Origin of the sequence: Flavobacterium algoriphilum (assembly GCF_048158655.1) — a bacterium.
GTDB classification, from domain to species: domain Bacteria; phylum Bacteroidota; class Bacteroidia; order Flavobacteriales; family Flavobacteriaceae; genus Flavobacterium; species Flavobacterium algoriphilum.
Genome location: NZ_JBLNKY010000004.1, coordinates 230,686 through 288,356, shown reverse-complemented (window position 1 = coordinate 288,356; position 57,671 = coordinate 230,686). Strand labels below are relative to the sequence as shown.

The window sequence follows — 57,671 nt, the reverse complement described above, 5'->3', positions numbered from 1 at the left end:
ATTGTAATTCATTTGTTTTGTTCTGCGATAATTGGTTTCGTCAATGGTTTTTTGCATGCTTGCTGTAATTTTATCAGCGTACATAATTGCTTTTCCATTCAGGTTTCTTGCTGCGCGACCTATTGTTTGCGTAAGCGAACGATGGCTTCGTAAAAAACCTTCTTTGTCTGCATCTAAAATTGCCACCAAAGAAACTTCAGGTAAATCCAAACCTTCACGAAGTAAATTCACGCCAATTAGTACATCAAAAATTCCTTTTCGTAAATCTTGCATAATTTCGATTCGTTCCAAAGTATCTACTTCAGAATGAATATAACGGCAACGAATATTGACTTTGGTTAAATATTTGGCCAATTCTTCCGCCATTCTTTTGGTTAAAGTGGTTACCAAAACGCGTTCATCAATTTCGGCTCGAACCTGAATTTCTTCGATTAAATCATCAATTTGGTTTAAACTTGGTCGGATTTCGATGATTGGATCCAATAATCCTGTCGGACGAATTACCTGTTCCACAACGACACCTTCCGTTTTTTGCAATTCATAATCGGCTGGTGTTGCCGAAACGTAAATCACTTGGTTTTGCATTGCCTCGAATTCTTCAAACTTCAACGGACGATTGTCCATCGCTGCCGGAAGTCGGAAACCATATTCCACTAAATTTTCTTTTCGGCTTCTGTCTCCGCCATACATGGCGCTAACTTGAGAAAGAGTCACGTGACTTTCGTCTACAACCATTAAGAAGTCACTTGGAAAATAATCTAATAAACAAAAGGGTCTTGTTCCCGGTAAACGACCATCCAGATAACGAGAATAATTTTCAATTCCAGAGCAATATCCGAGTTCGCGAATCATTTCCAAATCAAAATTGGTGCGTTCTTCCAATCGTTTTGCTTCCAAATGTTTGCCTATTTCCTTGAAATAATCGACTTGCTTTACCAAATCCTGTTGGATTTCCCAGATGGCACCTTGTAAAACATCTGGCGAAGTCACAAACATATTGGCTGGATAAATTGTCAGTTTATCAAATTTTTCAATGACTTTAGAATTTTTTGTATCAAAACTTTCAATTTCCTCGATTTCATCTCCAAAAAAATGAACTCGATATGCCTCATCTGCATAACTAGGATAAACATCTACCGTGTCACCTTTTATTCTGAAACTTCCGGGATTAAAATCGGCTTCAGTTCTGGAATATAAACTTTGTACCAGTTGATGCAATAATTTAGTTCGGGAGATGATTTGTCCTTTCTCAATTGGAATCAAGTTTTTCTGAAATTCGATAGGATTTCCAATACCATACAAACACGAAACCGATGCCACTACTAAAATATCTCTTCGTCCAGAAAGCAACGAAGCGGTTGTTGACATTCGCATTTTTTCCAGTTCTTCATTGATGGATAAATCTTTTTCTATGAAAACGCCGGTTACGGGCATGAATGCTTCGGGCTGGTAATAGTCGTAATAAGAAACGAAATATTCCACTGCATTATTCGGGAAGAATTGTTTGAATTCCGAGTACAATTGTGCCGCTAAGGTTTTATTATGAGCCAAAACCAAAGTTGGTCTTTGCACTTCCTGAATCACATTGGCTACCGTAAATGTTTTTCCAGATCCGGTAACTCCCAATAATGTTTGGAATTTTTCACCATCAATAATCCCTTGGGTCAATTTTTCAATCGCTTGGGGTTGGTCGCCCTTAGGCTGGTAATCGGATACTACTTGGAAATTCATTTAAGACAAGGACAAAGGTTAAGAGGAACAAAGGTACAAAGTTTGAATTCTTTTTTTAGCAAAGTTTAAGCCAAAAAAAAGCCATCAACTTTTAGTTGATGGCTTTCCATATTCTAAAAATATTTTTCTAGAAACTGAAGCTTAATCTGGCAAAAACAAAACGACCGTTTTGACCAAATTGAGATGTGTTTCTTGAATATACAAATTGATTTGCATTAGACAAATCAATTGTCGATGGAGCAGCTGTATAATCGATAGCTCCTGACACTAATCGTGGTTTGATTGCAGTTTGCGTTCCAAGATTCATATCTGGATAAATGTCAAAAATATTATTAGCTCCAATAACAATTTTTGCAGCATTGGTAATTTTGAAACCAACTGAAAAATCAGTAATAATTTTTGCTCCCCAGATTGGGTGCTCAATTTCTACTGCTTGACCGTTTACTACAATACCTTCAACTCTTCCATCTCCATTTACGTCTGCGGTATTTGGATCTGTTACTTTACCAAAATAAACGTTTCTCAAGAAGAAATCGAATTTTTTGTAAGAAAGTGAATTTGTTAAATTAGCTTTAACTCTTGGCACTGCTTCTTGAAGATAAATTCTTGAGGATTCTGAATAGTATTTGTTTATCTGACCTGCTGCTTCTAGTATCGGTGATGCGTGTATTGAACCGACTCTTCTTGTATTAGAAATAGTACCAGATAAATCAGTTTTTAAAGATAACCCTTCACCGAAACTTGTTTTATGGCTAATTACTACATCAATTCCTTTTGACTCCGTGTCAATTGCATTCGCAAAGAAAGTTGCTGCAGTTGCTCCTGCGGCATCAAAATATGGTTTTGTTACAGCATTCGAAGTAAATTGATCTGTAAGAACGACTCTGTCATTTATTTTAACAACATAGGCATCAGCTGTTAAAGTGATATTTGCAGTAGGTATTTTTGCAGTAAATCCAATACTGGCACTTTTAGATTCTTCTTGTTTTAATGTTGGAATTCCTAAAGCTTTTGCAACTGGAGAGTCATTGCTAAAAGTTCCAACTTCAAATGGAACACCGCCTACGAATTGAGTCGCTGTTGAATTAAAATAGATTTGATGTAGCGATGGCGCTCTAAATCCAGTTGAAACAGCACCACGCAAATTGATGTTATCCGTTAGTTTGTAACGAGATGCCACTTTGAAATTAGTTGTATTTCCAAAATCAGAATAATTCTCAAAACGAACAGCTCCATTAACTAACCATTTGTCAGTAAGATCTAATTCTAAATCAGTATAAACGGCTACACTATTACGTCCCTTGTCAATGGCATTTGCAGGTCTGAAACCCGGGAATACTTGTGCTCCACCTGGTCTATTAGCACCGTAAAAATCAGTAACTTTAATATTAGCAGGGGTTGTCCCCGTAACTGCTGTTCCATTGATGTCATATAGGTTATATGAATCTGGTTCACCAGCATTGATATTAAAGTTTTCATGTCTGTATTCAGCACCAAACGCAACGTTCAGTCCTTTCATAACATCAAATTTTCTATTCATATCAAAATTGGTTGTATTTTGATAGAAACCTAAACCTCCAGCATTAAACTGAGTTGCTGATTTTTCTCTTAAGGAAGCATTAACCGTGTTTTCGATGTTATAATCAAAAGTATTTTTTCCAAAAGTATTACTTAAATCAAAATTCCAGTTTTCGAATAAAAGACCTCTAAGACCAGCGGCTACAGATACATCGCCAATTGTAGAATGAATTTCTGGTAAGAAGCCGTTTGGATATAATCCGGTATATGATCTGGCTTGATTTGGTTTTCTGTAAAAACCTGCAGCTTCGCCGGTTCTATAGCTAGTTCCGCCAAAAGCATACACTTCTAATTTATCATTGATTGGATAAGCGGCGTTCAAAAAGAATTGCGCGCTTCGCAAAGAAGATTGTCCCACTCTCATATTGAAATCTTTTCTTTCAAGACTTCTATACGCTAATTCTCCTGCTGTAGCATCAAAGTTTAATGCGGTTTGCATTTGAGAAGTAGTTAGAGCACCTGTTATAGCAGTTTGTTGCGCCGTTGTAAAATAACCTACTTGTGGAGCATACTGTTTTATTGTGGTAAGTATTTGAGTTGTATTTGGAGTATTATTTATGTTTCCAAAAAGAGCATTAATATTTGTTCCAGCTTCAGCAGCTCTTTGTTCAACCGCATTATAGGCATTGAATAGAGTACCGGTTACATCCTTCGCTCTGCTAGTAGCATCTCTAAGTTGAAAACTGGCAGTTGCATTAATAAAACTTTTCTCTTTACCAAGACCGGTTCCGTAGTTTAAGTCTAATTGGTAATTACCACCATCAATACCACCATCATGGTCATTAGCTCCTTTTGAAAGATTTCCTCCTCCAAAAAGGGCGACATCTAATTTATTGGTGTTTTTCTTTACATTAATATTGATTACACCTGCAATGGCATCAGAACCATATTGTGCGGAAGCTCCGTCTCTCAAGACTTCGATTTTTTCGATCGCAAAAGCAGGAATAGCATTTAAATCTGTTCCTACAGATCCTCTTCCCGGTGATCCATTGATATTTACTAAAGAGGAAGTATGTCTTCTTTTTCCATTTACCAATACCAATACTTGATCTGGACCTAGACCTCTTAATTGAGCCGGGTCAATGTGATCCGTTCCATCAGCTACAGTTGTAGTATTTGATGTAAACGATGGCGCAACCATGTTTAAAATTTGGTTTAAGTTAACTTGTGGACCTTGTGAAGCAATCTCTTTCATGCTGATCACATCAATGGGTACTGCAGACTCAGTAACCGTTCTAGTAGGATTACGAGAACCTATTACAACAACGTCCTGTAATGTTTCACCACTTCCGGTTAAAATAATATTTACTGTATTTCCTGTTACTGTTACGGATTTAGTTTCTAAGCCTACAAAAGAGAATTGCAAAACATCCCCAGTTTTTGCCGTAATTGTAAATTTACCATCAGCATCTGTAGTTGTACCTTTGGCAGTTCCTTTGACAAGTACGGTTGTACCTGGTAAAGTAGCTTTAGAGTCGTCAGTTACAACTCCTGAAACTTTAATTTCCTGAGCAGTAAGTCCTGCCGAAAAAATAAAGATTAGAATAAAAAACAATTTTTTCATGGTTTGGTTTTTTGAAATTAAAAAGCCAAAACTACGAATTTAAAAGCAGTGTGTTATTTTTTTCTTAAAAAAACTATAAATTAATAAAAACGCATTATTTTTTGCTGTATTTTTTTATGAATAATTAGTTTTACGGGTGTTTTTTTTATAATTGTGTAAAATTTATTTTTTTTAAATTTTTAAATTTTCAAAAAAAGTTAAATTATAAAAGTATTTTGAATAATTATACTGATGATTATTCGAGTTTCCAAGCTTTTTGTTGAGTTTCGCTTAAAAAGGTCCAAGCAATAATTCGGCTTGTTTTTTGGCCTTGAGCCATGTCAATTGTTTTGACTGTAACAGCACTAACTTTGTTTAACGTTTTATAAAGACTGGAAAGATTTTCTTTTTTGGAAACCAAAGTTGTGAACCACAAACATTGCATCGGGTATTTTGCACTTTCGTAAATCATTTGCGTTACGAAACCTAATTCACCGCCTTCGCACCATAATTCATTGTTTTGACCTCCAAAATTTAACACTGGATTTTTAGTTCGGGTGTTTTCTAAATTATTAATTTTTCTTATAGAAGATTTTGTAGCCTCTTCTTTTGAATTATGAAAGGGAGGATTACAAATAGTAAAAGTGAATTTGTCTTCTGGGGTTATGATGTTTTTAAAAATAAAGCGACTTTCAGTTTGTAATTGCAAGCTTATAATATCCATAAGATTTGGATTGTCTTGGATGATTTTTTTGCAATTTTGGATTGCTTTTTCATCTATATCGGTTCCTACAAAACTCCATCCGTAAGTCGAATTCCCTATTATTGGATAAATACAGTTGGCCCCTATACCAATGTCTAAACCTTGAACGGTTTCACCTTCCGGGATGATTCCGTTATTGCTTGATGCTAATAAATCGGCAATATAATGAATGTAGTCGGCTCTTCCTGGAATGGGTGGGCAAAGGTAGTTTTTAGGAATGTCCCAATCCTGTATGGCGTAATGAGTTATCAGCAAGGCTTTGTTTAGCGATTTTACCGCTTCTGGATTACTGAAATCAATGGTTTCTATATGGTGCTCATTGATAGCAACAAAATGCTGCAATTCAGGACAATTTTTGATTAATTGTTCAAAATCATATCCAAATCGATCCAAATTTCTTGGATGTAAATTCGTTTTTTCGGTAATCGTTTTTGGTTTTATCTTTTCCATTTCGGCGCAAAGGTAGTCAATCTCTTTGTCAAATTATAAGTTGAGATTATAAATAGGTTTTTCATCATTAATCCATACATTCCATCATCAATAAATCACCTTCGCTGTGTTCAATTGTGACAATGCCGTCTTTGATTACATGATTGCTGCTTCCTGTTCTATAACCAATGGTTAAGCTGTCGTCTTTTAACGGATAAAATAAATTATCAGAATGAATTCCAGTGACATGTCCTATTGGAATTAACGAAATGGGGGTATTGGCTGTGTACCATTTTTCGAATTTGTTTGGCAATAAAAATATTTTCGAATGATCATCTAAAATGACAATTTTCAATAGATTTCTATATTGAACTATATTGGTGAGATTAGTAATAGTATGATCAGCTCTTCTTCCTGTTGCCCAAATGACATTTACGGCAGGGATTTTTCGGTGAATTAAATAATCAAAAGCTTTTTCTAAATCGGTTTTATTTTGGTCTGGGGTATGGATAATTTCGATCGGATATTGTGAAGTTTGGTATTGCTCCGGATCAAATCCTCGGTCGAAATCCCCCAAAAGAATATCTACTTTTATGTCTAATTGCATGACTCTTTCCATGGCCGAATCTAATACAATTACCAATGGGGACCATTCTAATAATTGACCTAATAATTCTAGATTACAGGATGCACCATTGGCAATTATTAAGGCGGGTTCTTGGTCGTCGCGAACAATGTGATGTGAGGACATGAAGATTTAAGGTTTAAGATTGCTGATTTTAGATTTATGATGTAAAAGTAAATAAAAGTTATCATTCTACCCCTTATGGAAATAGTCAGGATTACTCCACTATACTTTTATTTTGATCAGAGTTCAATGAACTTTGTTTGAAATGAATAGCTGGTGGCTTTTAATTATTCAATTGTATAATTTTTAATATCAACTTCACTAAGCGAGAAATATCCCAAAGGATAGTTTGAAGTATCTGTGGTGTTAATTATATTTCCTCTTACTGTTGCGGGAGGTGATTGAAACGGCCCACCGCCATTATTGCCTGCGATACTTACTAAAACACTCATGTAACTGTCATAGGCTTTAGAAATTCCGAAGTGACTCACTTCAATTTTATCTCCTTTCTTTAAATTATCGTTTTGAGATATGCTGAAGAATTCATTTCCATTAAAAAATTCATCTTTGTCTAGATAATAGTTTGATTTCACTTGGTTTGAATATACATATTTGTAGAGGTAAAAATTGGTTTCACTCGCTGGGTCTTGATAAAATGTTTTAATCTCTATGTTTTTTGCTGTAAATCCACCTTCGTTTTTTTGTATAATTTTTGTTATTGGCGCAACAGGTTTTAAAACTTCTGAAGCGATGTAGGTATTACCGTTGCTAATAATATGTAAAGTGTATACTTCATTTATTACCGGAAGAAAGGAGTCGCATACATACTCACCGGTATTGGCAACCTCTAAAAAATTAAAAATCGCATTAGTACTATTTTTAATGTAGACAGTTGCTCTGGAAATTTTTGGAATTTCAGTGCTATAAAAACTAGTAGTAGTGGTGAGTTTTATTTTCTGTTGATCTCCAGTAGTGCCTTTTTTCCAATTGATAGCAGCTTCAATAACTAGTTTTGGTGGCGTAGTATCTAGATCTACTTTAATTACATCTTCGCAAGCACTGCTTAAAACAGCAAGAATAATTAGTAAATAAAGGGTTGTTTTTTTCATGATTTTATTTTATTTCGATACCTCAGTGGATTCTTATTTTTAAAATTTGAAATTATAACTTACCGCTGGAACAACACCAAATATCGAAGTTTTTACAGCTTCATTGTTTCCCGTATCTGAGTTTTGTCTGAAATTGATTGAAGCAGCATTTTTTCGATTATATAGATTATAAATACTAAAAACCCATTCGCTTTTCCATTGTCTGTCTTTGTTGCTTTTTGGAGTCAAAGTTGCTGCAATATCAAGGTGATGATAGGCGGGAAGACGATTTTTATTCCTCAATCCATAACTTGGGACATTGATTCCTAAGTATTCGTATTGTCCGATGGGATATGTTACTGGTTGTCCGGTTTGTAATGCAAAATTAGCTCCGAAAGACCATTTCTCGTTTAAATTATAGGAGCTGGTAATTGCTATATTGTGTAATTTATCATAAACAGAATTGTACCATTGTCCATTGTTGATTCCGGATTCAATTGGTGTTTTTCCTAGAGTTTGTTGTTCGGATTTGGATAATGTATAGGAAATCCAGCCATTCAATTTACCTTCATTCTTGCGGAACATTATTTCTAAACCATAGGATCTTAATTGACCGTTTAAGATTATTTGTTCGATGGCTTTATTGGCAATTAAATTAGCCCCGTCAATGTAATCCAATCTGTTTTTTACTTTTTTATAATAGGTTTCTACTTCCAAAGAATAAATTCCATCTTTTAGGTTTTTAAAATATCCCAAAGCCACTTGGTCTGCAATTTGGGGTTTGATGAAACTATCGCTTGGCGTCCAGACATCAAGCGGAGTAGGCGATGAGGTGTTTGAAATCAATTGTAAATACTGCACCATTCTGTTGTAGCTCGCTTTAACGGATTGGTCATCGTTGATTTGGTAGGCTAATGAAAAACGCGGTTCCAAGTAATTATAGCTTTGCATGACTTTATTTCTTTCATAAAACTTTGTGCCAATTGGAGTTGCTTTTTCATAAAGCTGTAATTCTGAATTGAAAATTACCGGATTATCATTTTCATAAATATTCACGGTAGATTGTCCCAAACGGTAAAACATGCTGTACCGAAGTCCATAAGACAGCGCAATTTTATCGGATAGTTCATGATCTGCGTTAATATATAAAGCGGATTCGAATGCGTATTTTTTATCCAATTGATCAAAATTAATTCCAGAATCAGCATCAGATGGTTTTATGCTTCCGGGATTAAACTCGTAATAAATTCCGTTTACCCCGTAATTCAATTTGAATTTATCAGAAATATAATTTTTGAAGTCGTATTTGATATTGTAATTTTTAATGCCAGAATCCCATTTGAATCCTACAAAATCCAAATCCAAGCCATAATAAAAATCACTGTAAATCAAGGATAAATTCGAAAACAATTTTTCAGAAAATAAGTGATTCCAACGAAGGTTTAAAGTAGCATTGCCATAAATGTTAGTAAAACTTTTGTTGAGGCTGAAAACGTCCCGACCAAAATATCCGGATAAATAGAGGCTATTGTTCGAATCCAATTTATAACTCAACTTGGTATTCAAGTCGTAAAAATAAGCCGAATTATTTTTTTGTTCTGGAGATAGTTTCAGAAATAAATGGGCATAAGAACTTCTTCCGCCAATAAGGAAGGAGCCTTTGTCTTTTACAAATGGGCCTTCGGCCAAAATCCTGCTGGAGATTAATCCGATTCCTCCATTAATATGAAATTTTTTGCTGTTTCCATCTTTTTGATAAATGTCTAAAACCGAAGAAGCCCTTCCTCCAAAACGAGCCGGGATTCCACCTTTGTATAATTTCAAATCTTTGATCGCATCCGGATTAAAAACCGAGAAAAACCCAAAAACATGAGAGGAGTTAAAAATAGTTGCTTCGTCCAATAAAATTAAATTTTGATCCGCGCCGCCACCACGTACATTAAAGCCGGATGCGCCTTCACCAGCATTAGTTACGCCAGGAAGCAATAAAATAGATTTTAAAATATCGACTTCACCCAATACAACAGGCATTTTTTTGATAGCTGAAATGGAGAGTTTGTTTACACTCATTTCTGGTTTTCGAATATCAGTTTTAGTTTTAGTATCAATGATAACAACTTCTTTTAAAGCAGTTTCATTACTTAATAACTTGAAATTATTTTTTATATTTTGGTTTAAAATGATCGATTCTGCTATGGTTTGATATCCTAATGAGGTTACCTGAACCGTATAATTTCCGTTGGGTAACGTAATCGAGTAAAATCCGTATTCGTTGGTTGTTACACCTGTTTTTAATTGGGGTATGACAATGTTGACCCCTATTAAAGATTCATAGCTATTGGCATCAATAATAATTCCGCTTAGCGTAAATTTATTTTGAGAAAAGGAAGAAATAGAGATTAATAATACAATTAAAAACGTACTTATTTTCTTTGGAATCATTGTTTTATTTTTTTCTAAATAAAGAAATACAAATTATACTAAATAGAGTGTCAATTAGTGAATAGCAAATGTTTAACGTATTGCTAAGGTAAAAAAAAAGACGACCGTTTCCAGTCGTCTTTTTTACTATGTAAAATTACTTTATTAAGCGATTTTTGCAGGAACAGCGATTCTGTCTAAAATAGTATTAAACGTTTCGCTTGGTCGCATTGCTTTTTCAGTCAATTCAGGATTTGGTTGGTAATGACCACCAATAGCTTGAGGTTTCCCTTGTGCTCCAATTAACTCTGCATTGATTTTGGCTTCATTTTCTTTGAATTCCACTGCGATAGGAGTAAAGATAGTTTTCAATTCAGCATTTTTATCTTGTACTGCTAATGCTTCTGCCCAATACATTGCCAAGTAAAAATGAGAACCACGGTTGTCAATTCCTCCAAGTTTACGAGCTGGGGACTTATCATTTGCCAAGAATTTTTCGGTAGCTACATCAAGAGTTTCAGCTAAAATAATTGCTTTAGAATTATTTAAAGTCTGACCTAAATGTTCTAATGAAGCACCTAAAGCTAAAAATTCACCCAGAGAATCCCAACGTAAATAACCTTCTTGTGAAAATTGTTCGACATGTTTTGGGGCTGATCCACCTGCACCAGTTTCAAACAAACCACCACCATTCATCAATGGAACGATAGATAGCATTTTAGCTGATGTTCCTACTTCCAAAATAGGAAATAAGTCAGTTAAGTAATCACGCAATACGTTTCCTGTTACAGAAATAGTATCTAGTCCTTTAATGATTCTTTCTAATGTAAAGTCAGTTGCTGCAATAGGATTAAGGATGCGAATGTCTAAAGATGTTGTGTCGTAATCTTTTAAATATTTTGTTACTTTTTCGATTAACTCTCTATCATGCGCTCTGTTTTCGTCTAACCAAAAAACGGCTGGAGTATTTGATAAACGAGCTCTGTTTACTGCTAATTTAACCCAGTCTTGAATCGGGGCATCTTTTGCCTGACACATTCTGAAAATATCTTTTGCTTCAACGGCTTGTTCCATTAAAACGGTTCCATTAGTATCTACAACACGCACAACGCCGTCTGCACTCATCTGGAATGTTTTGTCATGTGATCCGTACTCTTCGGCTTTTTGTGCCATCAAACCTACGTTTGGAACACTTCCCATCGTTGTGGGGTCAAAAGCACCATGTTTTTTACAAAAATCAATAGTCGCAGTATATATTCCTGCATAACATCTGTCTGGAATAATGGCAATGGTATCTTGTTGTTTTCCTTCCTTGTTATACATTTGTCCCGAAGTACGAATCATTGCCGGCATGGATGCATCAACAATCACATCCGAAGGAACATGAAGATTGGTAATTCCTTTTTCAGAATTTACCATGGCCAATGCTGGTCCATTTTCTATTGCTTGGTTTATTGCAGCTTCTACTTCAGCCTGCATAGGGTGTCCAGCAATTTTAGCATACACATCACCTAAACCATTTCGGGTGTCAATATTCAATTCATTAAATAAAGCAGCATATTTTTCGAAAACGGCTGCGAAATAAACTTCTACTATTGCTCCAAAAATAATTGGATCAGAAACTTTCATCATAGTAGCCTTCAGGTGAACTGAAAGTAGAACATTTTGTTCTTTTGCAACTGCAATTGTTTTTGCTACAAAACTTTTTAAAGCGTTTAGGTTCATTACCGAACTGTCGATTATTTCACCTATTTTCAGCGGTGTGCTTGCTTTCAAAACAGTAGTGGAACCATCTTTACCAACGAATTCGATTTTTACATCAGTGGCATCAGCAACAGTAAGTGATTTTTCACTTCCGTAAAAATCACCACTCTCCATAGAAGCTACCTGTGTTTTTGAGTCAGAAGTCCAAGCTCCCATAGAATGGGGGTTTGCCTTAGCGTAATTTTTAACTGCTTTAGGAGCTCTACGATCAGAGTTTCCTTCACGTAAAACTGGATTTACTGCAGAACCTAAAATTTTAGAATATTTAGCTTTGATTGTGGTCTCCGCTTCGTTTTGCGGTTCTTCAGGAAAGTTAGGTAAATTATAACCATGAGCTTGTAATTCAGCAATTGCCGCTTTTAATTGAGGGACAGATGCCGAAACATTTGGTAATTTTATAATGTTTGCTTCTGGAGTTGTTGCTAATTGTCCAAGTTCTAATAAAGCATCTCCTGTTTTTTGATCTTCAGTCAAAAACTCGGGAAAGTTTGCTAAAATTCTTGCCGCTAAAGAAATGTCTCTAGTTTCAATTTCAATATCAGAAGTTGAGGTAAATGCTTGTACAATCGGTAGAAATGAATAGGTGGCCAACAAAGGCGCTTCATCAGTGAGGGTGTAAAAAATTTTTGATTTCTGTGTCATTTTTGTATTTTTATAATCGAATCACGGTTAAATGTAGCTTAAATAAGGTGTTTCACTTGAAATAAGGCGAACAAATATATGAAAATCAGATGTAATAGAAGGCGCATTTTATATAGAAAAACACGAATTTTTAGATTACTAACTAGTTATTCTGAATTTGTTAGTTTTATAAACCCTTAAATCCTAAATTAGGAATTTATGATGGCAAAAATTAGCAAAAAAAAAGTCCCAACAATGTTGGGACTTTTATAGTAAAGAGATCGTTGACTATCTTCTTTTGTCTTTAATTTTAGCTTTTTTACCAGTAAGTTCTCTGAAGTAGAAAATTCTAGCTCTACGAACTGCACCTTTTTTGTTGATTTCAACTTTTTGTAAAGCCGGTAAGTTTACTGGGAAGATACGCTCTACTCCAATAGCACCTGACATTTTACGAATAGTAAAAGTTTCTGTGTTACCAGAACCTCTTCTTTGAATAACAACTCCTTTAAAAAACTGTGTTCTAGTTTTTTCACCCTCTCTAATTTCGTAGTAAACTGTGATAGTATCACCAGCTCCAAAAACAGGAAAATCTTTTCTAGCTACTAATTCGTCTTGAACGAATTTCATTAAATCTGCCATGATAATTTTAATTATGGTTTTTATTAAATCAACATTCACGGATCTCGCCAGAGGTTAATCTAATGTGGGTGTAAAATTACAACTTTTGTTTTAATCTACAAGTTTTTTTAGTTAGTTTTCAGTCGCAGTTTCAGTCTCAGTATATTTCGACAAAAAGAAATGACTAAATTTTACATCCAAATTTGTCAGGGTTATTGATCATATAATTAATTAGTCTTCCAATTTCAATAGTTTTGTTATTCAAATCATTATAGGTTTCAATATTTATATATTCGCATTTTAAAGAAAATTCCAGCCAGACATTTGTTTCTGAATTTTCAGCATCACTATCTGTTAATTTGCTGATGAAATGATTAACATAACGTCTTTTTCTATATGCCTCATCAATGTTTGCGGAAACACTTCTTGAAGAACGTCGAATTTGATCTGTGAGGGAATATTTTTCTTCTTTTGGAAAAGATTTTGATAACATAAAAATGTCCATTGCTAACTGAAACGACTTTTGAAATGCTAATAATTCTTTAAAATCCATAATTTCTTATTTTTAAGTTTTCAGTCTCAGTTTTCAGAGATTTCAAATTGTGTTTTGAAAACTGAGATTCCTCCACTGAAAACTGTGACTGAGACTGAAAACTTTTTTATTCATTCCCACACTGAAAACTGCACGCTGAAAACTATTCCTCCAGCAAATCCGGTCTTCTAGTCTTGGTATGTTCATAGGCCATATCTTCCCGCCATTTATCTATTTTGGCAAAATTTCCGCTGGTCAAAACATCAGGAACTTTCCATCCTTTATAATCAGCAGGGCGTGTGTAAATTGGTCCTGACAATAATCCATCCTGAAAACTATCCGTCAATGCTGAGGTTTCATCACTTAAAACACCCGGAATCAACCGGATTAAAGCATCTGATAAAACCAAAGCGCCCAGTTCGCCACCACTTAAAACATAATCACCAATCGAGATTTCCTTTGTAATGAAATGGTCGCGCACGCGTTGATCTACCCCTTTATAATGTCCGCAAAGGATAATAATATTCTCATGCATCGACATGGTATTTGCCATTTTCTGGTTCAGGGTTTCCCCGTCTGGCGACATATAAATGATTTCGTCATAGGTTCTCTCGCTTTTCAAATGTGTAATACAAGCATCAATAGGCTGTACCGTCATCACCATTCCGGCACCACCACCATACGGGTAATCATCCACACTTTTCTGTCTGTTGGTTGTATAATCCCGTAAATTATGAAAATATACTTCCACCAATCCTTTTTCGATGGCACGTTTCATAATCGAAGCCTCAAACGGGCTTCGCAATAATTCTGGGAGAACGGTAACAATATCAATGCGCATAATTTTGAATCTTAGTTTTAAAGCGCAAAGGTACAAAGTTTTTCTATGTGAACTTGTTTCAGTATCAGGAGTCATTTCCAGCTTTTCGTTGCAATCTTTCACTGCAAACGAAGTTCACTGAACTCCTATGAAGATAGAAATTAAGTGAAGTAATCTGGGCTAGGGTTTAGTGGAATTACGAAGTTTTTTAGCAAGTGTTATTTTTCAAATGGTTTCTAAATTAGAGTACTGTTTAATCTTTAATCTTTAAACTTTCAAATAACCAAATCAACGAATTCCATAATTCCCTTTTTAAAATTAATTTCGTAAATTTGCCTTTCAATAAAAATTATACAAAAATGGAAAATGGAATATATGCTAAATTCAACACCACAAGAGGTGCTATTTTAGTAAAACTAGAGCACGAATTAACACCAGGAACTGTTGGGAACTTCGTAGGATTGGCAGAAGGAAACATAGAAAATAAAGTAAAACCTCAAGGGGTTAAATTTTATGACGGATTAAAATTCCACAGAGTAATTCCTGATTTCATGATTCAAGGTGGTTGTCCACAAGGAACAGGAACTGGAGATCCAGGATATAAATTTGATGATGAATTTCACCCAAGTTTGAAACACAACCGTCCGGGAGTTTTGGCTATGGCGAACTCAGGACCTGGAACAAATGGTTCTCAGTTTTACATTACACACATTTCAACAGAATGGTTGGATAACAAACATACTGTTTTTGGACATGTGGTAGAAGGTCAGGATGTTGTTGATGCAGTACAGCAAGGTGATGTTTTGGAATCTTTAGAAATTATCAGAGAAGGAGAAGAAGCTAAAAATTGGAATGCAATTGAAGCCTTTATCACTTTTAAAGGTTCACGTAACAAACGTGATGCAACTTTAAAAGCAGATGCAGAAGAAGCGATGGAAAAACTAGCAGCTGGTTTTGAAAAAACAGAAAGCGGTTTACGTTACCAATTCATTCAAAGAGGTGAAGGTAAAAAAGCAGAAAATGGAAAAACAGTTTCGGTACATTATACAGGACAACTTCCAGACGGTAAAGTTTTTGACAGTTCATATCCTCGTAAAAAACCAATCGAATTTCCATTAGGAAAAGGAAATGTTATTGAAGGTTGGGATGAAGGAATTGCCTTGTTGCGCGTAGGTGACAAAGCACGTTTCGTGATTCCATCTCATTTAGGGTACGGATCTCGTGGTGCTGGTGGAGCAATTCCGCCAAATGCTACATTGATTTTTGACGTCGAATTAATGGACGTAAAATAGTCTAATTTCAGATACCAGGTTTCAGGTATCAGATAAAATTAAAAAAGTCTCAAAACGAAAGTTTTGGGACTTTTTTATGCAATAGTATGACTTCAAGTAATTTCGGATTTAGATTTCTGAATTTAAAAATTCAAGTAAATCCTTGTTTAATTTATCTTTTTCAATATAAAATAAACCATGTGGGGCTCCCTCATAAACAATAAATTTATTATCGGGTATTAATTTTGTCGCTATTTCAGAAGTGATTTCAATAGGAACGGTTTTGTCCTCATCGCCATGAATAATTAATGTAGGCACATTTACCGTAGCCATTTCTCTACGAAAATCGGTTGTGGAAAATGATTTTGCACATTCTAAAGTCGCGCGTGGTGACGCAAAAGAACACAGCATTCTATAATAATCCAGTAAAGGGGTGCTTATGGGTTTACTGATGAAACTTACTCCGAAAAATGTTTTCCCAAAACTATCCAGAAAACCAATTCGGTCGTCTTTAATTTGTTCCGCCATACTATCGTATTTTTCTTGTGAAACGCCAGCCGGATTAGAATCTGTTTTCAATTGAAACGGAGTTACGGAAGATATGAATACCGCTTTTGAAACTCCTTTTCCACCATGACGGCTAAAATAACGTACGACTTCACCACCTCCCATAGAAAATCCAACAAGCGTCGCTTCTTTCAAATCTAATTGATCAATAATAGCTTTTAAATCATCTGACAAAGTATCGTAATCGTAGCCATTCCATGGTTGTGAGGATTTTCCAAAACCCCGACGGTCATAAGCAATAACTCTAAAATTATTTTGAACCAAAGTATCAATTTGATATTCCCACATCTCATTAGAAAGTGGCCAGCCATGAATAAGAATTACGGGTTTTCCTTGGCCATAATCTTTTACATATAGTTTTATATTTGGTGCTGTTACAATGTATTTATCTGTAGAAATATTCGATGCAGAAAAATTATCTTCATTAAGTGATTCGTTGCTGTTAATTTGATTTGTTTCCATAACATTTACTGTTTATAATATGAATTTAGTATTTCTAATAGTGTAAAATTAGATGTATTTGATAAAATGGTATTATAGAATTTCTATAAATAGTTGTAACTTTTTTGTTTTTTGGAACAAATTAAAAAAAAATATTCAATTGAAAATCAGTATGTTTTCATAAAAATTGAAATCATTTCCATTTTATATTACAGCCTATACTTGGTTTTTGATTTGGATTAATTATTCGATTATAAACCACCCCATCAATCGCTCCACGCAAATCGTTACCATTAAGCGGTATTCCATTTCCCGGTCGGCTGTCGTCTAACTGACCGCGATATACTAATTTATTTTGGTTGTTAAACAAGAAAAAATCGGGCGTGCAAGCTGCGTCATATGCTTTGGCTACTTCTTGCGTTTCATCATACAAATACGGAAATTCCATTTTGTTTTCGAAAGCGAATTCCGTCATAAATTCTGGAGCATCTTCTAAATATTTTGAAACATCATTACTGGAAATGGCAATAACACCAATTCCCTGAACGCGATAATCATTGGCAATCATAACAATTTCTTTAATTATATGACGTACAAACGGGCAATGATTACAAATAAATAGTACCAAAGTTCCTTTTTCACCTTTTAAATCTGAAAAAGAAAGCCATTCACTTGAATTAGTGTCTTTCAAATAAAATTCGGGAGCAACGGTTCCAAGCGAGATCATTTTTGAAGCAGTTTTTGACATGAAGTTTTTCTGGTTTAGAATTTAAGCTTTAAAGTTAAGAAAAAAGGGTTGAGTTTTAATTTAATATGCTAATTTTAGATCGTAAAGCATTTGGTTTACAACTTTAAACTTAAATAAAAATGATACTAACTTGGTCTGAATTTGAAAGGGTAGATATGCGAGTGGGAACTATTCTGGAAGTAAATGATTTTCCTGAAGCCAGAAAACCGGCTTATCAGTTAACAATAGATTTTGGTCCAGAAATCGGAATTAGAAAAACTTCCGCACAAATTACCCAACGGTATCAAAAAGGAGATTTGCTAAACCGACAGCTTGTTGCCGTGGTCAATTTCCCTAAGAAACAAATTGGAAAATTCATGAGTGAATGTCTCGTATTAGGAGCTGTAGGTTCAGCAGGAGATGTGATTTTACTGGCTCCTGATTTCAAAATTGAAAATGGATTGCGAATTGGATAAAAATTAGTGGTCAATTTGATCAATCAATTGTTTCAAAATCAATTGTCCTTCTTCCCAAAATTCGAGATTTGATTCTGAATTCACATGTCCTTTTTGACCAATATTTATAAAATCACTTCCCCACATTTTAGCGAAAAATTTTGCTCTTTGTGACGAAATATAAGGGTCGTTTTCACTGGTAACTACTATCGAGGGGAAGGGTAGTTTTGACAACGGTATTGGTGAAAAGTTCCAAATTTTTTCTGGTGTATGTTCTGGAGAATCTACATCTGCTGGAGCAACCAGTAAAGCGCCTATTATATTAGGGTTGCTATTGGCAGAAGCCCAATGCATCACTAAAGAAACCGCAAGACTGTGTGCTACCAAAATTGTTGGAGAATCTAATTTCAGAATTGCTTCATGGAGTCTTTCAAGCCATTCTTCTCGAACAGGTTCATTCCAATTGTTCTGAACTACTTTACGGGCATTTTTATAGATCTTGAGCCAATCGTTTTGCCAATGGCCTTTTCCGGAATCACCGAGTCCTGGGATAATTAATAATTTTATTTCCATTCTCAATACTTAACTAATATAAATTCGTCTAAAACATTAATACATATTTAGAAGAATTATTTTGGAATAAAATTATATAATTTAATCGAAATATAAATCCTTTTTTTGGAAATAAAAAATAGCAGGACTTATGGGTATTATGACCGAATGTATTTTTTGAAAAACCAAACTTTTAAAAGGTCAGCTGTAATGATATAAGCCAAAACGATTAGTAGCATAATGCCCATATTGAGAAACGGCAGCGGCGACAATCCTATTTTGCTTGCAATAGGAAGATAGGGAAGCGTAATGGTAACGATTAGTCCCAGAATACTCAAAATAAAAAGGTACTCGCCTGGTTGACTTTTGAAGAAGTTTTTGTGTGTTCGTATTATGAATAGTATGAATAATTCCGTAAGAATGGATTCTACAAACCAAGCAGTTTGAAAGGCAGATTCTTTTACTTTTAATACATAATAAAGTATAAGGAAGGTTATGATATCAAATAGTGAACTGTGAATGCCAAAAATAATCATGTAATTTCTAATGAATTTCAAATTCCATTTTCCGGGTTTGTTCAATTGTTCTTGATCCACATTGTCAGATGCAATGGTGAGATAAGGAAAGTCAGTAATGAAATTAGTTAATAAAATTTGTTTGGGTAACATAGGGAGAAATGGTAATAAAAGAGAAGCAATTGCAACGCTGAACATATTACCAAAAGTGGAACCAGTATTTATAAAAATATATTTTAAAGTATTTGCAAAAGTTTTCCGGCCTTCTTTAATGCCATCTATAATTACTGCTAAATCTTTTTCCATCAAAACAAAATCCGCTGCTTCTCGGGCTACATCAACCGCATTTTCTACTGATATTCCAATATCGGCAGCAGTTAAAGCAGAAACATCATTAATGCCATCACCCACATAGGCAACTGTATATGTTTTTCTTAAAGCCTGTACAATATGTTCTTTTTGCTGTGGTTCTACTTCGGCAAAAATATGTGTTTTTCTCACTAGATGTTTTAGTGCTTCAGGACTTGTACTGAACAGTTCTTGTCCGGTCATTACGACAGGATTAATGATCCCAATTTTTAAAGCAATAGATTTAGCAACATTTTTATTATCTCCAGAAATTATTTTGAGATGCACCTGTAGTTTTTTTAATTCCTCAATGGTTTCTACAATGCCCTTTTTAACAGGGTCTTCCAGTAAAATGAAACCAGCAAAAATCATGGTTTTTTCATCTTCTTTAGCAATAGAATCGGTATTGATTGTTTTATAACAGACACCTATAGTTCGTAAGCCATTGATTCCAAATTCTTCATATTTGTTCTCAATTTCGGCTTGATGCAGTTCCATGTTTTCAATGCGACCATTACTTAATCTCATGACAGAACAAATACTCAGGATAGAACTGAACGCGCCCTTACTGATCAATAATTTTTCGGTGTCTGTTTTAATAGCGATGCTTAATCTTTTACGTATGAAATCATAGGGCACCTCATCTAATTTTACCACGTTAGTTTTTGTTTCTAATTGCAACTTTTTTATGGCTTCATCGATTGGGTTAGCATAACCCGTTTCAAAAAAAGCATTCCAATAAGCCAGTTTTTTTACAAATTCATTTTCAGTACCCAACCCATCAACGGTTCTAGCCACTATAATAGCCCCTTCTGTAATTGTACCTGTTTTGTCCGTACACAATAAATTGACTTCTCCTAAATTTTGTATAGAAGCAAGTTTTTTAACAATTACTTTCTTGGCTAACATCCTTTTTGCTCCTGCGCTCATTGCAATAGTTGTAATGGCAGGAAGTAATTCGGGTGCCATTCCTACGGCTAAAGCCAATGCAAATAAGGCTGATTCAATCGCACTTTTGTGATTTAACAAATTGACAAGCAGTATAAATATTGAAAGTACTAATGTTATTTTCATCAAGAAATAACCAAAGTCTTTGATGCCTTTTTCAAATTTAGTTTCTACCGTTGCTGAAGCACTTTTAGCGATGGCGCCAAAAATAGTTTTGCTTCCGGTGTTGATCACTAAGGCTTTGGCGGTGCCACTGACTATATTTGTTCCTTCCCAGAGACAGTTTGTTCTTTTGGTTAATTCTGTTTTGGGCTCTAAAACCCCTGCTGTTTTTGCGGTTGGATAAGATTCACCTGTTAAACTGGCTTCATTGGCATGCAACTCATTACATTCAATAATCAGACAATCGGCGGGTAGCATATCCCCCGCTTTCAATAAAATAATGTCACCAGAAACTATAGTAGAGGAAAAAATTTCTTGTTCTTTTCCATCTCTGAGTACATTACTTTTCAATGCAATCATAGATTGTAAATCCGCTACAAATCGGCCTGCATTTCTTTCCTGAAAAAAGCTAAGTAAGCCTGTTGATAAAACAATAAAGAGTATAATATACGCATCAGTTGTATCGCCAAGAAAGGCGGATAATATTACGGCGCCAATAAGAAGTAACATCAACGGACTTTTAAATTGTCCCATAAAAAGGAAAAAGTCCTTCTTTAAAACAGATTTATTTTGTTGTTGTTGTCCGGATTGTAACAGGATTTTCTCAGCAATTGCTTTGTATAAGCCTTGGTCGCTACTATTTAGTTTTTGGAACCAATAGGCAGTGTCAAATTGCCAAAAATTATCTGTTGATGAGGTTTGCATAAAGACTAATTTTTTAAGTTTTAAAACTATAAATTAGAAAAGCAATTGAATTGTTTGTGCTAAATGGAATAAAAGGACTGAATATTAACTTGTGCAATAATAATTAAAATGATAGCGAGTTAAACATTTGCTATTGACAAAGTTAGTGATTTTAAATATGAATTCAAGGAGTTGAAATAGTTTGATTTCAAACATAAAAAAAGTCCAAAAATCATTAAGATTTTGGACTTTTCGTTTAGTAAGTAGGCAATTAATAATTAAATATCATCAAATTCTATATCAGTAAAAGTTGATGTTTGTGGTAGGATTTCATCAGTATCGGCTTTTTCAGAAGCGTATTCTTTTTTGAAATCTTTTTGGTGTCTTTCAGAGATTACTTCTTCGCCCTTGTGGTTCAAAACGTATGAAGTCATTTCGCCAAGAATTTCTGCAAAAGCAGCAAAGTCTTCTTTGTATAAATAAATCTTGTGTTTCTTAAAATGAAACGATCCGTCTTCTTCGGTGAATTTTTTACTTTCGGTAATCGTTATGTAATAATCATCCGCTTTTGTAGCTCTTACATCAAAGAAATAGGTTCTTCTTCCAGCACGTAAAACTTTAGAAAATATCTCTTCTTTTTCTAACATGTCATTTTCTCTCATAATCCTTTCAGTCAAATTTTTTATTTAATAGCAATCAAAAATCATAAAAATTTATTTATTATACAACAATTATAGTAATTCTTTTTCTGAAAGTTGTTTTAAATACAAGGATGCATAATATCCTTCTTGATTTATCAATTGATTATGAGAACCTTGTTGAATAATTTTTCCGTCTTCAAGAATGATAATATTATCTGCATTTTTAGCTGATGAAACCCTATGACTGACAATTATCGTGGTTTTATCTTTGCAAATTTCATATAGGTTATTCAAAATAGCTTCTTCAGTTTCTGTATCAACAGCAGATAAACAGTCATCAAAAACTAAAATTGCCGGATTTTTAATAATGGCTCGAGCTATAGAAACGCGTTGTTTTTGCCCGCCTGAAAGAGTGATTCCGCGTTCGCCAAGAATGGTTTCATACTGTTTGTTGAAACCAATAATGTTGTCGTGTACTACCGCATTTTTTGCAGCAGTTTCCACTTCTTCATCAGTTGCATTTTCCTTGCCAAACTTAATATTGTTTTTAATGCTATCCGAAAACAAAAAGGCATCTTGAGGCACAATTCCAATACTGTTTCTTAAATCATATAGGTTCAAAGTGCTTATTTCATGTCCGTCAACAATTATTCTCCCGTCAGTAACTTCATATAAGCGGGAAATCAAAGAGGAAATAGTCGATTTTCCGGATCCAGTTTTTCCAAGGATTGCCAACGTTTCTCCTTTTTTTACTTTAAAGGAAATATTTTTCAATGCTTCTATATTGGTGTCTTCATAGGTGTAGCTCACATTTTCGAATGAAATACTCCCTTCAATAATAGATTTATTAGAGTTTTTGTTTTTTATTTCCGGTTCAATTTTCAGGAATTCATTAAGACGTTTTTGCGAAGCTTCGGCCTCTTGAACCATTGAGGAAACCCATCCTAATGAAGCGACTGGCCAGGTTAGCATGTTGACATACAAGATGAATTCGGCGATGGTTCCAATGCTTTTTATAGTTCCATTAATGTACATAAGTCCCCCAAAATAGATCACGACTAAGTTACTTATTCCTATCAGTGCTAACATTAAAGGGCCGAATAAGGATTGCACTTTTGCCAAATCTAAACTCTTGCTTTTACTTTCATTTGCCAAATCGACCATATTGTTTTGATGTTGGTCTTCTAATGAATACGCTTTAATCACTCTGATTCCAGAAAATATTTCTTGAGAAAAACTGGAAACTTTCGATAGATATTGTTGGAAAATAGTACTTCTTTTATTGATTTCCGAACTTAATTTGAAGATACAATAGGATAAAACCGGTAAAGGAAGAATGGTATACAAAGTCAACCGTGGCGATACATTATACATATAGCCAATTACAATTGCAAAACGGATAACTGTATTTATCGTATACATTACGGCGGGTCCCACGTACATTCTTACTTTGGAAACATCCTCACTGATACGGTTCATCAAATCGCCGGTCCGGTTTTGTTTGTAGAAATTTTGCGACAAGTTTTCATATTGTCTAAAAACTTCGTTTTTTAAGTCAAATTCAATATGTCTTGACATCACAATAAGGGTTTGTCTCATCAAAAAAGTAAGGAAACCAGCAATAATAGTTGTTGCAATAATCAGTAAAATATTTGAAACTAATTCCTGTTGGATGACATCGGTTGTAACTGATTTGTCCTTTGAGAATGCTTCAATAGCTTTAAATGATTTACTAATCAATTTTGGTGTAAACAAAGAAAATATTTGTGCGATAATTGTAAATAAAATACCAAGAGAAAAGCTGTATTTATATTTGATGAAATATTTATTTAAATAACGTAATTCTTTCATTTTTTTAAGATATTCTGTGTTGAAAAAGTTTTATTTTTTGATTAATAATCAATTTTTAATATTACTAAAATTAATTAGTTGCTTATTGTTTTTGTGAAATTGATAATTTAAACAATGAATATTAGGATATGTCTATTTTTTATGTAAATTTGATTTGTCTTTTTAACGAATTCGTAATTTATCACTATAAAAATCAATACTTATGAATGCAGCTTTCACAACTGGAAAGGAACTTCAAAAAATGGATCCCGTTTTTGGTCAATTATCATTTGATGATCACGAACAAATTGTATTTTGCAACGACAAAGATACGGGTTTAAAAGCAATTATTGGTATTCATAATTCGGTTATGGGGCCTGCTTTAGGTGGAACACGAATGTACAGTTATGCAAATGAATGGGAAGCACTAAACGATGTATTGCGACTTTCTCGTGGCATGACTTATAAAGCTGCTATTACGGGATTGAATATTGGAGGCGGTAAAGCTGTTATCATTGGCGATTCTAAAACCCATAAAACACCTGAATTGATGCGTAAGTTTGGAGAATTTGTTCATTCTCTAAGCGGAAGATACATTACTGCTGAAGATGTAGGAATGGAAACGCGGGATATGGATATTGTAAGAGATGTAACGCCTTATGTTACAGGAATTTCTGAAGAAAGAGGCGGGTCTGGAAATCCATCTCCGGTGACCGCTTACGGAGTATATTTAGGAATGAAAGCAGCTGCAAAGCATCAATTTGGTTCGGATGTTTTGGATGGGAAAAAAGTATTGGTACAAGGAATTGGTCATGTTGGGGAAACGTTGGTTGATTACTTGACCAAAGAAGGCGCGCAAGTAATGATCACTGACATTAATGAAGAAAGGTTATATGAAATAGGAGCGAAGTACAGTGCGAAAATATTTACTGGCGATGATTTATACAGTGCCGATGTAGATATTTACGCTCCTTGTGCCATGGGTGCAACTATAAATGATGCAACGGTATATAAAATTAAAGCGAAAGTAATTGCTGGTGCGGCTAACAACCAATTAGCAGATGAGGATATTCACGGAGCAATTTTGCAGGAACGCGGAATTCTTTATGCACCGGATTTCTTGATTAATGCCGGTGGAATTATTAATGTTTATGCGGAATTAGCACATTATGACAAAGCTGAAATCATGCGTAAAACTGAAAATATTTATAATACTACATTGGAAATTATTGATTTTGCTATTGCAAACAATATCACAACACACCATGCCGCTTTGACAATTGCCCAGAAAAGAATAAATCAAAGAAAGTTAGAGAATAGTAAAAAATAGTTCTAAATTTTTAATAAGCAGTCGCAGTTTTAGTTACAGTCTGCCGGTTAAACCTGAAACTGCGACTAATTTCTGCGACTGTTTTCTTATAGGACAATCTAAATTAGAACCAAAAGCTTTTTTTGCCGTTTTAATTTTATTTTAAAAAATGAAATTCTTATTTTTGCAGACTAATTAATAAAAGTTCTTACAAGGTGGTAAACAGAAGACACATACGCGTTAAAGTAATGCAATCCATTTATGCGATGCATCAAAGCGGTTCAGATAATCTAGAGAAAGAAGAAAAATTCCTTTTTTACAGTATCGACAATATTCAAGACTTATACCTTATAATGCTTTCTTCGCTGATTGAAATTTGTAAAACTGAAACTGTCTTTTTACATAAATCAAGTCTGAAACATCTTGCCACTCCGGAGGAGCGTAAGCCTAACGAAAAATTCATCAAAAATCAAATTTTTCAAATTCTTTCCGAAAATAATTCACTAAGTATTGCACTGGAAAACCGTAAAATTAATAATTGGATTTTAAATGACGATTATATTTTATTGCTTCTTAATGATATAAAAGCCAGTAAATTGTATGAAAATTACATGAGTAATTCTATCAATACATTTGAAGAAGACAGGCAGTTTATCGTTGATTTGTTCATGGAAGTGATTGTACCTAATGAAAAACTGTACGAATATTTAGAGGATGATAAGTTGACTTGGGTGGATGATATTCCGCTAGTGAATACGCACATCATCAAGCAATTGAAAGTTATCAAATCTGGTGAGGATGATAATTTCAGAGTTCCAAAATTATACAAAGACAATGAGGATAAAGACTTTGTTAAAGATTTGTTTAGAAAAACAGTTTTAAACGAAAAGGAATTAGCTAAGGAATATGTCGATAAAACCCCTAATTGGGACAGCGATAGAATTGCCGAGATTGACACCATTATTCTTAAAATGGCAATTTGTGAATTTTTGAAATTTCCTTCCATTCCTGTGAAAGTTACCTTGAATGAATATTTAGAAGTTGCCAAGGAATATTCTACACCAAAAAGTAGTATTTTTATCAATGGAATTTTAGATAATTTAGTTAAAGAACTGGAGGCTAGTAAAAAAATTATTAAAGCCGGTCGTGGTTTAATGTAGTATTTATAAATAAAAAAAGAGAATTAAAATTATGGGACAATTAACTCAATTTGCGCCGTTTCTATTAATGTTTGTGGTAATCTATTTCTTTATGATCAGACCACAACAAAAAAAGGCTAAAAATGAAAAAGAATTTGAAAGTACTTTGAAAGTAGGAGACAAAATTATTACCAAAAGTGGTCTTCACGGAAAAGTTTCTGAGTTAGCTGATACAACTGTTGTTGTTGAAACCATGGCAGGAAAACTTAAAATGGAGCGTTCAGCTATTTCTATGGAAATGAGTGCAGTATTAAACAAAAAATAGTTCAACCTTCAATAAATTAAAAAAGTCCCAAACGATTATTCGTATTGGGACTTTTTTTTAATAAAAAATAGCAGGATTATTTTTTATTCTTTTTGTTTTTCTTTGCTTTTTTAGATTTTGCCTTCGCTTTTTTAGCTTTTATCTTTGCTTTGACCTTTGCTTTTTTAGCTTTATCCTTTTTAGCTTTTTTTGCCTTTTTAGCTTTTGCTTTCGCTTTTTGTTTTGCTTTTTCTTTAGCGTCGGCTTTTTTAGCCTTTTTCTTGTCTTTGTCTTTCATGTCTTTGTCTTTCGTTTTTAACTTCTTTTTATTATCTTTTTTACCACCCTTTTCATTTGCTACTTCAGCAATATCTTCTAAGTTCTCAACTGAAATTTCTATGATTTCAGTTAATATTGTTTCATTGAGAGGCTCCGAGATTTCTTCAGCTTCTTCTTCAGCTTCTTCTATAGGTTTGATAATTATGTTTCTTGTAGCTTTTACAGGCTTGTTAGTTTCAGGTTTTACCGGAGAGGGTAATGCAGTGTCTTCTTCTTTTTGTATCATGATTTATAGTATTATGATTTATATAATTATGGTCAATTTTTCTGTTTAATTAAAACTAATAGTTTATTTCAATGTTAACAAATAGTTAATTAATCGTTAGTAAATATAGTGATTTAATCCATTTCCCAATGTTAAGCTTTTCTATAAAGCAAATAATGTGTTTTAATTTTGTAAGAAATAGTTGGTAAGAGAAAATGATTAAGGAAAAGCAACGGGTAAGATTCAACTGTAATCCAAAATGATTTTGTAAGAAATAATTTTTTTTTAAAAAAATATCCCATTCTGAAAATTTCAGGAATGGGATTTGATTTTAGCGGTATTTATCGTTTAAACCAATGTTTTCTATAATCATTGGTTTTACTTTTTCGATTCGCAATCGTTTGGTTTCCTCTCTTTTTGCGGTTTCAATATATTCCAAGAATTCCTTCTGTTTGTAAGGAGAGAATTGTAGAAAAGCTTCCGCTAAATTCATATCGGAGTCTAATTCCTTTTGAAAAAGTTCAGAAACTATAATTTTTCCTTTTTCAGGTTTAAAATTTTTTCCTTGTTTGTTATTTTCTATTGCTTCATGAATATAATTTAAAACGGCTACTTCATCGACTTCATCTTTGGATGAAAAACGCCATTGTCGCAAAGATTTGGTAACACCTTCTTGCGCATTAACCAAAACTTGTTTTTCATCTTTCAGGAAAACGCCATTAAAAAACCAAATCGTAAAATAGTTTTTGAATCCTCCAATTCCAAGTACATTCTTCCCATTCAGCACATAAACACAACCACCCCATTTCGTGGTTTCGATGAGTTCTGTTTTAGCAATAATTGATTTTAGCAATTCTAATTCTTCTGACCAACTATTGTTTTTATCCCAAATGGGTGTATTGGTTTTTAGTGGTTCCAATTATTTTTTAGTTATAGCTATTTCTTCTGTTTTAGTGAAATCACCTGCAGCAGTCAATTCAGCAATTTTTACAATTACTGTAACTGCTTTTTGCATACTTTCTACGGGAACATATTCGTATTTTCCATGAAAATTGTGTCCTCCAGCAAAAATATTTGGACAAGGCAATCCTTTATATGATAATTGGGAACCATCAGTTCCGCCACGAATAGCTTTTATAAGTGGTTTTATATTCAATTCTTTCATCGCCTTTTCTGCAATATCCACAATATGTTTTACAGGTAAAACTTTTTCTTTCATATTGTAATATTGGTCTTTTATCTCAGCAATAACGATGTCTTCGCCAAATTGTTTCGCAAATTTCTTATTGATTTTCCGAGTGATTTTCTCAATCAATTCTTTGCGTTTCTCAAATTTTTTCTTGTTATGATCCCGAATGATAAGTTCCAAAACTGTTTCTTCTATACTACCTGTTAAATGATGCACATGGAAAAAACCTTCGTAACCTCTAGTTTCTTGAGGTGTTTCATCTTTGGGTAATTCATTTATAAAATCATTAGCAATTAACATCGAATTAATCATTTTGCCTTTGGCGTAACCGGGATGAACGCTTTTTCCTTTGAAAATAATTTTGACACCCGCCGCATTAAAATTTTCATATTCCAGTTCGCCTACTTGGCTACCATCCATAGTGTATGCCCATTCAGCTCCAAATTTCTCCACATCAAAATGGTGGGCACCACGACCAATTTCTTCATCAGGTGTAAAGCCAACTCTGATTTTTCCGTGTTTGATATCTGGATTTTGGATAAGAAATTCCATTGCGGTAACAATTTCAGTAATACCTGCTTTATCATCAGCTCCTAATAATGTTGTTCCGTCAGTAGTAATTAAAGTTTGACCTTTATAAAGCAACAAATCTTTAAAATAACTAGGTGATAATACAATATTTTTATCGGCATTTAAGATAATGTCTTTGCCATCATAATTAGGGACAATTTGGGGTTTCACGTTTGCACCACTAAAATCAGGAGAAGTGTCAAAGTGAGAAATAAACCCGATAGTAGGCACTTCATGATTTACATTACTTGGCAAAGTAGCCATGATATAGGCTTTGTCATCAATTGTCACGTCTTGCATTCCAATGGCTTTCAGTTCCTCCACCAGTTTATTGGCTAAATTCCACTGTTTCTCTGTGCTTGGCGTGGTTTCTGAGTTGGGATCCGATTCGGTATCTATAGTTACATAACCAATGAAACGGTCGATAATATGTTGCATAAAGTATAATTTAATGAAAGACAAATATACAGTTTATTTAGGGAATCATTTTATTGAGACGACTTTGTCTTTTCTTTATTTCTATTAAATAAAACTGAAATCTGATTGAGTACTTTACATCATAAATGAAAATATTGCCTCTTTTTTTAAGGATTAAAAAATCTATAATTGGGTCTAAATTTTTCGAGTATATTTAGATTTTATTTTGCAGAATTTTTTTTCATTTCTTGCAATATTGTGATAATAACATCTAATTTTTCAACCTCTATTTTATTCAACTTTAAGGTCAAAGCTTCTATTTCCAATTTTGCTTCTACATTTGTTTGATAATCCGCTTGCGCTTGAACTCTGTCTCTATCATTTTGTCTGTTTTGGGACATCATAATAATAGGGGCTGCATAAGCTGCTTGTGTTGAAAAAAGAAGGTTCAGTAAAATAAAAGGATATACATCCCAGTGATGCATAAACCCAACCACATTTAATACCATCCAAAGTACCACCAATACTGTTTGAACAATAATAAATTTCCAACAACCCATTCCTTTAGCGACTGAATCGGCTAAACGGCTACCAATGCTTAATGTTTCTATGTGTTTTTCGTGCCAGTTTTTTTTTGGATTAATCATAGGAATAGGATTTAGTTTAATTTAAATATATGTAATTTAACGGATGTAAATATTCATTGAAAGCTTCAGTTTTTAGATTAAAAATACTAATAAGAGTTCATTTAAAGAAGCGATAATTTTAAAATAAGATGTTTAGTATTGGTTTTATGGTTGAATAAAAGGGGAAAATGGTGTTTGTGAAATTAATCATTGTTTCCAATAAATGAAAATGATTTGTAAAATTATTTTTCAAATATTTAATTATCGAATAGATAATTCTATTTTTGCAGCACCAACACAATAACTATGTATAAACTATTTATTCGCCCGATACTTTTTTGTTTTGATCCAGAAAAAGTTCATTATTTTACTTTCTCATTGATTCGTTTCTTGTCTAAAATTCCAGGTTTTTCATTTGTTTTTAAATCGCTTTATGAAGTAAATGATGCAAGATTAGAAACCGAAGTTTTTGGATTAAAATTTAAAAACCCTGTAGGTTTGGCTGCTGGTTTTGATAAAGATGCCAAGTTGTACAAAGAATTATCGAATTTTGGTTTTGGTTTTATCGAAATAGGAACTCTTACTCCAAAAGGACAAGAAGGGAATCCTAAAAAGCGATTATTCCGTCTTAAAGAAGATAACGCAATTATCAACAGAATGGGTTTTAATAATGGCGGTGTTGATGAAGCTGTAAAACGATTAAAAAGTAATAAGGATGTTTTAATAGGCGGAAATATTGGAAAAAATAAACTAACGCCAAACGAAGAAGCAACTTCAGATTACAAAATTTGTTTTGATGCGTTGTATGATTACGTGGATTATTTTGTGGTGAATGTGAGTTCGCCAAATACGCCAAATCTTCGCGCTCTTCAAGACAAGGAGCCACTGACACAATTGTTGCAAACACTGCAAAATAAGAATTTGGCTAAGCCAAAGCAAAAGCCAATCCTACTAAAAATCGCTCCAGATTTAACCGATGAGCAATTACTGGACATTATAGATATTATCAAAGAAACCAAAATTGCAGGAGTTATTGCGACTAATACCACCATTTCAAGAGAAGGATTACAGTCCGAAAACAAAACAGAGATGGGCGGATTGTCAGGAATACCATTGACAAAACGTTCTACTGAAGTAATCCGATTTTTATCAGAAAAAAGCAATAAAGCATTCCCTATTATTGGAGTTGGAGGTATTCATTCAGCTGACGATGCTTTAGAAAAACTGGAAGCAGGCGCCTGTTTAGTGCAATTGTACACCGGTTTTATTTATGAAGGACCAGCTTTAGTAAAAGCAATAAACCAGAAAATTTTAGAGAGATTGTAGGTTTTTAATAGTACAAAATTGCGTAATATTTTAATTATTACCAATACTATGTAAATAATATCAATTTAGTAAAATTCATAATTTAAAATTGTTATTTGTTTTTCTATCTTTGGATTTCTATGGAGCCAATAAAAATTATAGAATGTCCACGCGATGCCATGCAAGGTATTAAACAATTTATCCCCACAGAACGAAAGGTATCTTACCTACAGTCTTTGTTGCGCGTAGGATTTGACACCATAGATTTTGGAAGTTTTGTTTCGACAAAAGCGATTCCGCAAATGCAGGATACTGCCGAAGTTCTGGCACAACTTGATTTGTCTCAAACCAGAAGCAAACTTCTTGCGATTATTGCCAATACACAAGGTGCATCTTTAGTTTCTGTTCACCCTGAAATACGCTATTTAGGTTTTCCGTTTTCAATTTCTGAGAATTTCCAAATGCGAAATACACACAAAACAATAGCAGAATCCTTAATTACGTTACAAGAAATTCTGGAAATTGCAGATAAAAGTGATAAAGAAGTCGTGGCCTATCTTTCTATGGGTTTCGGTAATCCGTATGGGGATCCTTGGAACACAGAAATAGTAGGCGAGTGGACCCAAAAATTGTCGGAGATGGGAGTAAAGATTCTTTCTCTTTCGGATACGGTAGGTAGTTCAACGCCGGATGTAATCTCCTATTTATTTTCGAATTTAATTCCAAAATATCCCGAAATAGAGTTTGGTGCCCATCTTCATACCACGCCTGATAAATGGTTTGAGAAAGTTGATGCCGCTTACAAAGCAGGCTGTCGGCGATTTGATGGTGCTATTCAAGGTTTTGGCGGATGCCCAATGGCAACAGATAATTTAACAGGAAATATGCCCACGGAGAAATTATTGTCTTATTTCACTTCACAAAAGGAAAATACAAATACAAGTCCGATGAGTTTTGAAAGTGCTTATAATGAAGCTTCTAAGTTGTTTAGAGAATTTCATTAAAAAAAGAAGTATTTTCGATTTTCTAATATTGACAAATAATAATAAGAACTTTGATGCGTTCGAAGTTTAATAATAATGATATTGATCTTAATAAATAAACAGAATGAAACTACTGGATTTTAATAGGATTTTAGGAATACTAATTCTGACACTATTTTACGTTGCATGTTCAAGTGATCTTGACTTTAATCAGGCTAATGATTTGAAATTAGAACCTATTTTTAGTTCAAATTTGGCTTATTTTGATGTTCCTGCCAATCAATTTGTGCCTAATGGCGTAGAGCAACCAATAATAGCTGACACACCAACTATTGATATTTTTAATGATGCTTTTTTTAAAGACAATTTAGCAAAAGCCGAATTCTTTTTTGAAATCAATAATACGATAGACAGAGCCTTTACAATAGATTTAGTCTATCTAGACCGAAATAATCAGGTTCTTTATTCTACTAATTTTGCTATACCCGCTTATACTGGCGTTGAAAATTTGGTCAAAAAAGACGACAAGTTTGAAAATACTAAACTTGATTTATTGAAAAGAACCACTAAAATTGCTTTTATTCTCAAGATGCTTCCTGGTCCGATATTAAGTGAGACCAGTCCAGGCAGTTTAAAATTACGGTCAAGTGTAAACGCTTATTTAGTTATAGAATGAAAAAATTAATCTTGCTTTTTGTTCTATTTGTATCAGTTGAATGCGTTTCTCAAAACAAACAAATTTTATATAATTTCACTTCGGTTCCTCAGTCTTTAATGACTAATCCAGGCTCCGATGTGAAGTATAAATGGTATTTTGGAATTCCGTTATTATCGGGTATTTCTGCAAATGTAGGCTCTAGCGGTTTTTCGGCTTACGATTTGTTTGCAAATGACGGAGTTGATTTTAATCTGAAATTGAGAAATGTTGTATTCTCAACTACCAGAAAAGATAATGTTTCAATAAATGAGCAAATAGAATTGTTCAATGGTGGTTTTCAAATAGGAGATTGGCAAGACAAGGCCTATATTTCTTTTGGAATGTATCACGAATTTGATTTCCTGAGTTATATGCCTAAAGATTTAGCCATACTTGCTTTGGACGGAAACAGCAATTATATAGGAAAAGTGTTTGATTTAGGGGATTTGAACGTAAAGGCTGAAATGGTTTCGGTTCTTCATATTGGATATCATAAAAATATAAATGAGAACTTAATTGTAGGGATTCGAGGAAAAATTTATTCCAGCGCTTTTAATGCAAGTTCGACTAAAAACGCGGGATATATTTATACAATTCCTTCTAATAATGGGTTTTACGAGCAAGTTATTTCTTCTGATTTACAACTCAATACCGCGGGGATTTCAAAATATAGTGATGAGAATTATTCAGGAGATGTGGTAAAAGATATTTCTAAAAAAGCTTTTTTTGGAGGTGATTTAGGACTTGGTTTCGATGCTGGACTTACGTATTACCCGAAAAAAAACATCCAGTTTACCGCAAGTATTGTTGATGTTGGATTTATAAAACACGCTAAGGATGTAGAAAGTTATACACTAAAAGGGTATTATAAATATGAAGGGATAACTCCAAAATTCACCAATGGAGGTACGGCAGGGAATGTATATCAGGAATTTAAAGATGCGATTCCATTAGATACATTATATGCTAAATATACGACTTGGCGTCCCGCAAAGTTTAATTCCTCTATTCAATATTCATTTGATGATTCAAGAAGCGAAGATTGTAATTGTACCAGCAGTGATTCCGGATATAGAAATGCTGTGGGCGCTCAAATATTTGTTATGTCAACTCCAAGAACTCCTTTTATGTCTTTTACGACCTATTACAGAAGGAATGTTCTCGATAATTTGCAAATGAAAGCGACCTATACTTTAGATTCCTATTCGTATAAAAATATTGGCTTGGGATTATCCGCACAACTTGGGAAACTCAATTTATATGTTTTGGCTGATAATCTTTTAGAATATAATGACTTATCAAAAGCCAACAGTCTTTCTTTTCAATTTGGACTAAATGTTATTTTTAAGGATCATGAAGGTTTTTTTAAAGAAGAAAAAATAGATTAAGTATATTGTCTTTTGGGTAGCCGTTGCAGAAATAATGAGTAAGCAAGGTGAATTAAAAGTGTTTAGTTTCTGTTATTAAAAAAGAATAAATCAAATTTATAGCGAAGTAACAAGTGGGAAAAAGGATTTAATTTAGATGCTTCAAATTGCAATTTAATCATTTATTATAATAGGTAGTGGTTTTTTGCTTAAGATTGTGTATATTTGCACGCAATTTAACTACAACTACAAATTGCAATGATCGCACACAATTCTAAGATTATCGGTGAAGGATTAACTTACGATGATGTACTATTAGTTCCCAACTACTCAAATGTTCTTCCACGCGAAGTGAGTATCCAATCAAAATTTTCAAGAAATATAACTCTTAACGTTCCAATTGTGTCCGCAGCAATGGATACAGTTACCGAAAGTGCAATGGCAATTGCTATGGCACAAGAGGGTGGAATTGGCGTTTTGCATAAAAACATGACTATTGAGCAACAAGCGGCAAAAGTTCGTAAAGTGAAAAGAGCTGAGTCTGGAATGATTATAGATCCAGTGACTTTACCATTGACTTCTACAGTTGCTGATGCCAAAAATGTGATGAAAGAATTTGGAATTGGTGGTATCCCAATTGTGGATGAAAATAAAATACTAAAAGGGATTGTTACCAATAGAGATTTACGTTTCGAAAAAAACAATGCTAGACCTATCATTGAAATAATGACAAGTGAAAACTTGGTAACAGTTGCCGAAGGAACTTCGCTAGAACAAGCCGAAGTAGTTTTGCAAGGGTATAAAATCGAAAAGCTTCCAGTAGTAAATGCAGATTATAAATTAGTAGGTCTTATTACGTTTAGAGATATTACTAAATTAACTCAAAAACCAAATGCAAATAAAGACAAGTACGGACGTTTACGTGTTGCAGCTGCATTAGGCGTTACTGCAGATGCAGTTGAAAGAGCTACTGCTTTGGTAAATGCTGGAGTAGATGCAGTTATAATCGATACGGCTCACGGACATACAAAAGGAGTTGTCGATGTATTAAAATTAGTGAAAGCTAAATTCCCTGATTTAGACGTTATAGTGGGTAATATTGCCACTGCCGAAGCAGCCAAATATCTTGTTGAAAATGGAGCAGATGGAGTAAAAGTAGGGATAGGACCAGGTTCTATTTGTACTACTCGTATTGTTGCGGGTGTTGGATTTCCACAATTTTCTGCAGTACTTGAAGTTGCTGCAGCCATTAAAGGTAGTGGAGTTCCAGTAATTGCTGATGGTGGCATTCGCTATACAGGCGATATCCCTAAAGCGATCGCTGCGGGTGCTGACTGTGTGATGTTAGGTTCATTACTAGCCGGAACAATGGAATCACCGGGTGAAACTATTATTTTCGAAGGAAGAAAATTCAAATCATACCGCGGAATGGGTTCTGTTGAAGCGATGCAGGAAGGATCTAAAGATCGTTATTTTCAAGATGTGGAAGATGATGTGAAGAAACTAGTACCGGAAGGAATTGTTGGTCGTGTGCCTTATAAGGGGGAATTGAGTGAAAGTATGCAACAATTCATTGGTGGTCTTCGTGCCGGAATGGGATACTGCGGCTCTAAAGATATTCCAACTTTACAAGAGACTGGTCGTTTTGTTCGTATTACTGCAAGCGGAATCAATGAAAGTCATCCTCATAATGTGACAATTACTAAAGAAGCTCCGAATTATTCCAGATAAATTATTCGGAAAAAGATAAAAATAAAAAAAGTGCAAGATGTTTGATTTTCTTGCACTTTTTTTATGTCTAATTATGAACCAAATCCGCTAATAATTTTTTATCACCCACAATCCAAAGAATATCATTTTTTTCAAGAATAATATTGGATTCCGGATTGAGAATTCGGGTTCCTTTTTTTTCTATTCCTACAATCAGGCCACTAGTTTTTTCTCGTAATTCTGATTGACGAATACTTTTTCCTATGAAAGCTTCGTTTTTCAATTCGATTTGGCGCAATACAATTTCAGGTTCCGTTACCCTATCTGGAATATCTATTTCATGCTGGTCTAAATACGATTTAAATGCTGCCACCTGAAAATCTGTTCCTATCACACATATTTCATCGCCAGGGAATAATCGTTCATTTTTATTAGGAATATTGATCATAATTTCACCTCTTTTGATAAACGCAATATTTATTCCTATTTGCTCTCTAATTTTCAATTCTTCTAATGTCTTTCCTATAATATTGGACTCATTTGCAATATCGAAAAAAGTCATGTGACCATCCCAAGGGGATAGATCGCTTCGGCTTCTTTTGGCTTTTGTCATTTCTCGAGCATTTAGATTTTGTAAGAAATGACTTTCTATTTTATGATATTCTGCATTTAATCTTTTTTGGAAAACAAAATAAACGCCTAAGGCTACAATCAACGTTAAGAAAGCAACAATTGGAGAGAAGAAAATATTTAGTAAAAAGCCAATGAAAAATATGGTAAGCAGCAATCTAAAAAGAAACATCATAACAATTGGCCCGCGATATTTTCGTTCTTCCAACAAAATGGCTACTTCATTTACAGCAACACGGCGCAATGAAAGCGCCCATAAAATAGGGGAAAGTACCACCAAAGTAATTAATGCCCCTAATGCCTTGCCAAATCTAAAATCAGTAACCAAGGGCAAAAGATATTTTGACGAAAGTAAAATGGCTGCAAATATAATTACCGAATAAACAACGACTTGAACGATATAAGCGTTTATTACAATTTGCCAATTGCTAACTGATTTAATGGCTTGGGCATTTGCGCTGTAACGTTCAATTCTTTTGACCCATCTTCTAGGTAATTTTTTAGATAAATATTCTGAAAATGGAGTAGACATTTTTATCATAAATGGTGTGGTAAATGTTGTCACTGCAGAAACTGCCACCACTATAGGATACAAAAATGAACTTGTTACATTCAGTGTCATTCCCAATGTTGCAATGATAAAAGAAAATTCACCAATTTGTGACAAACTCATTCCTGTTTGCACCGATTGTTTTAGAGGTTGCCCGGAAAGCAATGCTCCAATTGTCGAACTTATCGATTGACCAAAAATGGTAACGACTGTCAAAATCATTACCGGAATTGCATGTGCATATAATGTTTCCGGATTGATTAACATCCCTACGGATACGAAAAAAATTGCACCAAATAAATCTTTGACAGGCTTCACTAAATGTTCAATATGTTCCGCTTGGGTCGTTTCAGCAATAATGGAACCCATGATAAATGCACCAAGAGCTGGTGAAAACCCTACATCTGCTGCCAGAATTACCATCATCAAACATAAGGCGAGTGAAATAATGAGCAACATTTCATCTGATAATAAATGTTTTGCTTTTTTGAGTAAGGTTGGAATAAAAAAGATCCCCCCAACAAACCATATCGTTAAGAAGAATACTAATTTCAGAACAGACTGAACTAATTCAACACCTGAAAATTGTTGACTCACCGCAATTGTAGAAAGTAAGACCATCATCAAAATTGCAATGATATCCTGAACAATAAGCGAACCTATTACTATTCCTGCAAATTTCTGTGCTTTTACACCTAATTCGTCAAATGTTTTGAGAATAATAGTCGTGGATGAAATCGAAAGAATAACACCTAAAAAGATACTATCCATTTTCGACCAATCCATCCATTGACCAACTAAAAAACCGATTAAAGCCATTGTGAAAATTTGAGTAATCGCGGTAATAGAAGCCGTTCCGCCTACTTTCATCAATTTCTTAAAACTGAATTCCAGTCCCAAACTAAATAATAAAAAGATTACCCCAATTTCTGCCCAAACCTCCACACTTTTAATATCATTCACGGATGGAAAAAAATCAAAATGATTTCCTGCCAAAAAACCAGCAATCAAATAACCCAAAACGAGCGGTTGCCTGATTTTTTTAAACAATAAAACAGCAACTCCTGCTGTCATGAGAATCAGCCCTAAATCGCTTATTAATGGCTTCAAGTGATGTGACGCTTCCGCTACTGCTACTATTGTACTCATAGGTTTTATTTTTAGAAGCTCTCCAGCCTAGGTTTCAATCTCGAATTTTAGAACCAGGTCCTGATTTTTTTTTCGAGGCTTTTAATGTCTGGGCTATTTTGCATGAAGCATTTGTGTTTTTATAAAATTAATACATTTCAATGATGGAATGAAATGATATCTTATTTTAAATTGTTTAAGTCAGATAACCTATAAAAGGTCATATTATGTTGTTTTACATAATTACAAATTAATTGTAATGTTGCCATTTTTGTTTGATAATTGGCTGTAACGTTGATTACTGGTCTATGGCCAAACAGGATTAAAATTTTATGTTTTCTTTTGGTATAATCTAATAATTTTAGGAGATACGGAATGCTGAAATTGGGATGATCCGTATCAATACCTATTGCAAAAACTAATTTTGAATTATTAAAATAGCAATTTTGGAAAAAAGGATCTTCAGCGCCGTAAGTCGTACCTCTTATAATTTTGAATTTTTTTAAAAGGGCTTTATCTGTGATTGAATTTCTAAAACCAAAAGGATAGGCAAATGAAGTTACTTTGAAGGAATAAAAATGCATTAAAGCGATCATAGGATTTATTTCCTGATCGATGTAGGCGTTAATTCCATTTTTGGTAACAAATTTGGGAGCATCAAAATGATGGAAACCATGTCCTGCAATTTCATGTCCCTCCTTTTGTAAATCGAAGAGTTTTTTTATTTCGGAACGGTTTAACGTATTTATTTTAGAAACACAAAAAGTAGCTTTCCAAGAATATTGATGCAATATTTTATCTGCTTGGTACCATTCATTGATACTTGTATCGTCAAATGTGATTACAACTCCTGGATTAATCTCTTTGGGCTTGCTTTTGTGAAGTGTGTTCTTATTTTCACAGGAAAATAAAAAAAAAGTGCAAAGTAATATGAATTTAAAAAGTTTTTTGTTCCTATTACTTTGCACTTGATATGTATTTTTATTTAAATTCCTAAGAAATTGCTAGGAGTGATTTGCATTAATTCGGCTTTAATTTCATCCGAAACCTCTAACGTTGCAATGAAACCATGAATTGCTTTTTTGTCAATTGCTTCATTGGTTCTAGTCAATCCTTTTAATGCTTCATACGGATTAGGATACGCTTCCCGACGTAAGATTGTTTGAATCGCTTCGGCAACAACTGCCCAATTTTTCTCTAAATCTTCGTGGAATTTTGGTTCGTTCAACAACAATTTGTTTAATCCTTTCAACGTGGCTTCAAAAGCGATGATCGTATGTCCTATTGGTACCCCAATATTTCTTAAAACCGTACTGTCTGTTAAATCGCGTTGTAATCTTGATAAAGGCAATTTAGCTGATAAATGTTCGAAAATAGCATTGGCTATTCCTAAATTTCCTTCTGAGTTTTCAAAATCAATTGGGTTTACTTTATGTGGCATCGCCGATGATCCTATTTCTCCTGCTTTGATTTTTTGTTTGAAATATTCCATCGAAACATACGTCCAAATGTCTCTGTCCAAATCAATGATAATAGTGTTTATTCTTTTCAAGGCATCAAAAAATGCTGCGAAATGATCGTAATGTTCAATTTGAGTAGTAGGGAAGGAGTGGTGTAAACCAAGGTTTTCTTCCACAAATTTTCCTCCAAATTTTCTCCAGTCAATTTGTGGATACGCCACATGATGTGCGTTATAATTTCCGGTTGCACCACCAAATTTAGCGGCAAAAGGAATATTAAACAACAAACGCATTTGTTCTTCTAAACGCTCTACAAAAACACCAATTTCTTTACCCAAACGCGTTGGAGAAGCGGGTTGTCCATGTGTACGGGCCAGCATTGGAATGTCCTTCCACTCCACACTTAAATCTTTCAATTTTGAAGTTAAAGTAATTAATGAAGGCATATATACTTTCTCGAAAGCCTCTTTTGTAGAAAGCGGAATCGCTGTATTGTTAATATCCTGAGAAGTCAATCCGAAGTGGATAAACTCTTTAAATTCAGATAAGCCTAATTTTTCAAAAGCGTCTTTGATGAAATATTCTACTGCTTTTACGTCGTGGTTGGTTACTTTCTCCGTTTCTTTGATCCAAAGGGCATCTTCAGTAGAGAAGTTTTTATAAATGTTGCGTAAACTTTCGAATAAATTCGGGTTTACATTTTTTAGTTGTGGCAAAGGCACTTCGCACAAAGCAATAAAATATTCAATTTCAACCAATACGCGGTATTTGATTAAAGCTTCTTCAGAGAAAAATGGAGCTAGAGAAAGGGTTTTACTTCTATATCTTCCATCAATAGGAGAAATAGCATTCAATTCGTTTAGAGTTGTCATTGTTTAGTTGTTTGTTCGAAAGCCACAAATATAAACCTTTCATGACAAAATAGAAAACGAATATTTTTTTAAATAAACCGGATTAGCTTCTTTTTTAGTGTTTTCATTCCTTCAGAAGCCACTTCAGGAATTACATCTAATGGATTTCGAAGATTCGGAATCTTTATGGGTTTTGGATCAATATAAAAAATAGGTGTGTCAGGAGTGGTAAAATCGATTAATCCTGCCGCGGGGTATACTTGTAAAGAGGTCCCGATTACAGCAAAGTAATCCGCCTGCTGTGTTATTGCAATTGCTTCATCAAGTGCTGGAACGGCTTCACCAAACCAAACGATATGTGGTCTTAGTTGTTTTTGATTGTCATCTAAATCACCAAAATTCAAATCGCCTTGCCAGTCCACAATATAATTCTCATTTTTAGTGCTTCTCACTTTTAATAATTCACCATGAAGATGTAAGACTTTGGTGCTCCCGGCGCGCTCATGTAAGTCATCAACATTTTGTGTGATAATGAATACATCAAATTCGTTTTCTAATTCAGCGAGAATCTGATGTCCCAAATTAGGTTGGACCTCTTTAAGTTGTTTCCTTCTTTGATTATAAAAATCCAGCACTAAAGCTGGATTTTTATCCCAGCCTTCGGGTGTTGCGACATCCATGACGTTATGGCCTTCCCAAAGTCCGTCATTGTCCCTAAAAGTTTTTATACCGCTTTCCGCACTAATTCCAGCGCCAGTCAATACCACTAATTTCTTTTTCATTTGTAAAATGCATTAAGAGATAAAGCTAGTCTTTTTTAGTATTTTTACAAAAAAAATAACCCGCAATGATTGATCTTGATTACCTCACTTTTCTCGAAAATATTCTGACTGATAACCGAAAAGAAAAATTCCTGAAAATATTGGAAAACAGAACTAATCATTTCACCATTGCGGTGGAAGATATTTTTCAGATGCACAATACGAGTGCGGTGATGCGTAGTTGTGAGAGTTTTGGAATACAGCAATTGAATGTCATTGAGCAACGGTATGGAAAAAGTATCGATAAAGAAATTGCTATGGGCGCTCAAAAATGGGTTGATATCAATACCTTCGACAGTATTACTAATTGTGTGGATACATTGAAAAGTAAAGGGTATCAAATAATTGCCACTACACCACATTCAACGGATTGTTTGCTGGAAGATTTTGATATTTCGAAACCGAGTGCTTTATTTTTTGGAACTGAAAGAGACGGACTGTCCGAAGAAATTTTGCAACGTGCCGACGGTTTTCTAAAAATACCCATGGTTGGTTTTACCGAGAGTTTGAACATCTCAGTTTCAGCTGCGATAATTATTCAAAACTTGACGAATCGATTGCGAAATTCAAACATCCAATGGCATTTATCCGAAGAAGAAATTTTAATAAAAAGATTGGCCTGGGCCAAAAATTCTATAAAAGATATTAAGCGCATTGAAGAACGGTATTTTGCTGAAAACGTAAAGTAGTTCATTTATATAGTGTAACAGGTATGTCATTTATTTAACGCATAATTTAAAAAGAAAAACAATGAATGAATTTAAAAACAGCAAACAAAATTTAATAAAGAGTACAATGGCAGTTGGCGAAGAAGAAGTAATTGCGCCTAGTTTGGTTGTAAATGCGAATCCAGCCGATAGTGCTGAATTTACTACTGTTTATTTCCAGAGACCTAAGGTTTTATTTTTTGATGTAAATGAAACATTACTGGATCTTAATATGATGAAAAAAAGTATTGGCGGAGCTCTTGGAGATCATCCTGAATTGATGTCGTTGTGGTTCACAACAATGCTTCAATATTCATTAGTTACAACAGTAGCAAACCAATATCATGATTTTGGAAAAATTGGAGCGGCTGCACTTATGATGGTTGCCCACAAAAATGGAATTGATATAACGGATAAACAAGCCAAAGATGCTGTTGCCGCAATCTTATCATTGCCTGCACATCCAGAAGTGAAAGAAGCACTCTTACTGTTAAAAAAAGAAGGATATAAATTGGTTGCCTTCACTAACTCCTCCAATAAAGCGGTAGAAACGCAACTTAAATATGCAGGGATACATGATTTATTTAACGATGTGTTAAGTATAGAAGATGTAGGTAAATTCAAGCCACATACAGATACTTATAATTGGGCTGCTAGAAAAATGGGGTTGAAACCGAATGAATGTATGTTGATTGCGGCACATGGTTGGGATGTTGCCGGTGCAAATTGGGCAGGTTGGCAAACGGCTTTTGTCAGCCGTCCTGGACAGCAATTGTTTCCTCTTGCAAATTTACCTGAAATTAATGAAGAGAATATTTTATCAGTTGCTCAGAAGCTAATTTCATTACCGTTTCAGCAGTTGTAATCATTGAAAAATTAAAGAACGGATTGCGCAATTCAAACATTGATTGGCATTTATCCAAAAATGAAATCTTAGAAAAATGTTTGGCTTGGGCAAAAATTCCATAAAAGACATTAAATGAATTGAAGGACGGTATTTTGAGGAAAACCCAAGATAGATTGGCATTGTTATAAAAAAAACAGTCAAATTTATTTTATGTGCTTTACTAATTGGTCTAGATTTTGTCTTGTATCAAAAACGGTGATAATCTCAATCTCTTTTTTGTCAAAGTTTCTCTATAGTGGAAAGTGGTTTGTTTTGTTGCAACACATTTAAAAAGCCTTAAAATACGCAAGATTGCGGGCAACTTTCAGGTTGATTAGAAATTTGTTCAATTTTAGAAGTTAGCTTTTTAATAAAATCATTTCGAACTTTCAAATTCCAATTCTCTAAAAGAAAATCATTCAACTTTAAAAGCTTATTTTCAGCTAATTCTGATAAAAATACTTTCATTAAGAGATTTTTTTCAAAAAGTCATTGAACGCAACTCTTTTTCCTTTATTTAACTCTTTTATCCCTTTTTCAATTTCTTCTTGTTTGGGCACACTCAATTCATCCCAAAAATCAACTTTTTCTCTTTGGATGAATTCTGTGATTTTTTCGATGAATTTGTCATTCTCAATGTTGAGAATGATTTTTACCAATTCTATTTTAGAAGATTGAATAACCATTTTATTTATTTCTTAAATCCAAAGTCACAAAAAAATAGTCACAGATATTCCCATCGCATTGTCTCTCCATGAATTGTAGTACCTATACTGACAAAGTATAGTTTACTCAAATTTGTTTTTTAACGGTTAGCTGAGTCATTGCGAAGAACGAAGCAATCAAATCCAGTATTTCGACAAAGTAAGTGACAAGTTTGCGGAAGTATATAGTTTTTAGTTTAAGAAACCGCGTTACAAACGCTACGATGATGTTCCAAATTAAAATGGTACTCGTTGCAAACGAGCACCAGAGTGGGTTCTATTCTATATCTTTTTCGTACCAATATTTAAATTGTCTAACAATATTGATGTCGCTTTGTTTGTTTTCGTGTCGCCTTGTCCATTTTACTTCGTCTGCTGAAAGTTCTTCATCACTAAAGAGTTTATTTGCAATTTTTGTAATGTAAAATTTGTCGAATAATGAAATAAAATATTTATAATTATCTTCTGAAAAGTCAGTTTTGTATGGTCCTATAACAGCAGTACTTGTTGCTGTTGGGACATAAGTTTTTATTAAATCTAATAAAGCGTGTGGGTTTTTATCTAGTATTTTTTTTACATATTTCTCTAGACTATTTTTGTCTCGCTCAAACCAAGATGTAAATAAATCATTAGCGTGTTCAGGAAATTTTTCAAAAATGGAACTTTCTGTAGATTCGTTGATTGCTTTTTCTAAAAGAATTTTATTAAGTTCGATGTAATTTTCATCAGAAAATAGTTTTTGGTCAGTTCCATTCTCCTCTTGAAGCCATTCATATAAATCAAATGCAAAATTGAATTTTGATGAACCTGACAACAATTCCCTCGCAAATTGATATTGTTCTTCTTTGTTGTCGTGTTTTTTGATTAGTTGAAATACAAAAATTGCCGCTTGCCCCTTAGGAGCTCCGAAAGACAAGAAAAAAGTTTTCTGCGATGACGGAAAAAATTCAGAAATATCTGAAATGCTTTTTGATATTTTTTTCGATTTTTCCCAATCAATATCTTCTTCAATACTTCTTAATTTATATATTACATTATCAGGTGTACTTTGGTCAAGTAGTGTTTTTAAAAACTGTGTGACTTTATCAGAGTCTAAAGATATTAGTTCATCTATAAAGTTTTGAAAGACAACATCTGAAATTTCACCTTTCATCACAGAGTAACTAAAATATTTATTAAAATATTTTGGAGAAACTATCCGCTTATTTTTGAACCATTCATCTGTAATATTTCTATCAGTTAAACTATGTATTGTTGTATCTTTTTGTATTGGAAACAGTTCGTTAATAAGTCGTAATGCGCCTGCTTTTTGTCCTGAAGTATATTCTTGACCTAAATCATTAAGTAAATTCTGTTTAGATTCCTTGCTATCTTTTTCAAATATTTGGTTTATTGAACCAATAAATAATTCAGCATTTGATTTAATAAATGAATAATATTCAGGATAAAATATTTTGAGTGCTTCAATCAACATTAAGTCAACAATATTAACTTCTCTGTATAAAAGAGGCATTGAAAAAGAAAGTGTATTTCCATATCTAACTGCTAATCTCGGAGTGTCCAAACGAATTAATATATTAGTTGTAAACTGATATGCGAAGCGACGTATTTCTTCATTTGTTAATTGGATTTTATTAGAATTTATAGTTGCATCAATTATTTCGAAACAAAAATCCTTGAGTGATTCTGGTTGTGCAGATGGAATTTTCAAAGGGACTTGAATTATTTTTTCAAGAAAATTTTGTCCAGATTTTTTATTTCCTTGCTCAAAACGTTCTCCAATTGCAGTAGCCACCATTTCTTCGTCGAAAGATAAAATATATGTTGTATTTGAAAAGTCAGCTGTTAATTTAACTAACCTAAAAATAGAATGAATTTCTGATTTATCTAATCTGTCAATATCATCAATGAAAATAACTATTTTACTACTAGTGTCTTTAAGGATTTTTTCGAGTCTACTTTTAAGAGTTTCTAAATCAACATTATCTAAAACATCTCCTGTATTTGTAATTGCCTCTCCAACGTTACCAATAAATGGAATATCTATATTTAATAATTTACCATATTTTTTTAAAATTTCACCAACTTGTTCATTTTTTGTTTTTAGTTTTGAATCCAGAGTTTCTGCAAGTTTTTGAAAAAATTGAATAAGTAAAGAATTTTCATCGCTATAACGCCAAGGATTGAATTTAATGCAAATTATATTTTCATTTTTCAATAATTCAGATTCAATAAAATTTAACAGTGAGGTTTTACCTTCACCCCAAGCTCCATATAAGCCTATAACAATACAATCTTCATTTTCCCTATCAATTATTGTTGTTGCTACTCTTTTAGCAAAATCATACCGTTGAAATTTATCTTCAATCTGTTTTGAAATTGGTCTATCAGCAGAGAATTCTTGGTTCATAGTTTAATCGTGTTTTGAAATTGCAGGTAACTAGTAGATAGGTCTGATAAACGTCAGGCTTTATTTATTTTCAAATATATAAATTAATCGTGAAAAATCTTATAAATAGGAATGAGTACTAAATTTATTCTCAAAGATATATTCTTTGACTTAAGGATCATTACGGAAAACCGTAAACGGACTTATTCATCACAAAATTCCTAGCCCCGACAGCAGCGGAAAGCCTATGCCGGATGAAAAGCACTTTTTTATGGTGGTGGCAGAGCGACCAAAGGAAGCTCCTGCCAGCGGCTAGAAAAAGGGTTTGAAACCAAATAGCTTGCAGCGTAGGGCGGGAATTGCTCCTGAAATAAATTCAGGATAAAAAAAATCCCCCAACTACTTTCGTAATTGGGGGATTTAATTTTATAGAAAAATGGAACGGTTATTAGTTCACAATAACCCATTGCCCTGAGGCGATTAAGCTTTCGGCTTTTTTGAATTTCATTTCTTGTGTTTGTCCGTTAGCCACGTTTTGAATGGTAACGTTGTCATTGCGATTGATTTTTGGCATATCTCTCACGATAGTTTCTGTTACTTGTCGTTGTTGCGTTTCTCCAGCTTCACGATTTATATTTTCGCTATTTGGAATTTCGTCTTTACTTAATTTATAGTCTTCTTTCTGACGAACTTCTTTTGCTTCTTGAATTTGTTGATTCTCTTGAGCCGGTAAGTCCCCTTTAAATAAAAATGAGATAACTTCTTTATTTACATTGTCAAGCATTGCTCTAAATAAATTGAATGCTTCCAGTTTGTAAATAAGCAATGGGTCTTTTTGTTCGTGAACGGCTAGTTGAACCGATTGTTTCAACTCGTCCATTTTACGCAAGTGTTTTTTCCAGGCTTCATCAACAATAGTTAAAGTGATATTTTTTTCGAAATCAGCAACTAATTGATTCCCGTTGCTATCGTATGCTTTCTTCAAATCAGTAACCACATTTAAGGTTTTGATTCCATCAGTGAATGGAACTACAATACGCTCAAACTGGTTGTTTTTATCTTCGTAAACATCTTTTATGATAGGGAACGCTTCTCTGGCACTTCTTTCTGTTTTCTCGGTATAAAATTCTAGTGTCGCTTTATAAATTTTACCGGTTAATTCCATTTCATTTAATTTCACAAACTCACTTTCGGAAACCGGAGAAGTGATAGAGAAATAACGAATTAACTCGAATTCAAAGTTTTTGAAGTTATTTGTCGCTTTGTTTTCGTCAATAATCAATTCACAAGTATCGTAAAGCATGTTGGCAATATCCAATTTCAAACGCTCTCCAAACAAAGCATGACGACGACGTTTATAAACTACTTCACGTTGTGCATTCATAACGTCATCATATTCCAATAAACGTTTACGAACACCAAAATTGTTTTCTTCTACTTTTTTCTGAGCACGTTCAATAGATTTTGTCATCATAGAATGCTGAATCACTTCACCTTCCTGCAATCCCATTCTGTCCATCACTTTAGCAACTCTTTCAGAACCAAACAAACGCATCAGGTTATCTTCAAGAGAAACATAGAACTGTGAACTTCCAGGATCACCTTGACGACCGGCACGACCACGCAACTGACGGTCCACACGACGTGAATCGTGACGTTCCGTTCCAACAATCGCTAATCCACCCGCCGCTTTCACTTCGGCTGATAATTTGATATCGGTACCACGACCAGCCATGTTTGTAGCAATTGTTACCACACCGGATTTTCCTGCTTCTTCAACGATTTGAGCTTCTTGTTTGTGCATTTTTGCATTCAATACATTGTGCGCAACACCTCTCATTTTAAGCATTCGGCTTAATAATTCTGAAATCTCTACCGAAGTGGTTCCAATTAATACGGGTCTTCCTGCATTAGATAATTGGGTTACATCCTCAATTACAGCATTGAATTTCTCACGAGTAGTTTTATAAATAAAATCTTCTTTGTCTTTTCTGGCCATTCCTCTGTTAGTAGGAATTTCTACTACATCCAGTTTGTATATTTGCCATAACTCTCCTGCTTCAGTTACTGCTGTTCCAGTCATACCGCCAAGTTTACTGTACATTCTGAAATAGTTTTGCAACGTTACTGTTGCAAATGTTTGTGTAGCAGCCTCAATTTTTACGTTTTCTTTAGCTTCAATTGCTTGGTGTAAACCATCAGAATAACGACGACCATCCATGATACGACCGGTTTGCTCATCAACAATCATGATTTTGTTGTCCATGATTACATATTCAACATCTTTTTCAAATAAAGCATAGGCTTTCAAAAGCTGCGTTAACGTGTGAATGCGCTCACTTTTAATTCCGAAATCTTGGAATAATCTTTCTTTTTCTTCTGCTTCTGTATCTTTATCCAGTTTTTTCTTTTCGATAGCTGCAATTTCAGTTCCAATATCCGGAAGAACGAAAAAGTCAGCATCCGTATCTCCTGAAAGGAATTTTATTCCATTATCAGTCAACTCAACTTGGTTGTTTTTTTCTTCAATTACAAAATACAATGCTTCATCAACTTTATGCATTTCGCGATTGTTGTCCTGCATGTATTGGTTTTCGGTTTTTTGAAGCAATTGTTTGATTCCTTCTTCACTCAAAAACTTAATTAAAGCTTTATTTTTAGGTAAACTTCTGTACGCCCTTAATAATATGAATCCACCTTCTTTGGTATTTCCTTCTTTGATTAATTTTTTAGCTTCAGATAAGAAACCGTTAGCCAACTGACGTTGTAAACTAACTAAGTTTTCAATTTTTGGTTTCATTTCCATGAATTCATGACGATCTCCTTGTGGAACCGGTCCTGAAATAATCAATGGTGTTCTCGCATCATCAATTAAAACCGAATCAACCTCATCGACAATGGCATAATTGTGTTTTCTCTGAACTAATTCATCTGGCGTATGCGCCATGTTATCTCTTAAGTAGTCAAAACCAAATTCATTATTCGTTCCGTAAGTGATGTCAGCATTATAAGCTTTTTTTCTTCCTTCAGAACTTGGTTGGTAGTTGTCAATACATTCAACAGATAAACCATGAAATTCGAATAAAGGCGCTTTCCAGGTACTATCACGTTTTGCCAAGTAATCATTTACGGTCACTAAATGTACCCCGTTTCCAGTCAAAGCATTTAAGTACAGCGGTAAGGTTGCCACCAATGTTTTTCCTTCCCCCGTTTGCATCTCAGCTACTTTTCCTTCATGCAAAACCATTCCACCTATTAACTGTACGTCATAGTGAATCATATCCCAAGTAATTTCCTTACCGGCAGCACTCCAAGAATTAGCCCAAATTGCGTTGTCACCATCTAAAGTGATGTAGCTTTTAGTTGCTGAAAATTCGCGGTCTTTTGCAGTTGCAGTTACAACGATTTGGGTGTTGTCTTTAAATCGTCTAGCCGTTTCTTTTACTACGGCAAATGCTTCAGGAAGAATTTCCAGTAACGTTTTTTCCGAAATATCATAAGCTTCTTTTTCCAGCGCATCAATAGCGATATAAATATCTTCTCTTTTATCAATGTCTTCAATGCTTTCCACTTCTTGTTTCAATACGTCGATTTTCGCATCTTTTTCAGAACGGGCTTGTTTTATTTCATCTTTGAAAAATGCGGTACGCGCTCTAAGTTCATCATTAGATAATGCCATTAGAGGATTTTCAAAAGTTTTAATTTTGTTAAGATAAGGCTGTAAAGCTTTTACATCTTTTTGAGATTTATCTCCAACAAAGACTTTAATGATACTGTTTATAAAACTCATAATATGTTTTTATTTCTATTTGTGTAATTGTGTAAATTTAAACAAAAAAAAAGCCTCTTTTGAGACTTTTTCTTGGTTTACTTTTTAATATTCATCCTCATTCCAAAGATAATCTTCGTCTGTAGGATAATCTGGCCAAATTTCTTCCATTGATTCATATATCTCGCCTTCATCTTCTATAGATTGAAGGTTTTCTACTACTTCTAATGGAGCTCCTGCTCTAATAGCGTAGTCAATAAGTTCGTCTTTGTTAGCAGGCCACGGGGCATCACTTAAATAAGATGCTAATTCTAATGTCCAATACATCTGTTGTCGATTTAGTTTTGTGCAAAAATAAATTTTTTACTGAAAAAGACAAGTAAAAAATCATTTATTTTAATAAAAAGTTAAGAACATGTTTATTGATTGCTGATTTTTGATTGCGGATTAACGATTTTTGATTTTAAAATATGATGTTTCACGGTTTTAAATCGCTTATAGTCATTTCAATTAAATAATAGATTTAACTTTTCAGTAATCTGAAATGCTTAACCAGTTCACTTTCAATGCTAGGGTCAAAAATCGTTTATCTTCAATCTGATAGCTATTTCCTTGGAATCCATTGCACTTCCGCAGCGTTCAAGTCATGAGACAACTTTCGTGCCAACACAAAAAGATAGTCAGATAGTCGGTTCAGATACTTGATTGCGATTTCAGCAATGGGTTCATTGTGGCTTAAATGGACTGCTAAACGCTCTGCTCTACGACAAACGCAACGTGCGATATGACAATATGACACGGTTGTATGCCCACCGGGAAGTACAAAATGGGTCATCGGTGGCAATGCTTCTTCCATAGTATCAATTTCATTTTCCAACAATTCAATGTCGGATTCTATGATTCCTAATTTTTTTAAACGCAATTCCCCGTTTTTCATCACCTCTTTTTCCGGAGGCGTGGCTAGTATAGCACCAACGGTAAACAATCGATCTTGAATTTCGATAAGGATTTCTTTGTAATGGCTATTCATTTCCTGATCCCGAATTAGACCTATATGGGAATTCAGTTCGTCAACAGTGCCATAACTTTCTATACGGGCATGGTCTTTTGGTACCCTGGTTCCGCCAAAAAGTGCTGTTGTTCCTTTATCTCCCGTTTTTGTATATACTTTCATCTGCCGTTTATTTGATTTTAAAAAGAACAAATTTAGGGTATTAATTCCACTATTGCTGTTACAAATCTATCCAGTGAACCTTCACTGAGATTGAAATACAAGTCGGGTTCAATGCATTCAATTTCCATTAAATAAAGTTCATTATCAATTAGAATTCCATCTACACGGGCATATAATAGGTTGTCCTTAAAGGTGTCAACTACTTTTTGAGCTTTCTCAACCATCTCTAGACTTGGTTGAACCAAATTGTATTTTCCTCCAAATAACGACTGTACTCTAAAATCGCCATCAACAGGTTTTTTATTCACCGCATGAGAGAATTTTTTATTAAAAAAAATAAAAGAGGTTTCACCCAACGTTTGAATTTGGGGCATGAATTCCTGTAAAAGCAGCTCTTTCTGCGAAGCTATAGCTGTATATTGTTCGTTTATCTTTTCAATATCCGATCTTTCAAAAACTTCTGTGAGATAGGAACCCGCAGAAAAGGCAGGTTTTATAACTGCTTTTTTCCAATGTGAGGGAATACGTTTTGCTAGATTGAGATTGTCTGTTTTATCTATAAATACAGTTGGAAGAATTGTGATTCCTTGCTTTTCCATTTCACGCAAATAAAACTTATGAATGTTTTGCTTAATTATTTCAATGGGGTTAAGCGTTTTTATTCCTGATTTTTCTATATGGTCCAGCCAAATATTAAATTCGGTTTCTTTTTCGAAATAATCCCAGGTATTGCGAAAAATTAAATAGTCGAAATCAGACCAATTAATGGTTTTGTCACTCCAAATAACTGGTTTGGCTTCGATATTATGTTTCGCTAATACAGGAATTAATTTTTGATCTTCGGGATTTAAATCGGGAAGTTTTTCGCAGGTTAGTATGGCGATTTTCATTTGCTATGATTATTTGGAATTTTAAATATAATTGTAAGTAGGGTTTCCTAGCCCGGATAAAAGCGGCATCCTCTTTCTTGACATTCAAACGAAGGAAGAATGGCAAGAAAGAGATATAGCGTATAGCCGGAAAAAGCTCCCGAAAAAAAAACTATTTAGTAGTGTCGCTTTCAATAAGTCCGTCACGCAAACGAATAATTCTATGTGCATAAGCCGCGATTTCCTCTTCGTGCGTTACCAGAATAACAGTATTTCCATTGGCATGGATGTCTCCAAAAAGTTTCATGATTTCTAATGATGTTTTACTGTCTAAATTTCCGGTAGGTTCATCGGCAAGAATGATAGATGGTTTGTTGACCAAAGCCCTTGCAATAGCCACACGCTGGCGTTGTCCACCCGAAAGTTGGTTGGGTTGGTGGTCCATTCTGTCGGCAAGATTTACTTGTTCCAAAACTTCAGTAGCCCGGACATTTCTTTCGGATTTAGAATAACCGGCGTAAATCATGGGTAAAGCCACATTATCTAGGGCGGTTGTTCTTGGCAAAAGATTGAAAGTCTGGAAAACAAATCCTATTTCCTTATTGCGAATTTCAGCTAATTCATCATCTTTCATTTGGCTGACATCTTTTCCGTTCAAAATATAACTCCCGGAAGTGGGTGTGTCCAAACAACCTAATAAATTCATTAAAGTAGATTTTCCGGATCCTGAAGGCCCCATTAATGCCACGTATTCCCCTTTATTTATTTGTAAATCAATGCCTTTTAGGACGTAAACGATTTCATTCCCGAGTACAAAATCTCGTTTGATATTGGTTATTTTGATTAAGGGGTTTGCCATTGGAATTTTTGATTGCTAATTAACGATTTTTGATTTTAAAAGTACAAAAGACTTTTGAATTATTAATAAGTAGTTGTTTTTTAAAATTTGTTACAAGTTTTCTGGTCAATTTGGAATAACGGAATGATTTATAAACGAGCACTTTTTTTGTTTTTTTATATTTCTCTTAAAACACGATTTTTTAATAAATAAAATCGCTCTTTATTGTTTTATACTATTTTTTTAATAATTTATATAATTCACACCTTATTTCTTTTTATTTCATAATTATATGGGTAATTTATAATATTTTTGTATTTAGGGTGATTAATTATCAATATTGCTTAGCTTTGTTTAAATAATGTTTAATCAAATCAAGAAATTATGGAAAGTAAAAAGTTATTATTAGGTGTAGCGTTAATCGCTTTGGGATTTACCTCTTGTAAAGATGAAAAAGCGGAACAAGCAGAGAAAACAGTTGATAGCTATGTTATGTACGTAGATTCAGTAGGTAATGTTGCTGCAGAAGACGCGAAAGGAAACTGGCAGGGAATTGAAGCTACTTATGAATTGAAAAGCGGAGAAGCTGAAGCTGCGATAGCAAACATGAAAGATAATGCAAAAGCGCAAGAGCGTCTTGATGCAAGTAGAGCCAAATATGAAGCTTTAAAAACCAAATATGAAGCTTTAAAAGCACCAGAGCAACCAACTACTGATGTAACAATTAGCTCAAAACAACAATTAAGAAATGCTTTATTTGGTCAAGGAAAAATTGGGGATGACATGAATTTTAGCTGGGTAAATGCAGCGAATATACATAGTGTTTACCAACAATTTATCCATACTACTGAAGATAATAAAGACAGTTACACACGTGAAGACTGGGATGAAATTAAATTAATGTACGAAGCATTGGACAGCAGAAAAAATACTGTTGAAAAAGAAGGACTTTCGTCTGAAGATAACAGAAAAATTGCGGCTTTAAAATTCAAATTTGCTCCAATGTTGAAAGTGAATAGAATGGGAGCAAAATCAGGAGAAATGAAAAGAGCAAAAGAATAACAGACTTACTGATTCAAGGTTAGAAATGACAGCCAGCAATGGCTGTTATTTTTTTTGCATTAAATGCGAATTATAAAGTGCTCTTTGGGCTGTTCTCTTCTAAAAAATACTAATCCCCATTGAAAAGTGTCAATTGTAACAGTAACTTTTGGATGTTTTTTTATGATTCCCCAAGTTTCTTCCATTTCTGGTGACCAATGAATGTCGTCAAAAATCCACACGGTTTCATTAGTAATCGTAGGAAGTAATAATTCGAAATATTCTAAAGTAGCCTGTTTTTGATGATTACCGTCGAAATAAATTAGGCTTTGGGTTTTGAGTTTTTGAGTCAAATAACTGTTAAATTCTATTATAACGGAATTTATATCGGTTAAACTAAATTCTCTGAATTGATTTTGGGCAATTTTTGCAGTTTCCGGACAACCTTCTAATGTTGTAATTTTTGCTTTTGAATTACCTAAAAAAAGGGCAGAAGAAGCCAAACCTAATGACGTGCCAATTTCTAAAATAGATTCTGGTCGTAAATATTTCGTAATTCTAAATAATAATTGGGCGCGCTTCGGAGAAATTCCGGCTGTTTTTGCAATCATAAAGATTGCTCTTTTATTCGATTTGAAAACTTTCGAACCTGCACCAAAATCAGTTACTTCAATGGTATTGCTGTTTTCTAAAAGGGAGTTTCTATACTTTTTTAAAATAGCATATTCTGGTTTTAGTTTTTTGTCATAAAAACATTTCGTCAATAAACTAAATACGAACGGTGAATGTACCGCATGCTCATTTTTTGAGTGCCAAAGGAATTGTAAATACGATTTTATTTGGAATAACATAGAGACATTTGCAAAGTAGTGGCGAAGATACGAAAAAGAAGCTAAGAGAGAAGTTGCAGGATACAAATTAGCAACAGAGAAGAAGTGACGCGCTAAATTCTGAACTATGTAACTTTAAAACTTTAAGTCTATATTTGCACCCTTGGTATTTTTGCTAATAAAAATGCCGATTTTATATAATGATAACAACAGCAATAGAAAATAAGACTGCCATAAGCTCGGAAGAAATTGACCGATGCATCACTATTTTGGCACAATTAAATACTGATACAGATCAAATATTTGATATCCCGAAAGAACAACGAACAGCCTTAATCAAAGCGGCAGGAATATTTTCCAGACCCGATCGTGACGAACTTTCCCGTAGAAAAAAGGACGGGAAACTGGTAATCAAACGGAAAATGGAAAAGCGGGACAGAACCGCCCGTAAAGAAACCGGAATCCGTCATGCCCGTGAAGCGAGTGTTTTTGTGGCGCCAAAGTTGTTGGCTATAAACCATCTCGCTCTTAAAGCACAATTTGAACTGGAAACTCCCAGAAATTGTTATGTATGTAAAACCGAGTTTACTAAAATGCACCACTTTTATGATACGATGTGTATCGATTGTGGTGATTTTAATTATGCCAAACGTTTTCAAACCGCAGACGTAAAAGGTCAAGTCGCTGTCATTACGGGTTCTCGCTTAAAAATAGGGTATCACATTACGTTGATGTTGCTGCGTGGTGGAGCGACTGTTATTGCTACGACTCGTTTTCCGGTGGATTCGGCCTTGCGGTTTTCTAAGGAAGATGATTTTATGGAATGGGGACATCGCTTGAAAATTCATGGATTGGATTTGCGACACATTCCCAGTGTGGAAATTTTTTGCAATTTCATAGAGCAAAAATACGAACGATTGGATATCTTGATTAATAATGCGGCGCAAACAGTAAGACGTCCCGCAGGATTCTACACCCATTTAATGGAAAATGAAGCCCTTTCTATCGCTTCTTTGCCAAAACAAGCACAAGAGTTATTGCTGGATCATACCAATTGTCTGGATGAATTAAAAGTATTGACAGCAGGAGTTTCTTCCAATCAAAATATGCCGGTAACCTGGCATGGACCAGAACCTGGAATTGGGTTGCGGGCTTCCGCCAAATTATCCCAGATTCCGTATTCGTTTGATAATGCACTGGTGGCAAATGAAGTTTTTCCGGAAGGGCAACTTGATGCCGATCTGCAACAAGTAGATTTAAGAAAAACCAACAGTTGGCGTTTGCGATTGGGACAAATTGAAACGACTGAAATGATCGAAGTGCAGTTGGTGAATTCAGTAGCGCCTTTTGTATTGTGTAACCGACTTTCCGAAGTTATGAAGAAAGACAACACGGGACAAAAGCACATCATCAACGTTTCGGCAATGGAAGGAAAGTTTCATCGTTTTTTCAAGGAAGACCGCCATCCGCATACCAATATGGCCAAAGCCGCATTAAATATGTTGACCCATACTTCCTCAGGGACTTTGGCAAAAGACGGAATTTTTATGAATGCAGTAGATACCGGTTGGGTAACCGATGAGGATCCTGCCGAATTAGCCAAAAGAAAACAGGAAGAAGAAGACTTCCAACCGCCATTGGATATTGTTGATGGTGCCGCACGGGTTATGGATCCTTTGTTTGACGGTATTAATACAGGAAAACACTGGTGCGGGAAGTTTTTGAAAGATTACAATCCTATTCCTTGGTAAAAGCCATAAAGTTTATGAAATTTTTAGAGTTTTATATTAGGTTCAAAACCGTTTTATTAATTAGGTTTGTTATAATTATTAATTTAGGGGCTGTTATTCTGCAGTTTTCTTTATATTAGTATCTTTAATATAGAATTCAATAAATATAAAAGTTGAGCATTAGCTAATTTAACCACATTTTAATTTTAAAATACTATGGTAATAGAGTATCAAGGGGAACAAAACGGAATTCCGACAAAATTTACTGTAAGAATCATCGGAAATAATATATCGAAAACGAGTTCGAATTACCAAATTGATTTATTGGTAGGAGACAAAAAATTGCCGACTTTTAAGACATTAATCCATAAGAGTTTGTCTAATTGTTTGAAAGAGGTTTACTTGTTCCGCAAATACAACGGTATCAAGTTTGATGCTTCTTCCGAAATAGTAGCGCCTAAAGTAACCCTTTACGATTCGATTTTATATAATTATCATAAGAAGACCTTATTTTTGGCGTAAACCATTACAAAGGCCACGAGTTTATAAAATGAAAACCACAACAGAATTAGATTTTGTTGTGGTTTTTATTTCAATTGCTATTTGTAAAGTTTATTGTTTAAAACTGTAACTGAACACTCTATCCTTCTATCTTCGCACTCAGCTCAAACCATCTTTCTTCTTTTTCTTCAATTTTATTGATGATGTTTTTCAATTCGTTGGCTTTCTTTTCAATATCGCCTTCAGCAATTTTTCCGTCTGAGAATAATTGTTCAATAGTTATTTTCTGAATCTCTAAATCCTTGATTTCTCGTTCCGTTTTTTGGAATTCTTTTTGCTCGTTGAAGGTTAGGTTCCCGGTTGGATTGTTTTGTTTCCAGTCTTTCTTATCGGCTTTGTTTTCCTCTTTTTGAGCAACATCAGCACTGTCTTCATAGGCTCTGAAATCAGAATAGTTTCCAGGGAAATCTTCCACCACACCATCACCTCTAAAAATGAATAAGTGATCCACAATTTTATCCATGAAATACCTGTCGTGAGAAACCACAACTAAGCAACCCGGATAATCCAAAAGGAAGCTTTCCAAAACATTCAGCGTTACAATATCCAAATCATTGGTTGGCTCATCCAGAATCAAGAAGTTTGGATTCTGAATCAAAACCGTACACAAGTACAAACGTTTCAATTCACCACCGCTCAATCGATCGACAAAATCGTATTGCTTTTTAGAATCAAACAAGAAACGCTCCAATAATTGTGAAGCCGAAATCAATTTGCCTTTCATCAACGGAATAAATTCTCCGTATTCCTTAATCACATCAATAACACGCTGACCCGGTTTTGGGTTAATCCCGCTTTGGGTATAATATCCTATTTTTATAGTCTCGCCAACAACCACTTTTCCACCATCAAGCGGAATGTTTCCTGTCAAAAGATTCAAGAAAGTAGATTTTCCG

At 34.2% G+C, this 57,671-nt stretch carries 49 protein-coding genes (2 of these 49 only partly in view); 15 read left to right on the top strand and 34 right to left on the bottom strand.

Annotated elements, in window-relative coordinates; genetic code table 11:
• The 10 genes from uvrB to trmD form a co-directional block, all read right to left on the bottom strand.
• On the bottom strand, positions 1-1,731 hold the 5' portion of the coding sequence (gene uvrB / locus ACM55G_RS09655) for an excinuclease ABC subunit UvrB (RefSeq protein ID WP_416843703.1). 261 nt of this gene lie to the left of the window's left edge; the window shows 1,731 of its 1,992 coding nt (coding positions 1-1,731); it begins with the start codon at positions 1,729-1,731; its stop codon lies off the left edge, out of view.
• 127 nt (positions 1,732-1,858) lie between these two features.
• Complete coding sequence (locus tag ACM55G_RS09650) at positions 1,859-4,873, bottom strand: TonB-dependent receptor (RefSeq protein ID WP_416843701.1); 3,015 nt, start codon at positions 4,871-4,873, stop codon at positions 1,859-1,861.
• A 235-nt stretch (positions 4,874-5,108) separates the two neighbouring features.
• Complete coding sequence (gene rlmF / locus ACM55G_RS09645; RefSeq protein ID WP_416843700.1) at positions 5,109-6,065, bottom strand: 23S rRNA (adenine(1618)-N(6))-methyltransferase RlmF; 957 nt, start codon at positions 6,063-6,065, stop codon at positions 5,109-5,111.
• A 67-nt stretch (positions 6,066-6,132) separates the two neighbouring features.
• Positions 6,133-6,795, bottom strand: a complete 663-nt coding sequence (locus tag ACM55G_RS09640) for a thiamine diphosphokinase (RefSeq protein ID WP_416843699.1) — start codon at positions 6,793-6,795, stop codon at positions 6,133-6,135.
• Between the two features lie 164 nt (positions 6,796-6,959).
• On the bottom strand, positions 6,960-7,781 hold the full coding sequence (locus ACM55G_RS09635; RefSeq protein ID WP_416843698.1) for a DUF4249 family protein: 822 nt from the start codon (positions 7,779-7,781) through the stop codon (positions 6,960-6,962).
• Positions 7,782-7,820: 39 nt separating this feature from the next.
• Positions 7,821-10,202, bottom strand: a complete 2,382-nt coding sequence (locus ACM55G_RS09630) for a TonB-dependent receptor (protein WP_416843697.1) — start codon at positions 10,200-10,202, stop codon at positions 7,821-7,823.
• Positions 10,203-10,346: 144 nt separating this feature from the next.
• Positions 10,347-12,587, bottom strand: a complete 2,241-nt coding sequence (locus tag ACM55G_RS09625; protein WP_416843695.1) for an NADP-dependent isocitrate dehydrogenase — start codon at positions 12,585-12,587, stop codon at positions 10,347-10,349.
• A gap of 267 nt (positions 12,588-12,854) precedes the next feature.
• Entirely contained in the window at positions 12,855-13,205 is a 351-nt protein-coding gene (gene rplS, locus ACM55G_RS09620) for a 50S ribosomal protein L19 (protein ID WP_416843693.1), read from the bottom strand.
• Positions 13,206-13,368: 163 nt separating this feature from the next.
• Entirely contained in the window at positions 13,369-13,737 is a 369-nt protein-coding gene (locus ACM55G_RS09615; protein WP_416843692.1) for a four helix bundle protein, read from the bottom strand.
• Between the two features lie 142 nt (positions 13,738-13,879).
• Complete coding sequence (gene trmD / locus ACM55G_RS09610) at positions 13,880-14,557, bottom strand: tRNA (guanosine(37)-N1)-methyltransferase TrmD (protein WP_416843691.1); 678 nt, start codon at positions 14,555-14,557, stop codon at positions 13,880-13,882.
• 338 nt (positions 14,558-14,895) lie between these two features.
• On the opposite strand from trmD, the gene ACM55G_RS09605 reads away from it, so the two are divergent.
• Positions 14,896-15,828, top strand: coding sequence for a peptidylprolyl isomerase (locus ACM55G_RS09605; protein WP_416843690.1), 933 nt, complete (start codon positions 14,896-14,898; stop codon positions 15,826-15,828).
• 108 nt (positions 15,829-15,936) lie between these two features.
• Here the strand turns inward: ACM55G_RS09605 and ACM55G_RS09600 are convergent, their stop codons facing one another.
• Both ACM55G_RS09600 and ACM55G_RS09595 read right to left on the bottom strand, forming a co-directional pair.
• A complete protein-coding gene (locus ACM55G_RS09600; RefSeq protein ID WP_416843689.1) occupies positions 15,937-16,836 on the bottom strand; it encodes an alpha/beta fold hydrolase in 900 nt (299 codons plus the stop codon).
• A gap of 172 nt (positions 16,837-17,008) precedes the next feature.
• The gene (locus tag ACM55G_RS09595; RefSeq protein ID WP_416843688.1) at positions 17,009-17,563 is read right to left on the bottom strand and encodes a thioredoxin family protein; all 555 of its coding nucleotides are present in this window, start codon (positions 17,561-17,563) and stop codon (positions 17,009-17,011) included.
• A gap of 119 nt (positions 17,564-17,682) precedes the next feature.
• Between ACM55G_RS09595 and ACM55G_RS09590 the strand changes: the two genes are divergently transcribed.
• On the top strand, positions 17,683-18,018 hold the full coding sequence (locus ACM55G_RS09590) for a tRNA-binding protein (RefSeq protein ID WP_416843687.1): 336 nt from the start codon (positions 17,683-17,685) through the stop codon (positions 18,016-18,018).
• 3 nt (positions 18,019-18,021) lie between these two features.
• Here the strand turns inward: ACM55G_RS09590 and ACM55G_RS09585 are convergent, their stop codons facing one another.
• The 4 genes from ACM55G_RS09585 to ACM55G_RS09570 form a co-directional block, all read right to left on the bottom strand.
• On the bottom strand, positions 18,022-18,570 hold the full coding sequence (locus ACM55G_RS09585) for an RBBP9/YdeN family alpha/beta hydrolase (RefSeq protein WP_416843686.1): 549 nt from the start codon (positions 18,568-18,570) through the stop codon (positions 18,022-18,024).
• Positions 18,571-18,707: 137 nt separating this feature from the next.
• On the bottom strand, positions 18,708-21,227 hold the full coding sequence (mgtA, locus tag ACM55G_RS09580; RefSeq protein ID WP_416843685.1) for a magnesium-translocating P-type ATPase: 2,520 nt from the start codon (positions 21,225-21,227) through the stop codon (positions 18,708-18,710).
• Between the two features lie 257 nt (positions 21,228-21,484).
• Positions 21,485-21,868 (bottom strand): PUR family DNA/RNA-binding protein, encoded by a 384-nt coding sequence (locus ACM55G_RS09575; protein WP_416843719.1) that lies wholly within the window; start codon positions 21,866-21,868, stop codon positions 21,485-21,487.
• Positions 21,869-21,937: 69 nt separating this feature from the next.
• Positions 21,938-23,698, bottom strand: coding sequence for an ABC transporter ATP-binding protein (locus ACM55G_RS09570; protein ID WP_416843683.1), 1,761 nt, complete (start codon positions 23,696-23,698; stop codon positions 21,938-21,940).
• 202 nt (positions 23,699-23,900) lie between these two features.
• Between ACM55G_RS09570 and ACM55G_RS09565 the strand changes: the two genes are divergently transcribed.
• The 3 genes from ACM55G_RS09565 to yajC all read left to right on the top strand — a co-directional run bounded on the left by ACM55G_RS09565 (position 23,901) and on the right by yajC (position 26,450).
• Positions 23,901-25,007 (top strand): Glu/Leu/Phe/Val family dehydrogenase, encoded by a 1,107-nt coding sequence (locus ACM55G_RS09565; RefSeq protein ID WP_416843682.1) that lies wholly within the window; start codon positions 23,901-23,903, stop codon positions 25,005-25,007.
• 227 nt (positions 25,008-25,234) lie between these two features.
• Positions 25,235-26,146 (top strand): transcription antitermination factor NusB, encoded by a 912-nt coding sequence (gene nusB / locus ACM55G_RS09560; RefSeq protein ID WP_416843718.1) that lies wholly within the window; start codon positions 25,235-25,237, stop codon positions 26,144-26,146.
• Positions 26,147-26,177: 31 nt separating this feature from the next.
• Entirely contained in the window at positions 26,178-26,450 is a 273-nt protein-coding gene (yajC, locus tag ACM55G_RS09555; RefSeq protein ID WP_416843681.1) for a preprotein translocase subunit YajC, read from the top strand.
• 76 nt (positions 26,451-26,526) lie between these two features.
• Here yajC and ACM55G_RS09550 read toward each other — a convergent pair whose 3' ends face one another.
• The 4 genes from ACM55G_RS09550 to ACM55G_RS09535 all read right to left on the bottom strand — a co-directional run bounded on the left by ACM55G_RS09550 (position 26,527) and on the right by ACM55G_RS09535 (position 29,796).
• On the bottom strand, positions 26,527-26,994 hold the full coding sequence (locus ACM55G_RS09550) for a hypothetical protein (protein WP_416843680.1): 468 nt from the start codon (positions 26,992-26,994) through the stop codon (positions 26,527-26,529).
• A 310-nt stretch (positions 26,995-27,304) separates the two neighbouring features.
• Positions 27,305-27,892, bottom strand: a complete 588-nt coding sequence (locus tag ACM55G_RS09545) for a YdeI/OmpD-associated family protein (RefSeq protein ID WP_416843679.1) — start codon at positions 27,890-27,892, stop codon at positions 27,305-27,307.
• A complete protein-coding gene (gene pepT, locus ACM55G_RS09540; protein WP_416843678.1) occupies positions 27,893-29,170 on the bottom strand; it encodes a peptidase T in 1,278 nt (425 codons plus the stop codon).
• 200 nt (positions 29,171-29,370) lie between these two features.
• Positions 29,371-29,796 (bottom strand): DUF1003 domain-containing protein, encoded by a 426-nt coding sequence (locus ACM55G_RS09535; RefSeq protein ID WP_416843677.1) that lies wholly within the window; start codon positions 29,794-29,796, stop codon positions 29,371-29,373.
• 285 nt (positions 29,797-30,081) lie between these two features.
• On the opposite strand from ACM55G_RS09535, the gene ACM55G_RS09530 reads away from it, so the two are divergent.
• From ACM55G_RS09530 to guaB, 5 genes are all read left to right on the top strand, one after another.
• A complete protein-coding gene (locus ACM55G_RS09530; RefSeq protein ID WP_416843676.1) occupies positions 30,082-31,101 on the top strand; it encodes a quinone-dependent dihydroorotate dehydrogenase in 1,020 nt (339 codons plus the stop codon).
• A 119-nt stretch (positions 31,102-31,220) separates the two neighbouring features.
• Positions 31,221-32,084 (top strand): beta/alpha barrel domain-containing protein, encoded by an 864-nt coding sequence (locus ACM55G_RS09525; protein WP_416843675.1) that lies wholly within the window; start codon positions 31,221-31,223, stop codon positions 32,082-32,084.
• 103 nt (positions 32,085-32,187) lie between these two features.
• Positions 32,188-32,739, top strand: coding sequence for a hypothetical protein (locus ACM55G_RS09520; RefSeq protein ID WP_416843674.1), 552 nt, complete (start codon positions 32,188-32,190; stop codon positions 32,737-32,739).
• Complete coding sequence (locus ACM55G_RS09515) at positions 32,736-34,148, top strand: DUF5723 family protein (protein WP_416843673.1); 1,413 nt, start codon at positions 32,736-32,738, stop codon at positions 34,146-34,148. The genes ACM55G_RS09520 and ACM55G_RS09515 overlap by 4 nt, the downstream gene beginning before the upstream one ends.
• Positions 34,149-34,385: 237 nt before the next feature.
• Complete coding sequence (gene guaB, locus ACM55G_RS09510; RefSeq protein ID WP_416843672.1) at positions 34,386-35,858, top strand: IMP dehydrogenase; 1,473 nt, start codon at positions 34,386-34,388, stop codon at positions 35,856-35,858.
• 67 nt (positions 35,859-35,925) lie between these two features.
• On the opposite strand, the gene ACM55G_RS09505 is transcribed toward guaB, so the two are convergent.
• The 4 genes from ACM55G_RS09505 to ACM55G_RS09490 all read right to left on the bottom strand — a co-directional run bounded on the left by ACM55G_RS09505 (position 35,926) and on the right by ACM55G_RS09490 (position 41,238).
• Positions 35,926-38,166: a cation:proton antiporter domain-containing protein gene (locus tag ACM55G_RS09505; protein ID WP_416843671.1), complete on the bottom strand. Its 2,241-nt coding sequence runs from the start codon at positions 38,164-38,166 to the stop codon at positions 35,926-35,928.
• 161 nt (positions 38,167-38,327) lie between these two features.
• Positions 38,328-39,113 carry a polysaccharide deacetylase family protein gene (locus ACM55G_RS09500; RefSeq protein ID WP_416843670.1) on the bottom strand — a complete coding sequence of 262 codons (786 nt, stop codon included), beginning with the start codon at positions 39,111-39,113 and terminating at the stop codon, positions 38,328-38,330.
• A 17-nt stretch (positions 39,114-39,130) separates the two neighbouring features.
• Positions 39,131-40,477 (bottom strand): adenylosuccinate lyase, encoded by a 1,347-nt coding sequence (purB, locus tag ACM55G_RS09495; RefSeq protein ID WP_416843669.1) that lies wholly within the window; start codon positions 40,475-40,477, stop codon positions 39,131-39,133.
• A 68-nt stretch (positions 40,478-40,545) separates the two neighbouring features.
• Positions 40,546-41,238, bottom strand: a complete 693-nt coding sequence (locus ACM55G_RS09490) for an SIR2 family NAD-dependent protein deacylase (protein WP_416843668.1) — start codon at positions 41,236-41,238, stop codon at positions 40,546-40,548.
• A gap of 65 nt (positions 41,239-41,303) precedes the next feature.
• Between ACM55G_RS09490 and ACM55G_RS09485 the strand changes: the two genes are divergently transcribed.
• Together ACM55G_RS09485 and ACM55G_RS09480 are read left to right on the top strand one after the other, a co-directional pair.
• A complete protein-coding gene (locus ACM55G_RS09485; RefSeq protein WP_416843667.1) occupies positions 41,304-41,966 on the top strand; it encodes a TrmH family RNA methyltransferase in 663 nt (220 codons plus the stop codon).
• A 106-nt stretch (positions 41,967-42,072) separates the two neighbouring features.
• Positions 42,073-42,849 (top strand): haloacid dehalogenase type II, encoded by a 777-nt coding sequence (locus ACM55G_RS09480; protein WP_416843666.1) that lies wholly within the window; start codon positions 42,073-42,075, stop codon positions 42,847-42,849.
• Positions 42,850-43,167: 318 nt separating this feature from the next.
• Here ACM55G_RS09480 and ACM55G_RS09475 read toward each other — a convergent pair whose 3' ends face one another.
• From ACM55G_RS09475 to ACM55G_RS09440, 8 genes are all read right to left on the bottom strand, one after another.
• The gene (locus ACM55G_RS09475) at positions 43,168-43,338 is read right to left on the bottom strand and encodes a type II toxin-antitoxin system RelE/ParE family toxin (protein WP_416843665.1); all 171 of its coding nucleotides are present in this window, start codon (positions 43,336-43,338) and stop codon (positions 43,168-43,170) included.
• Entirely contained in the window at positions 43,338-43,556 is a 219-nt protein-coding gene (locus ACM55G_RS09470; RefSeq protein WP_416843664.1) for a hypothetical protein, read from the bottom strand. The genes ACM55G_RS09475 and ACM55G_RS09470 overlap by 1 nt, the downstream gene beginning before the upstream one ends.
• A gap of 295 nt (positions 43,557-43,851) precedes the next feature.
• On the bottom strand, positions 43,852-45,984 hold the full coding sequence (locus ACM55G_RS09465) for a KAP family P-loop NTPase fold protein (protein ID WP_416843663.1): 2,133 nt from the start codon (positions 45,982-45,984) through the stop codon (positions 43,852-43,854).
• A 427-nt stretch (positions 45,985-46,411) separates the two neighbouring features.
• The gene (secA, locus tag ACM55G_RS09460; protein WP_416843662.1) at positions 46,412-49,753 is read right to left on the bottom strand and encodes a preprotein translocase subunit SecA; all 3,342 of its coding nucleotides are present in this window, start codon (positions 49,751-49,753) and stop codon (positions 46,412-46,414) included.
• A gap of 84 nt (positions 49,754-49,837) precedes the next feature.
• Entirely contained in the window at positions 49,838-50,059 is a 222-nt protein-coding gene (locus ACM55G_RS09455; protein ID WP_007138072.1) for a DUF2795 domain-containing protein, read from the bottom strand.
• Positions 50,060-50,336: 277 nt separating this feature from the next.
• Positions 50,337-50,906: a cob(I)yrinic acid a,c-diamide adenosyltransferase gene (locus tag ACM55G_RS09450; protein ID WP_416843661.1), complete on the bottom strand. Its 570-nt coding sequence runs from the start codon at positions 50,904-50,906 to the stop codon at positions 50,337-50,339.
• Between the two features lie 32 nt (positions 50,907-50,938).
• Positions 50,939-51,796 (bottom strand): ATP-grasp domain-containing protein, encoded by an 858-nt coding sequence (locus tag ACM55G_RS09445; protein ID WP_416843660.1) that lies wholly within the window; start codon positions 51,794-51,796, stop codon positions 50,939-50,941.
• A gap of 151 nt (positions 51,797-51,947) precedes the next feature.
• A complete protein-coding gene (locus tag ACM55G_RS09440; protein WP_416843659.1) occupies positions 51,948-52,634 on the bottom strand; it encodes an ABC transporter ATP-binding protein in 687 nt (228 codons plus the stop codon).
• A 363-nt stretch (positions 52,635-52,997) separates the two neighbouring features.
• Between ACM55G_RS09440 and ACM55G_RS09435 the strand changes: the two genes are divergently transcribed.
• Complete coding sequence (locus ACM55G_RS09435; RefSeq protein ID WP_416843658.1) at positions 52,998-53,675, top strand: hypothetical protein; 678 nt, start codon at positions 52,998-53,000, stop codon at positions 53,673-53,675.
• A gap of 59 nt (positions 53,676-53,734) precedes the next feature.
• Here ACM55G_RS09435 and ACM55G_RS09430 read toward each other — a convergent pair whose 3' ends face one another.
• Positions 53,735-54,505: an O-methyltransferase gene (locus tag ACM55G_RS09430; protein ID WP_416843657.1), complete on the bottom strand. Its 771-nt coding sequence runs from the start codon at positions 54,503-54,505 to the stop codon at positions 53,735-53,737.
• A gap of 179 nt (positions 54,506-54,684) precedes the next feature.
• Between ACM55G_RS09430 and ACM55G_RS09425 the strand changes: the two genes are divergently transcribed.
• On the top strand, positions 54,685-56,235 hold the full coding sequence (locus ACM55G_RS09425; RefSeq protein ID WP_416843656.1) for an SDR family NAD(P)-dependent oxidoreductase: 1,551 nt from the start codon (positions 54,685-54,687) through the stop codon (positions 56,233-56,235).
• A gap of 195 nt (positions 56,236-56,430) precedes the next feature.
• Complete coding sequence (locus ACM55G_RS09420; RefSeq protein ID WP_416843655.1) at positions 56,431-56,736, top strand: hypothetical protein; 306 nt, start codon at positions 56,431-56,433, stop codon at positions 56,734-56,736.
• A 118-nt stretch (positions 56,737-56,854) separates the two neighbouring features.
• Here ACM55G_RS09420 and ACM55G_RS09415 read toward each other — a convergent pair whose 3' ends face one another.
• On the bottom strand, positions 56,855-57,671 hold the 3' portion of the coding sequence (locus tag ACM55G_RS09415; protein WP_416843654.1) for an ABC-F family ATP-binding cassette domain-containing protein. The gene runs 1,046 nt beyond the window's last position; the window shows 817 of its 1,863 coding nt (coding positions 1,047-1,863); its start codon lies off the right edge, out of view — the gene reads right to left on this strand; its stop codon occupies positions 56,855-56,857.

Bases quoted from the DNA above. Each gene is read 5' to 3' on its own strand.
- ACM55G_RS09650 (WP_416843701.1), bottom strand. From the start codon at position 4,873: ATGAAAAAATTGTTTTTTATTCTAATCTTTATTTTTTCGGCAGGACTT.
- rlmF (WP_416843700.1), bottom strand. From the start codon at position 6,065: ATGGAAAAGATAAAACCAAAAACGATTACCGAAAAAACGAATTTACAT.
- ACM55G_RS09640 (WP_416843699.1), bottom strand. From the start codon at position 6,795: ATGTCCTCACATCACATTGTTCGCGACGACCAAGAACCCGCCTTAATA.
- ACM55G_RS09635 (WP_416843698.1), bottom strand. From the start codon at position 7,781: ATGAAAAAAACAACCCTTTATTTACTAATTATTCTTGCTGTTTTAAGC.
- ACM55G_RS09630 (WP_416843697.1), bottom strand. From the start codon at position 10,202: ATGATTCCAAAGAAAATAAGTACGTTTTTAATTGTATTATTAATCTCT.
- ACM55G_RS09625 (WP_416843695.1), bottom strand. From the start codon at position 12,587: ATGACACAGAAATCAAAAATTTTTTACACCCTCACTGATGAAGCGCCT.
- rplS (WP_416843693.1), bottom strand. From the start codon at position 13,205: ATGGCAGATTTAATGAAATTCGTTCAAGACGAATTAGTAGCTAGAAAA.
- ACM55G_RS09615 (WP_416843692.1), bottom strand. From the start codon at position 13,737: ATGGATTTTAAAGAATTATTAGCATTTCAAAAGTCGTTTCAGTTAGCA.
- trmD (WP_416843691.1), bottom strand. From the start codon at position 14,557: ATGCGCATTGATATTGTTACCGTTCTCCCAGAATTATTGCGAAGCCCG.
- ACM55G_RS09605 (WP_416843690.1), top strand. From the start codon at position 14,896: ATGGAAAATGGAATATATGCTAAATTCAACACCACAAGAGGTGCTATT.
- ACM55G_RS09600 (WP_416843689.1), bottom strand. From the start codon at position 16,836: ATGGAAACAAATCAAATTAACAGCAACGAATCACTTAATGAAGATAAT.
- ACM55G_RS09595 (WP_416843688.1), bottom strand. From the start codon at position 17,563: ATGTCAAAAACTGCTTCAAAAATGATCTCGCTTGGAACCGTTGCTCCC.
- ACM55G_RS09590 (WP_416843687.1), top strand. From the start codon at position 17,683: ATGATACTAACTTGGTCTGAATTTGAAAGGGTAGATATGCGAGTGGGA.
- ACM55G_RS09585 (WP_416843686.1), bottom strand. From the start codon at position 18,570: ATGGAAATAAAATTATTAATTATCCCAGGACTCGGTGATTCCGGAAAA.
- mgtA (WP_416843685.1), bottom strand. From the start codon at position 21,227: ATGCAAACCTCATCAACAGATAATTTTTGGCAATTTGACACTGCCTAT.
- ACM55G_RS09575 (WP_416843719.1), bottom strand. From the start codon at position 21,868: ATGAGAGAAAATGACATGTTAGAAAAAGAAGAGATATTTTCTAAAGTT.
- ACM55G_RS09570 (WP_416843683.1), bottom strand. From the start codon at position 23,698: ATGAAAGAATTACGTTATTTAAATAAATATTTCATCAAATATAAATAC.
- ACM55G_RS09565 (WP_416843682.1), top strand. From the start codon at position 23,901: ATGAATGCAGCTTTCACAACTGGAAAGGAACTTCAAAAAATGGATCCC.
- nusB (WP_416843718.1), top strand. From the start codon at position 25,235: ATGCAATCCATTTATGCGATGCATCAAAGCGGTTCAGATAATCTAGAG.
- yajC (WP_416843681.1), top strand. From the start codon at position 26,178: ATGGGACAATTAACTCAATTTGCGCCGTTTCTATTAATGTTTGTGGTA.
- ACM55G_RS09550 (WP_416843680.1), bottom strand. From the start codon at position 26,994: ATGATACAAAAAGAAGAAGACACTGCATTACCCTCTCCGGTAAAACCT.
- pepT (WP_416843678.1), bottom strand. From the start codon at position 29,170: ATGCAACATATTATCGACCGTTTCATTGGTTATGTAACTATAGATACC.
- ACM55G_RS09535 (WP_416843677.1), bottom strand. From the start codon at position 29,796: ATGATTAATCCAAAAAAAAACTGGCACGAAAAACACATAGAAACATTA.
- ACM55G_RS09530 (WP_416843676.1), top strand. From the start codon at position 30,082: ATGTATAAACTATTTATTCGCCCGATACTTTTTTGTTTTGATCCAGAA.
- ACM55G_RS09525 (WP_416843675.1), top strand. From the start codon at position 31,221: ATGGAGCCAATAAAAATTATAGAATGTCCACGCGATGCCATGCAAGGT.
- ACM55G_RS09520 (WP_416843674.1), top strand. From the start codon at position 32,188: ATGAAACTACTGGATTTTAATAGGATTTTAGGAATACTAATTCTGACA.
- ACM55G_RS09515 (WP_416843673.1), top strand. From the start codon at position 32,736: ATGAAAAAATTAATCTTGCTTTTTGTTCTATTTGTATCAGTTGAATGC.
- guaB (WP_416843672.1), top strand. From the start codon at position 34,386: ATGATCGCACACAATTCTAAGATTATCGGTGAAGGATTAACTTACGAT.
- ACM55G_RS09505 (WP_416843671.1), bottom strand. From the start codon at position 38,166: ATGAGTACAATAGTAGCAGTAGCGGAAGCGTCACATCACTTGAAGCCA.
- purB (WP_416843669.1), bottom strand. From the start codon at position 40,477: ATGACAACTCTAAACGAATTGAATGCTATTTCTCCTATTGATGGAAGA.
- ACM55G_RS09490 (WP_416843668.1), bottom strand. From the start codon at position 41,238: ATGAAAAAGAAATTAGTGGTATTGACTGGCGCTGGAATTAGTGCGGAA.
- ACM55G_RS09485 (WP_416843667.1), top strand. From the start codon at position 41,304: ATGATTGATCTTGATTACCTCACTTTTCTCGAAAATATTCTGACTGAT.
- ACM55G_RS09480 (WP_416843666.1), top strand. From the start codon at position 42,073: ATGGCAGTTGGCGAAGAAGAAGTAATTGCGCCTAGTTTGGTTGTAAAT.
- ACM55G_RS09475 (WP_416843665.1), bottom strand. From the start codon at position 43,338: ATGAAAGTATTTTTATCAGAATTAGCTGAAAATAAGCTTTTAAAGTTG.
- ACM55G_RS09470 (WP_416843664.1), bottom strand. From the start codon at position 43,556: ATGGTTATTCAATCTTCTAAAATAGAATTGGTAAAAATCATTCTCAAC.
- ACM55G_RS09465 (WP_416843663.1), bottom strand. From the start codon at position 45,984: ATGAACCAAGAATTCTCTGCTGATAGACCAATTTCAAAACAGATTGAA.
- secA (WP_416843662.1), bottom strand. From the start codon at position 49,753: ATGAGTTTTATAAACAGTATCATTAAAGTCTTTGTTGGAGATAAATCT.
- ACM55G_RS09455 (WP_007138072.1), bottom strand. From the start codon at position 50,059: ATGTATTGGACATTAGAATTAGCATCTTATTTAAGTGATGCCCCGTGG.
- ACM55G_RS09450 (WP_416843661.1), bottom strand. From the start codon at position 50,906: ATGAAAGTATATACAAAAACGGGAGATAAAGGAACAACAGCACTTTTT.
- ACM55G_RS09445 (WP_416843660.1), bottom strand. From the start codon at position 51,796: ATGAAAATCGCCATACTAACCTGCGAAAAACTTCCCGATTTAAATCCC.
- ACM55G_RS09440 (WP_416843659.1), bottom strand. From the start codon at position 52,634: ATGGCAAACCCCTTAATCAAAATAACCAATATCAAACGAGATTTTGTA.
- ACM55G_RS09435 (WP_416843658.1), top strand. From the start codon at position 52,998: ATGGAAAGTAAAAAGTTATTATTAGGTGTAGCGTTAATCGCTTTGGGA.
- ACM55G_RS09430 (WP_416843657.1), bottom strand. From the start codon at position 54,505: ATGTTATTCCAAATAAAATCGTATTTACAATTCCTTTGGCACTCAAAA.
- ACM55G_RS09425 (WP_416843656.1), top strand. From the start codon at position 54,685: ATGATAACAACAGCAATAGAAAATAAGACTGCCATAAGCTCGGAAGAA.
- ACM55G_RS09420 (WP_416843655.1), top strand. From the start codon at position 56,431: ATGGTAATAGAGTATCAAGGGGAACAAAACGGAATTCCGACAAAATTT.